This is a genomic window from Methylosinus sp. sav-2, assembly GCF_004366495.1.
Taxonomy (GTDB): domain Bacteria; phylum Pseudomonadota; class Alphaproteobacteria; order Rhizobiales; family Beijerinckiaceae; genus Methylosinus.
Genome location: NZ_SOEJ01000005.1, coordinates 113244 through 170914, shown reverse-complemented (window position 1 = coordinate 170914; position 57671 = coordinate 113244). Strand labels below are relative to the sequence as shown.

The 57671-nt window shown below is 64.8% G+C and carries 50 protein-coding genes (2 of these 50 cut by a window edge); 31 read left to right on the top strand and 19 right to left on the bottom strand.

All coding sequences use genetic code 11. From position 1 onward, the window contains the following. Positions 1–777: the final stretch of an NACHT domain-containing protein gene (locus tag EDE12_RS11815; RefSeq protein ID WP_134188090.1), read on the top strand. Its footprint begins 1770 nt before the window's first position; 777 of the gene's 2547 nt are visible here — the last part of the coding sequence; the start codon falls outside the window, past its left edge; its stop codon occupies positions 775–777. Positions 778–934: 157 nt separating this feature from the next. Here the strand turns inward: EDE12_RS11815 and EDE12_RS11810 are convergent, their stop codons facing one another. After that, on the bottom strand, positions 935–1648 hold the full coding sequence (locus tag EDE12_RS11810; RefSeq protein ID WP_036290979.1) for a hypothetical protein: 714 nt from the start codon (positions 1646–1648) through the stop codon (positions 935–937). A 282-nt stretch (positions 1649–1930) separates the two neighbouring features. Between EDE12_RS11810 and EDE12_RS11805 the strand changes: the two genes are divergently transcribed. Then, on the top strand, positions 1931–2737 hold the full coding sequence (locus EDE12_RS11805; RefSeq protein WP_026598887.1) for a sterol desaturase family protein: 807 nt from the start codon (positions 1931–1933) through the stop codon (positions 2735–2737). Positions 2738–2784: 47 nt separating this feature from the next. Here the strand turns inward: EDE12_RS11805 and EDE12_RS11800 are convergent, their stop codons facing one another. The 3 genes from EDE12_RS11800 to EDE12_RS11790 are packed head-to-tail and all read right to left on the bottom strand — an operon-like array spanning position 2785 to position 4809. After that, on the bottom strand, positions 2785–3792 hold the full coding sequence (locus EDE12_RS11800) for a pilus assembly protein TadG-related protein (RefSeq protein ID WP_024880322.1): 1008 nt from the start codon (positions 3790–3792) through the stop codon (positions 2785–2787). Further along, positions 3785–4300, bottom strand: a complete 516-nt coding sequence (locus tag EDE12_RS11795) for a TadE/TadG family type IV pilus assembly protein (RefSeq protein ID WP_051465422.1) — start codon at positions 4298–4300, stop codon at positions 3785–3787. The genes EDE12_RS11800 and EDE12_RS11795 overlap by 8 nt, the downstream gene beginning before the upstream one ends. Continuing rightward, complete coding sequence (locus EDE12_RS11790) at positions 4297–4809, bottom strand: TadE/TadG family type IV pilus assembly protein (RefSeq protein WP_051592502.1); 513 nt, start codon at positions 4807–4809, stop codon at positions 4297–4299. Before EDE12_RS11790 ends, EDE12_RS11795 begins: the two co-directional genes overlap by 4 nt. A 349-nt stretch (positions 4810–5158) precedes the next feature. Here EDE12_RS11790 and EDE12_RS11785 point away from each other — a divergent pair, with 349 nt between their 5' ends. From EDE12_RS11785 to EDE12_RS11775, 3 genes are all read left to right on the top strand, one after another. Further along, positions 5159–6040 carry an outer membrane protein assembly factor BamD gene (locus EDE12_RS11785; protein WP_024880320.1) on the top strand — a complete coding sequence of 294 codons (882 nt, stop codon included), beginning with the start codon at positions 5159–5161 and terminating at the stop codon, positions 6038–6040. Between the two features lie 47 nt (positions 6041–6087). Continuing rightward, a complete protein-coding gene (gene recN, locus EDE12_RS11780) occupies positions 6088–7764 on the top strand; it encodes a DNA repair protein RecN (RefSeq protein ID WP_026598886.1) in 1677 nt (558 codons plus the stop codon). 112 nt (positions 7765–7876) lie between these two features. Next, positions 7877–8563 (top strand): lytic transglycosylase domain-containing protein, encoded by a 687-nt coding sequence (locus EDE12_RS11775; protein ID WP_026598885.1) that lies wholly within the window; start codon positions 7877–7879, stop codon positions 8561–8563. Between the two features lie 9 nt (positions 8564–8572). Here EDE12_RS11775 and EDE12_RS11770 read toward each other — a convergent pair whose 3' ends face one another. Together EDE12_RS11770 and EDE12_RS11765 are read right to left on the bottom strand one after the other, a co-directional pair. Then, positions 8573–8860: a type II toxin-antitoxin system RelE/ParE family toxin gene (locus EDE12_RS11770; protein WP_026598884.1), complete on the bottom strand. Its 288-nt coding sequence runs from the start codon at positions 8858–8860 to the stop codon at positions 8573–8575. Beyond that, entirely contained in the window at positions 8857–9135 is a 279-nt protein-coding gene (locus EDE12_RS11765; protein WP_036290977.1) for a CopG family ribbon-helix-helix protein, read from the bottom strand. The genes EDE12_RS11770 and EDE12_RS11765 overlap by 4 nt, the downstream gene beginning before the upstream one ends. 266 nt (positions 9136–9401) lie before the next feature. Between EDE12_RS11765 and EDE12_RS11760 the strand changes: the two genes are divergently transcribed. Genes EDE12_RS11760 through EDE12_RS11750 form a run of 3 tightly spaced genes read left to right on the top strand, consistent with a single transcriptional unit; the run spans position 9402 to position 12331 of the window. Beyond that, positions 9402–10277 carry a chorismate mutase gene (locus EDE12_RS11760; protein WP_026598883.1) on the top strand — a complete coding sequence of 292 codons (876 nt, stop codon included), beginning with the start codon at positions 9402–9404 and terminating at the stop codon, positions 10275–10277. Positions 10278–10281: 4 nt separating this feature from the next. Then, positions 10282–11403: a histidinol-phosphate transaminase gene (gene hisC, locus EDE12_RS11755; protein WP_024880314.1), complete on the top strand. Its 1122-nt coding sequence runs from the start codon at positions 10282–10284 to the stop codon at positions 11401–11403. Continuing rightward, a complete protein-coding gene (locus EDE12_RS11750; protein WP_024880313.1) occupies positions 11396–12331 on the top strand; it encodes a prephenate/arogenate dehydrogenase family protein in 936 nt (311 codons plus the stop codon). The genes hisC and EDE12_RS11750 overlap by 8 nt, the downstream gene beginning before the upstream one ends. Before the next feature lie 127 nt (positions 12332–12458). Here EDE12_RS11750 and EDE12_RS11745 read toward each other — a convergent pair whose 3' ends face one another. Then, complete coding sequence (locus EDE12_RS11745; protein ID WP_024880312.1) at positions 12459–12881, bottom strand: VOC family protein; 423 nt, start codon at positions 12879–12881, stop codon at positions 12459–12461. A gap of 193 nt (positions 12882–13074) precedes the next feature. Beyond that, entirely contained in the window at positions 13075–14025 is a 951-nt protein-coding gene (locus tag EDE12_RS11740) for a patatin-like phospholipase family protein (RefSeq protein ID WP_026598882.1), read from the bottom strand. 115 nt (positions 14026–14140) lie between these two features. Between EDE12_RS11740 and EDE12_RS11735 the strand changes: the two genes are divergently transcribed. Then, on the top strand, positions 14141–15256 hold the full coding sequence (locus tag EDE12_RS11735) for an ATP-binding protein (RefSeq protein ID WP_026598881.1): 1116 nt from the start codon (positions 14141–14143) through the stop codon (positions 15254–15256). Between the two features lie 38 nt (positions 15257–15294). Here EDE12_RS11735 and EDE12_RS11730 read toward each other — a convergent pair whose 3' ends face one another. Next, positions 15295–16641 (bottom strand): FAD-dependent monooxygenase, encoded by a 1347-nt coding sequence (locus EDE12_RS11730; RefSeq protein ID WP_026598880.1) that lies wholly within the window; start codon positions 16639–16641, stop codon positions 15295–15297. 170 nt (positions 16642–16811) lie between these two features. Here EDE12_RS11730 and EDE12_RS11725 point away from each other — a divergent pair, with 170 nt between their 5' ends. The 4 genes from EDE12_RS11725 to EDE12_RS11710 all read left to right on the top strand — a co-directional run bounded on the left by EDE12_RS11725 (position 16812) and on the right by EDE12_RS11710 (position 19634). After that, the gene (locus EDE12_RS11725; RefSeq protein ID WP_026598879.1) at positions 16812–17783 is read left to right on the top strand and encodes a quinone oxidoreductase; all 972 of its coding nucleotides are present in this window, start codon (positions 16812–16814) and stop codon (positions 17781–17783) included. A gap of 597 nt (positions 17784–18380) precedes the next feature. Then, positions 18381–18725 (top strand): ribosome silencing factor, encoded by a 345-nt coding sequence (gene rsfS / locus EDE12_RS11720; RefSeq protein WP_024880307.1) that lies wholly within the window; start codon positions 18381–18383, stop codon positions 18723–18725. Between the two features lie 63 nt (positions 18726–18788). Continuing rightward, complete coding sequence (rlmH, locus tag EDE12_RS11715) at positions 18789–19268, top strand: 23S rRNA (pseudouridine(1915)-N(3))-methyltransferase RlmH (RefSeq protein ID WP_026598878.1); 480 nt, start codon at positions 18789–18791, stop codon at positions 19266–19268. 87 nt (positions 19269–19355) lie between these two features. Then, positions 19356–19634 (top strand): (2Fe-2S) ferredoxin domain-containing protein, encoded by a 279-nt coding sequence (locus tag EDE12_RS11710; protein ID WP_026598877.1) that lies wholly within the window; start codon positions 19356–19358, stop codon positions 19632–19634. A 51-nt stretch (positions 19635–19685) separates the two neighbouring features. Here EDE12_RS11710 and EDE12_RS11705 read toward each other — a convergent pair whose 3' ends face one another. Then, positions 19686–21236, bottom strand: coding sequence for a DEAD/DEAH box helicase (locus EDE12_RS11705; protein WP_134188089.1), 1551 nt, complete (start codon positions 21234–21236; stop codon positions 19686–19688). A gap of 252 nt (positions 21237–21488) precedes the next feature. Next, a complete protein-coding gene (locus EDE12_RS11700; protein ID WP_026598876.1) occupies positions 21489–21755 on the bottom strand; it encodes a hypothetical protein in 267 nt (88 codons plus the stop codon). Between the two features lie 580 nt (positions 21756–22335). On the opposite strand from EDE12_RS11700, the gene clpS reads away from it, so the two are divergent. The 3 genes from clpS (at position 22336) to EDE12_RS11685 (ending at position 26435) form a co-directional block, all read left to right on the top strand. Further along, positions 22336–22704 carry an ATP-dependent Clp protease adapter ClpS gene (clpS, locus tag EDE12_RS11695; RefSeq protein WP_024880302.1) on the top strand — a complete coding sequence of 123 codons (369 nt, stop codon included), beginning with the start codon at positions 22336–22338 and terminating at the stop codon, positions 22702–22704. Positions 22705–22717: 13 nt separating this feature from the next. Continuing rightward, entirely contained in the window at positions 22718–25213 is a 2496-nt protein-coding gene (gene clpA / locus EDE12_RS11690) for an ATP-dependent Clp protease ATP-binding subunit ClpA (protein WP_026598874.1), read from the top strand. A gap of 118 nt (positions 25214–25331) precedes the next feature. After that, positions 25332–26435, top strand: a complete 1104-nt coding sequence (locus EDE12_RS11685; protein ID WP_024880300.1) for a glycosyltransferase — start codon at positions 25332–25334, stop codon at positions 26433–26435. Between the two features lie 73 nt (positions 26436–26508). Here the strand turns inward: EDE12_RS11685 and uvrA are convergent, their stop codons facing one another. Continuing rightward, a complete protein-coding gene (gene uvrA, locus EDE12_RS11680; protein WP_026598873.1) occupies positions 26509–29535 on the bottom strand; it encodes an excinuclease ABC subunit UvrA in 3027 nt (1008 codons plus the stop codon). A gap of 344 nt (positions 29536–29879) precedes the next feature. On the opposite strand from uvrA, the gene mtnC reads away from it, so the two are divergent. From mtnC to EDE12_RS11635, 9 genes are all read left to right on the top strand, one after another. Next, positions 29880–30566, top strand: a complete 687-nt coding sequence (mtnC, locus tag EDE12_RS11675; protein ID WP_026598872.1) for an acireductone synthase — start codon at positions 29880–29882, stop codon at positions 30564–30566. 2 nt (positions 30567–30568) lie between these two features. Then, positions 30569–30898: a ferredoxin gene (locus EDE12_RS11670; protein ID WP_026598871.1), complete on the top strand. Its 330-nt coding sequence runs from the start codon at positions 30569–30571 to the stop codon at positions 30896–30898. A gap of 25 nt (positions 30899–30923) precedes the next feature. After that, the gene (locus tag EDE12_RS11665) at positions 30924–31871 is read left to right on the top strand and encodes an aldo/keto reductase (protein ID WP_026598870.1); all 948 of its coding nucleotides are present in this window, start codon (positions 30924–30926) and stop codon (positions 31869–31871) included. Between the two features lie 192 nt (positions 31872–32063). Continuing rightward, entirely contained in the window at positions 32064–33365 is a 1302-nt protein-coding gene (gene dctA / locus EDE12_RS11660) for a C4-dicarboxylate transporter DctA (RefSeq protein ID WP_036290969.1), read from the top strand. A 283-nt stretch (positions 33366–33648) separates the two neighbouring features. Continuing rightward, positions 33649–35061: an ABC transporter substrate-binding protein gene (locus tag EDE12_RS11655; protein WP_166671851.1), complete on the top strand. Its 1413-nt coding sequence runs from the start codon at positions 33649–33651 to the stop codon at positions 35059–35061. Continuing rightward, a complete protein-coding gene (locus EDE12_RS11650) occupies positions 35058–36416 on the top strand; it encodes a di-heme oxidoredictase family protein (RefSeq protein ID WP_026598868.1) in 1359 nt (452 codons plus the stop codon). Before EDE12_RS11655 ends, EDE12_RS11650 begins: the two co-directional genes overlap by 4 nt. Positions 36417–36432: 16 nt before the next feature. Continuing rightward, positions 36433–37248, top strand: coding sequence for a substrate-binding domain-containing protein (locus EDE12_RS11645; RefSeq protein ID WP_051592500.1), 816 nt, complete (start codon positions 36433–36435; stop codon positions 37246–37248). 867 nt (positions 37249–38115) lie between these two features. Further along, positions 38116–40335 carry a TonB-dependent siderophore receptor gene (locus tag EDE12_RS11640; RefSeq protein ID WP_026598866.1) on the top strand — a complete coding sequence of 740 codons (2220 nt, stop codon included), beginning with the start codon at positions 38116–38118 and terminating at the stop codon, positions 40333–40335. 2 nt (positions 40336–40337) lie between these two features. Next, complete coding sequence (locus tag EDE12_RS11635; protein WP_036290966.1) at positions 40338–41555, top strand: PepSY-associated TM helix domain-containing protein; 1218 nt, start codon at positions 40338–40340, stop codon at positions 41553–41555. A gap of 154 nt (positions 41556–41709) precedes the next feature. On the opposite strand, the gene EDE12_RS11630 is transcribed toward EDE12_RS11635, so the two are convergent. The 3 genes from EDE12_RS11630 to EDE12_RS11620 are packed head-to-tail and all read right to left on the bottom strand — an operon-like array spanning position 41710 to position 44427. Beyond that, positions 41710–42687: a DCC1-like thiol-disulfide oxidoreductase family protein gene (locus EDE12_RS11630; RefSeq protein WP_245275775.1), complete on the bottom strand. Its 978-nt coding sequence runs from the start codon at positions 42685–42687 to the stop codon at positions 41710–41712. 15 nt (positions 42688–42702) lie between these two features. Next, positions 42703–43173: a DUF2269 domain-containing protein gene (locus EDE12_RS11625; RefSeq protein ID WP_024880286.1), complete on the bottom strand. Its 471-nt coding sequence runs from the start codon at positions 43171–43173 to the stop codon at positions 42703–42705. 3 nt (positions 43174–43176) lie between these two features. Next, positions 43177–44427 (bottom strand): SDR family oxidoreductase, encoded by a 1251-nt coding sequence (locus EDE12_RS11620; protein WP_024880285.1) that lies wholly within the window; start codon positions 44425–44427, stop codon positions 43177–43179. Between the two features lie 169 nt (positions 44428–44596). Between EDE12_RS11620 and EDE12_RS11615 the strand changes: the two genes are divergently transcribed. Next, positions 44597–46321 carry a sensor histidine kinase gene (locus tag EDE12_RS11615; RefSeq protein WP_024880284.1) on the top strand — a complete coding sequence of 575 codons (1725 nt, stop codon included), beginning with the start codon at positions 44597–44599 and terminating at the stop codon, positions 46319–46321. After that, positions 46318–47661, top strand: coding sequence for a sigma-54 dependent transcriptional regulator (locus EDE12_RS11610; protein WP_024880283.1), 1344 nt, complete (start codon positions 46318–46320; stop codon positions 47659–47661). The genes EDE12_RS11615 and EDE12_RS11610 overlap by 4 nt, the downstream gene beginning before the upstream one ends. A 12-nt stretch (positions 47662–47673) precedes the next feature. Here the strand turns inward: EDE12_RS11610 and EDE12_RS11605 are convergent, their stop codons facing one another. The 3 genes from EDE12_RS11605 to EDE12_RS11595 form a co-directional block, all read right to left on the bottom strand. Next, complete coding sequence (locus tag EDE12_RS11605) at positions 47674–48900, bottom strand: PepSY-associated TM helix domain-containing protein (RefSeq protein ID WP_024880282.1); 1227 nt, start codon at positions 48898–48900, stop codon at positions 47674–47676. Between the two features lie 83 nt (positions 48901–48983). Then, a complete protein-coding gene (locus EDE12_RS11600) occupies positions 48984–51230 on the bottom strand; it encodes a TonB-dependent siderophore receptor (RefSeq protein ID WP_026598865.1) in 2247 nt (748 codons plus the stop codon). Positions 51231–51309: 79 nt separating this feature from the next. Next, positions 51310–51684 carry a hypothetical protein gene (locus tag EDE12_RS11595; RefSeq protein ID WP_024880280.1) on the bottom strand — a complete coding sequence of 125 codons (375 nt, stop codon included), beginning with the start codon at positions 51682–51684 and terminating at the stop codon, positions 51310–51312. 207 nt (positions 51685–51891) lie between these two features. Between EDE12_RS11595 and EDE12_RS11590 the strand changes: the two genes are divergently transcribed. The 4 genes from EDE12_RS11590 to EDE12_RS11575 all read left to right on the top strand — a co-directional run bounded on the left by EDE12_RS11590 (position 51892) and on the right by EDE12_RS11575 (position 57636). Continuing rightward, complete coding sequence (locus EDE12_RS11590) at positions 51892–52572, top strand: response regulator transcription factor (protein WP_024880279.1); 681 nt, start codon at positions 51892–51894, stop codon at positions 52570–52572. Continuing rightward, a complete protein-coding gene (locus EDE12_RS11585; RefSeq protein WP_024880278.1) occupies positions 52569–53966 on the top strand; it encodes a HAMP domain-containing sensor histidine kinase in 1398 nt (465 codons plus the stop codon). Before EDE12_RS11590 ends, EDE12_RS11585 begins: the two co-directional genes overlap by 4 nt. A gap of 586 nt (positions 53967–54552) precedes the next feature. Beyond that, positions 54553–56352: a carbamoyltransferase C-terminal domain-containing protein gene (locus EDE12_RS11580; protein ID WP_026598864.1), complete on the top strand. Its 1800-nt coding sequence runs from the start codon at positions 54553–54555 to the stop codon at positions 56350–56352. A 36-nt stretch (positions 56353–56388) separates the two neighbouring features. Further along, on the top strand, positions 56389–57636 hold the full coding sequence (locus EDE12_RS11575; RefSeq protein WP_084768534.1) for a glycosyltransferase family 4 protein: 1248 nt from the start codon (positions 56389–56391) through the stop codon (positions 57634–57636). A gap of 24 nt (positions 57637–57660) precedes the next feature. Here the strand turns inward: EDE12_RS11575 and EDE12_RS11570 are convergent, their stop codons facing one another. After that, positions 57661–57671 carry the end of an acyltransferase gene (locus EDE12_RS11570; RefSeq protein ID WP_084768533.1) on the bottom strand. It continues 1123 nt past the right edge of the window, so only the last 11 of its 1134 coding nucleotides appear in the window; its start codon lies beyond the right edge, outside the window; it ends in the stop codon at positions 57661–57663.

Genomic DNA, 57671 nt, shown 5'->3' with positions numbered 1-57671 from the left:
AAGCCATCGCTCGGCACCTATGTATGCCTGTTATGGGAGGCCTTTGGGAGGCTTGGCGATGGCCAAAAAACAGATAGCGTCTTGAAGAAATTTGGAGGCGGAGACCTACTTTTGGATTCAATACGTGTTCAGGAAATTAGCTTCAATATAAATAATTTAAGTTCAAATAAAATATCTATAAATATGAGAAACTCTGAGGCATCACGCTTGTCATTTGGTGCACTCGATCTATCAAATAGCGCGTTCGAAAATTCTTTGTTGGATTCTATCTTGTTCTACGACTGCAATCTTACTTCTAGTAGCTTTGATGGTGCTCTTATATATGAATGTGATTTTTCAAATTGCGTTTTTGATGGTGCGTCATTTAAGGCGTTGGCTGAAAAGCCATGTATATATGTAAGCATAAATGGCAGTAGGGTATATCTTGAAGGAGATAGTGCTGCCGGATACCTGAAATATCAAGGAGCTATCGTTGATGAAATAGATGATTACTTTGTCTACGGTCATCATCCAAAATTCGATATTGTAGCAAAGATTCTTGAGAAGCTAGCTGAGCAGCCACTACGTGAAATTCGAGGGCTTACGCAAAGAGGCGTGGCTCGCGATGATCCGCCTTTTGCCCGGGAGTTCGTTGATTTTATGATAAGAAAAGGGATGGTCGAAGTGATCAGAGCCGAGGCCGTCAGGACTACACCGATAGGAAGGGAACTGGTCTCAGAATTTGTACATGAACGCCTTCCAGAACCTTTTAGCGAATTTTTGGAACAACGACGATAAGTGCAGATGAGCGAGTTTGGCCAAAGTCTGGTCGAGAGAACGGATGCCGCTGCCCTGCCTAACCCACGCGACGCCGATTCTTGAGCATCCAAAGCGGGGAGGGCTCCCCTCTGAGAGTGTTCGCGCGGCTGCACAAGGGGCCCGCGTGCCTTCCGCGTCAATCCGGATATGCTTCCGCCCGCGGCCGCGTCCGCGAATCGACGCGTGTGGCGAGCCAGATCACATGGCGCGCGCCGCCGCCTCCGCGATGGGCGCGCGCTTTGACCTCCTCGACGCGGAAGCCGGCCTTGCGCAGCCGCGCGGAAAACGCCCGATCCGGCGCGCAGGACCATACGGCCAGCACGCCGGCCGGACGCAGCGCGGAGCGCGCCTCCCGCAGTCCCTCCTCGCCATAGAGCCCGCCATTGGCGTCGCGCGTGAGGCCTTCGGGGCCGTTGTCGACATCGAGGAGAATGGCGTCGTAGCCGCCGCGGCCGGAGCGGATCGCCCGCCCGACATCCTCCACCTCTATGCGCACGCGCGGGTCGGTCAGGCTGTCGCCGAAAACCTCCGCCATCGGCCCCCGCGCCCAGGCCACGACGGCGGGCACGAGCTCGGCGACGGTGATCTGCGCCTTCGCCCCGAGAGCGCCGAGCGCGGCGCGCAAGGTGAAACCCATGCCGAGCCCGCCGATGAGCGCGCGCGGCTGCGCCCGGCCGGCGATTTTCCCGCAGGCGAGCGAGGCCAGCGCCTCCTCCGAGCCGCTGAGGCGGCTGTTCATCAGCTCATTATTGCCGAGCATGATGGAGAATTCCGCGCCCCGCCGCTTGAGCCGCAGTTCCTCCGCGCCGCCGGGCACGGGGGCCGTATCGAGCTGGGTCCAGGGGATCACGGGAAGAGCTTTTCCTTGGAGGGCGGCGCGTTTCAGTGGAGTGGTGATAGCTCGAGGCGAGATTTGGCGTCCAGCACGGAGGAGGCGGTCATGTCCACGAGCGCGGACATGACGCCGCCGCGTGAGGAGCTGCTCATCCGGATTCAAAGCCTTGGCGTCCCGGTCCCGCCGACTAGAAATCCGCCATGAACTCGGCTATAGGACAAAAAAAATCTCCTCCGTTCGCCGCGGGGATTGCGGCCGGCGCGACGAACGGAACTCCCGATCGGAGTCCGCCTGTCTATGTCGCTCGAACCATTCGGATATATCCCTCTCTCCTTTCTCGCCTGGGCCGCGCAGATGGTCGCGTTCCACGGGATCGGTCTCGCTTTCGAATGGTGTGATTCGACCGGCCGGCTGAAGCGCTTCAAGGTTCGCGACCTCGATCGCATGAGCTATCGCCAGCTGCTGCCGCGCGTCTTGTTCAATCAGACGGCGATACTCCTGCCCTCCATGCTGGCGGTGGAATATTTCGGCCTCGGCTTCGTCGGCGCGCCGCATCTGAGCTGGACCGCGCTCGTCCTGACCATGATCGGCATGCTGATCGGCCATGACATCGTGCAATATGTCGCGCATCGCCATCTGCTGCATCATCCGGCGATGATGAATCGGCTCGGCCATGCGCTGCATCATCAGACCGGCGCCAGCAAGGCGATCAGCGCCTGCTATCAGTCCGGCGCGGATTTCTTCTTCGAGATCGTGATGCCCTATCTGCTGCCGCTGGTTCTCGTCGGCGGCGGCGGCGCCAGCGTCGCTTTTCATCTGTGGATGACCAGCCTCGGCGCGCTCGGTGGGCTCTATGAGCATTCGGGCTATGATTTCGGCCTCGCCTTCCGCGATCCCGCGGCGAAGGGCTGGCGCAAGCGGCTCAACGCCACGCTCGATCATCTCACCACCAGCGCGGCCCACGGCTTCCACCACACGCGTGGCAATGTGAGCTTTTCCGACGGTTTCGGCACGCCGGGCCTCTGCGACACTCTGTTCAAGACGCGCTGGGACCTCGTGCCGGAGCGCGTGCGCCAACGCGAGCGCGTGGCGGCCTCCGTCTGATCGGCGGAGCCGTCGCCGGCTCGCCTTCCGGGTTTTTCGGCGCTCCATCAATTGGTCAGCACGACGCCGGTCGCCTTGGCGGTCGAATCATTGGCGGCGCATGTCACCGACATGACCGCGTCATTATAGTCATAGTCGTCGGTGTTTCCGCCCATGTCGTTCCAGGCGTAATAGAGCGTCTTGCCCGCGGCCGAGGCGCAATTGAGCGCCGCATAGGTCGGCAATGACGAGAGGCAGGAGCCGCTGACCAGCGACGATAGGCTGGTGACGACCTGAAGGCTGCAATTCTTCGTCACGCTCGAATAGGCGGTTTTGCTCGGGGGCGACAAATGCGAATAGAAATAATGCGACGAGCCCTGCGCGCCGCCATAGCCGTTGGAGCCATAGCCGCCGCGTCCGCCGGTGACATTGTAGAGCGCCAGTCCCAATTTCTGCCCGGCGGTGAGCGTCACCTTGATCGTGCCGGAGGTGGAGCCGCCGCTGTTGCTGAACAGCTTGGTGAGGCTGGAGGTCGATGGCGTCGAGCCGTCGCTCGGCACGATGTAATAATAGAGCGTGTTGGCGTCCAAGGCGCTGGAGTTGAATTGCGATAGGGCGATGCTCGCCGTGTAGACGAAATTTTTCGCCGTGGCCGTCACCGATATCGGCGCATTCGCCATAATGGCCGCGAGCATCTGGCTTTTGGCCGTGGCCGAGGCCGTCACCGTGACGATATAGGCGGTGGTCGAGCTGCTGGAGCTGGCCGTCGATGTCGTCGCCGAATAGCTGATCGAGGCGGAGGCGCTGGGCAGAAGCGCAACGGCGCCGGCCATATAGGCTTTGGCGGCGGTGACGGCGGCGGCGCTGGTCGAGGAAGAGACATAGGCGGTCGCGCCGGCCAAGGCCGCCTGATCGACGGCGTTCTGCAATCGCGAGCGAATCGCGAAAGCGCTCGCCAGATTGACGCCTGCTCCGATCAGCAGAGCGAGCGGCAGCAATACGGCGGCGAACAGGAGCACCGCCGCGCCGCGACGATCCGCGCGGAAGCGGGCGAATGTCGATCTTTTCTCAATCATGAGTCACCTTCGATCCGTTGCGTGGCTTGGCGACCGCGATCGCCGAGAAAGAGAATGTCGAGGGCAGCACGTAGGAGACGGGGGCCGCATAGGCGTATGTCGCCTGCACCACGATGGCGCTGTCGCCGGAGGTCGGCGTGTAGGTCGTCGCCAGCGTCGGCGCATTGGTCGTCGCGGAGGCGGAGCCGCAGCTCGTGTCCTGCCAGTCTTTCGCCCGGCCGCTGCTCGAATAGACGACGCTCGTCACCGCGGCTTTGAAGCCCGAGCTCTTCAGCGGCGAAAGCGCCATTTGCGCGCCCGAGCAGAGATTGGACATGATCGTCGTGGAGACATTCGTCTGCTGGGAGACGAGATCGGCCAAGGTCTGCGCCGCCAGCCGCGCTTTCCAGCTCGCTCGAATGAGCCGCGTCGCCTCGAAGGCGCCGAGAGTGAGCATGAGAGCGACTGGCGCGATCAGCGCGAATTCGACGAGCGCGACGCCGCCGTCCTGTCGAAGCGGGCGGCTCATGAATAGGGCTCGTTCTGGAAGGCGACCGTCGACAGAATCAGCAGATAGCCGTTCTTGCCGAAGAGGGAGGAGAGCCAGGGCGCGAACAGCGTGCGCGTGAAGCCGACCTGCACCAGCACGTCCGATCCGCCCGAGCCGATGGAAAAGCTCATATTGGTCAGCGCATTGGCGCTGTCGGTCGTGATGGTTGTCGAAAGGGCGGAGAAGCTCGTCCCGGATTGGACCGTATATTTGATCGAAGCGCAGGGGACGACGCCATAGAGATAGGCGCAGAGCGTCGTCTTGAAGGCCGCCGACGTCGTCGTCGCGCCGATCTTGACGCTGCGCGCCGCCCGCAATGTCGCGCTGTCCAGCACGCTCTGCTCGAGCAAAGTCATGCCGAGATCGATCCACACGACCAGGATCAAAATGAAAATCGGCGCGATGAACGCGAATTCGACCGCCGTCGCGCCGCTTCGACATTCGGAGAAGGCGGCGCGCCTCTCACATGCTCCCAATGTGGCCATCATGGCGCTCCGCTCTTGCGTGGGAAACTATCCCACATCATGAGGGGCGGGTGTTACCTAGGCATTAATGCGATCATGGCCGCGCGGCGAAGCAGCGCTGGGGGGCTTTCGCGCATCCGTCTGGGGAAACGCCACGCCCGCCATAATGTCGCCCGAACTCGCCCGTCATCTGGCCGTCGCGGTGAAGCGATTCCGCGTTCCCGATTGCGGGAGGCTCGGGCGCCGGCCGCCGCCGAACTGTCTCGCGAGCGCGGCCCGCGCGCTTGTTTTTCTCGTGGATCAGGCCGGGTGGCGCGTCCCGGAGATTTGGTCTACAGAAAGTAAACCGCCTACGCCCGATGAGGTCGATCACATGCCGATGATTTTCCGCTCGTCCCGCTATCGCGTCGCGGTTCTCGCCTGCACGCTGCTCGCGGCGGCGCCGGCGCGCGCCGATATCATGGACAGCATAACGAGCGGCTTCGGCCTCTTCTCCGGCGAAAAATACAAGACCGAGATTCTGCCCGATATTCCGGCCGAGGATATCTATAATCAGGGCCTCGCCCGCATGGACGCCCATGATTACGAGAACGCCGCCAAGAAGTTCGGCGAGCTCGAGAAGCAATATCCCTTCTCGCAATGGGCGCGCAAAGGCCTGCTGATGCAGACTTTCGCGCAATATCAGAAGCCCGCCTATGACGACGCGGTCGCCTCGGCGCAGCGCTACATCGGCCTCTACCCGACCTCTCCAGACACGCCCTATATGTATTATCTCGCGGGAATGTCTTATTATAATCAGGTCCCTGCGGTGATGCAGGACCAGGAGAGCGCGGAGAAGGCCCTGGCCATCTTCACCCAGCTCGTCGAGAAGTTCCCCAAGTCGGAATATGTGACCGACGTCAAATACAAGATCCAGGTGGCGCGCGATCAGCTCGCCGCCAAGGACATGACGGTCGGCCGCTTCTATCTGACGCGCAAGAATTACGCGGCCGCGGTCAATCGCTTCCATGACGTGCTCGCCAAATATCAGACGACCCGCCACGCCGAGGAGGCGCTGTATCGGTTGACGGAGGCCTATTTCGCTATGGGCGTCGTCAATGAGGCGCAGACGGCAGCGGCCATTCTGGGGCATAATTTCCCCGATTCGTCCTGGTACAAGGATGCGCATTCGCTGCTCGCGACGGGCGGCGTCGCGCCCGAGGAACATCAGGGCTCGTGGCTCTCCAAGATCGGCAAGACGCTCGGCTCCAGCTGAGCGTTCGCAGGGGCGAGCCGAGGGGGCCGGAAGAGTAGAGCGCGCGCATGCTCGTCCGTTTGTCTATTCGCGATATCGTCCTCATCGACAGGCTCGATCTCGAGTTCTCGTCAGGCCTGACCACGTTGACCGGCGAGACCGGCGCGGGCAAATCCATCCTTCTCGACGCTTTCCTGCTGGCGCTGGGCGCGCGCGGCGACGCCTCGCTGGTGCGCGCCGGCGAGGAGCAGGGGCAGGTGACGGCGGCCTTCGATCTGCCGTGCGACCATCCGGCCCTCGCCGCGGCGCGCGAGTTCGGCCTCGACGCCGAGGATGAGCTGGTTTTGCGCCGTGTGCAGACCGGCGACGGCCGCACCCGCGCCTTCGTCAACGATCAGCCGGCGAGCGCCCAGGCGCTGCGCGTGATCGGCGCTTCGCTGGTCGAGATCCATTGCCAGCACGATGATCGCGCATTGGTGGACCCGAGCGCCCATCGCGCCCTCGTCGACGCCCATGGCGGGCTCGGCGAAGCGGCGGCGCAGGTGCGGGAGCTGCATGGCGCCCTCCAGCGCGCACGCCGCGAGCTGACCGAGGAGGAGGCCCGCGTCGCCAAGGCGCGCGCCGACGCCGATTATCTGCGCCACGCCAATGAGGAGCTGGAGGCGCTGGCGCCGCAGCCGGGCGAGGAGGCTGCGCTCGCCGAGCGGCGCCAGACGATGCAGCGCTCCGAGAAAGTGGCCGGCGATCTGCGTGACGCGCTCGAGGCTTTTTCCGGCGATCATTCGCCCGCCGGCGAGATCGCCTCCGCCGCCCGGCGGCTGGAGCGGCGCGCGACCCAGGCGCCGCAGCTCATCGAGCCGCCGGCCAAGGCGCTCGCCCAGGCGCTGGACGCGCTCTCCCTCGCCGAGCAGGCGCTGGAGCAGGCGCTCCGCGACGCCGATTTCGACCCGCGCGAATTGGAGCGCGTGGAGGAGCGGCTGTTCGCTCTGCGCGGCGCCGCGCGCAAGCATCAGACCAGCGTCGACGCGCTGCCCGCGCTGGCCGAGCGCTTCGCCGCCGATCTCGCCGCGCTGGACGCCGGCGAGGCGCGCATCGTCGCGCTGAGCGAGGCGGTCGCCAAAGCGCAGGCCGCCTACGCCAAGGCGGCGGAAAGCCTTTCGGCGGCGCGCCGCGCGGCGGCCAAGACGCTCGACGCTCTCGTGGAGGGCGAGCTGAAGCCGCTGAAGCTGGAAGGCGCGCGCTTTCGCACCGAGATCGTCAGCGATCCTGCGACCGGCGGGCCGGACGGCTATGATCGTGTGGAGTTCTGGGTGCAGACCAATCCGGGCTCGCGGCCCGGCCCGCTGGTGAAGGTCGCCTCCGGCGGCGAGCTCGCGCGCTTCATGCTGGCGCTGAAAGTCGTGCTCGCCGATCGCGGCTCGGCGCCGACGCTCGTCTTCGACGAGATCGACACCGGCGTCGGCGGCGCGGTGGCGGACGCCATCGGCCAACGTCTGGCGCGGCTCGCCAAACGCGCGCAAGTGCTCACCGTCACCCATGCGCCGCAAGTGGCGGCGCGCGCCAGCCGGCATTTGCGCATCGCCAAAGGCGCCGTGAAAGGCAAGGCGAAAGACCGCGTGGCGACGCGCGTCGCCGAGCTGGAAGAGGCGGAGCGGCGCGAGGAGATCGCCCGCATGCTCTCGGGCGCCGCCATCACCGACGAGGCCCGCGCGGCGGCTCGCCGGCTGCTGGAAGGGGCGGGCTAGAGCGTGTCCGCGGGGCCGGAGGCGCTCACGAGGCCCGTACGGATTCGGGCCGATTTGGCGAAAGCTCGATCTTCGGTTAAGAAGCGCTAACCAAATCGGCTCGGGAGGACGAATGAGACTGGCGATTTGCGCGGCGACCGCCGCCTTGGGCTTTGCGCTCGCGGGCTGCAATTCCTCTTCTCCCGAACGTCAATTCGTCGCCAAGGCGGTCGAAGAGCCGCCGCCGCCGAAAGCGAAGCTCTCGCAGCGCGAGAAGCTGGAAGACAGCATTTCCCGCTGCGCTCGCACTTACGACATTCCCGAATCGCTGATCCATACCGCCGTCCGCCGCGAGAGCAATTACAATCCCGCCGCCAAGAACGGGCCGTATTGGGGCTTGATGCAGATCCGCTACGACACGGCGCGCAGCGTCGGCTACAGCGGTCCGGCCAAGGGCCTGCTGGACGCGGAAACCAATCTCGCCTACGCCGGCGCCTATCTCGCCAACGCCTTCCGCGTCGCCGGCGGCGACGCGCAGCGGGCCATTCAGCTCTACGCCAAGGGCTTTTATTTCGAGGCCAAGCGCAAGGGCCTGCTCGGCCAAATGGCCAGCGGGCGCTCGTCCACGGATGAGCTGAGCGAGCCGGCGGCGCCCGCCGTGGCGAAAGCGGAGGCGCAGCCGGTCGTGCTGGCGGCGATCGATATTCCCGCCGGCAAGCACCTCAGAACGGCGGAGCCGGAAGCCCAGCCGGCGCCGATCATGACCTCGGCGGAGGCGCAGGCCCCGATCGCGCTGGAGGAGCAGACGGCGCAGCAGTAGAGGCGCCCGTCACAAAGCGTCCGGCCAGCGGCGCGCTCCGTGATAGAGGCGCAATATGTGAATAGTCTCGTTCTGCACGCGATAGGGAACGAGGTAGGGCGTTCCTGTGACGACGAATTCCCGTGTGCCGAAAATACGGCCGGGACGTCCGATGTGTGGAGCGCCGGGAAGGGTCGTTTCGAGCGTTTCGACGAGATGCAGGACCATCCGCCGGGCGGCGGCCGGATTATCGCGCGCGATATAGGCTCGGATCGCCGACAAATCGCCGAGCGCTTTTCGCGACCAGACGATTTTCATGGAGCCGGCGTTTCATCCGGCGTGTCCCATGATTCGACCCATTTCCGCACGTCCTGGTGCGCTATCGCTTCGCCCGCGTCGATCGCGCGTATCGCGTCTCGAATTCCCTCGACTTGCCATTCATTGGCGTCGAGAAATTGAGTGATCGCTTCCGCTGCGAGAAAAGAACGGCTGCGGCCGGTGCTCTCGGCGAGCTTCTCCAGCCGCGCCTTGGTCTGGGCGTCGACGCGGACAGTGAAGGTTTCGCTTGCTCGCGCTTCGTTTTGTGTTTTCATGTACACATCCTATCGCCAATCTGAGTTTGGGCAAGCGCGGGCGAGGAGCGCGCTCGTTGGATTTGCTGATGTGTTGTTCTGTTCATGTTCCGACTCCCTGGGCGTCGGGGTGTGGATGGCCGCGACAAGCGCCGCCATGAAGCTGGAAACACCTCTGCCTGCTAACGTGACCTCAGATCCCCGGGAGCCCGGCCCCCCTCGCATTGCCTCTCGCGCCGCGCTGGCCTAAGACAGCCCTCCGCCCTTTTCGAAGCCAGCCCGCGCCGATGCGAGACGAATCTTTGCCCAGGATCGAGACCGAAACGCTCGCGGATCTGCGCGACGAGATCGACCGCATCGATCGCGAAATGCATGGCCTGCTCATGCAGCGCGGCGAGATCATCGATCGGCTGATCGCGGTCAAAGGGCAGAATGGCGCCTCCGCCTTTCGGCCCGACCGCGAGGCGCGGATGATGCGCGGGCTGGTCACGCGTCATACGGGCCTGCTGCCGGTCGATACGGTCGAAGGCATTTGGCGCATCATCGTCTCCACCTTCACCTATATGCAGGCGGAATACTCCCTGCACGCCGATGATTCCGGCGGCGACGCGGCCATGCGCGACAGCGCGCGCTTCCACTTCGGCTTCACCGTGCCTTACGTCACGCATCACGGCGCCGGCGCCGTGGTCGCGGCGGTCGCCGGCTCCAAGGGCGATCTCGGCATGCTGCGCTCGGCCGGCGCGCAGGAGGAGGGCGCCTGGTGGACGCGTCTCATTGGCGCCGATGCGCCGAAGATCATCGCGCGCCTGCCCTTCGTCGAGCGGCCCAATCATCCGGCCGGCCTGCCGGTGCTGATCGTCGCCAAGCCGCTCGCCGAGGCCGCCTCGCAGGATATCGCGCTCTATGCGCTCACGCTGCCGAAGTGGCACGCGGCCGCCCCTGCGGCGATCGACGCGCTCGCCGGCGAGATTCTCGCCACCGCGCCGCATGGCGGCGAGCTGTCGCTGCTCGTCGCCGCGCCCGGCCATGTGAAAGCCGCGCAATTTACGGAAGAGCTGGCGCGCGCCGGCGTCGGCCGCGCCAGCGCCGAGCCGGTCGGCAGCCATGCGGCGCGCTTCGAATTGGATACGGCCCGCAGCGGCGTTTTTGCTCCGAGGAGTTGACGAGATGACCAAACCTGTCGTGCGTCGAAGCGTGCTGGCGATCGACGCTTATGTGCCCGGCAAGAGCGCCGCCCCCGGCGCCGCGCGCGTCTTCAAGCTCTCCGCCAATGAGACGCCGCTGGGGCCGTCTCCCAAGGCCGTGGAGGCGCTGCGCGCGCTGGCGCCCAAGATCGCCGCCTATCCCGACGGCTCGGCGACGCGGCTGCGGCAGGCGATCGGCGCGGCGCATGGGCTCGATCCCGAGCGCATCGTCTGCGGCGCCGGCTCCGACGATATTCTCGCTCTGCTCGCGCACGCTTTCATCGAGCCGGGCGACGAAGGAATCTACACGCAATATGGATTTCTCGAATATCGCATCGTCATTCTCGCGGCGGGCGGCGTTCCCGTCATCGCGCCGGAGACGAATTACAAGGCGAGCGTCGACGCGATTTTGGAGAGGGTGACGGAGCGCACGAAAATCGTCTTCGTCGCCAATCCCAATAATCCGACTGGGACCTATCTGCCGAAATCGGAAATACTGCGGCTCGCCGACGCGCTGCCGCCGCATGTCGTGCTCGTCATCGACGCGGCCTATGCGGAATATGCGCAGTGCGAGGATTACTCCGCGGCGCTGGAGCTCGCCTCGACGCGCGACAATGTGGTGACGACGCGCACCTTCTCGAAAATCTACGGCCTCGCGGGGCTGCGTCTCGGCTGGGGCTATGGCTCGGCGCATATCGTCGATGCGCTGAACCGTCTGCGCGGCCCTTTCAATGTGAGCAGCGCGGCGATCGAGGCGGGCATAGAGGCCGTGCAGGACAAAGCGCATCTCGAGGCGGCGATCGCGCATAATGCGCGCTGGCTGCCGTTTCTGACGCGCGAGATCGAGGCGCTGGGGCTCGAGGTTCTGCCGAGCGTCGCCAATTTCATCGCCATTCGCTTTCCCGATGAGGCGGGGCGCACGGCGGCGGACGCCGATCGCTTCCTCACCGCGCGTGGCCTCGTGCTGCGCGCGATCGGCGCTTATGGAATGCCGCAATTTCTGCGGCTGACCATCGGCTCGGAGGAGGCCAATCGTCTCGTCGTCGCGGCGCTCGGCGAATTCACCGCATCTTGGCGCGCGGCGCCGCGGGCCGCGCATGGCTGACGCGCGCGCGCCGATCTTCGAGAAGGTCGCGCTGATCGGCCTCGGCCTCATCGGCTCGTCGATCGCGCGCGGCGCTCGCGCCTATGGCGCCGCGACTCGCATCGCCGCGAGCGACGCCTCGGAACAAGTGTGCGCGCGCGTGCGCGAGCTCGGCATAGCCGATGAAACGACCGCCGATCTCGCGCAGGCCGTCACGGGCGCCGATCTCGTTATTCTCTGCGTGCCGGTCGGCGCTTGCGGCGAGGTCGCGCGCGCGATCGCGCCGCATCTTGCGCCGGGCGCCATTCTGTCCGACGTCGGCTCGGTGAAGGGCGCCATTGTCGCGCAGGTCGCGCCGCATGTTCCCGCGAGCGCGCATTTCATTCCCGCGCATCCGATCGCCGGCACGGAATATTCCGGGCCGGACGCCGGCTTTGCGACGCTGTTTCAGAATCGTTGGTGCATTCTCACGCCGCAAGAAGGTTTCGACGGCGAGGCGGTGAGGAAGCTCTCGGCTTTTTGGACGCGCCTCGGCGCCAATGTCGAGACGATGAGCGCGACTCATCATGATCTGGTGCTGGCGGTGACGAGCCATCTGCCGCATCTCATCGCTTACAACATCGTCGGCACGGCCGCCGATCTCGAGGAGGTCACGCAGTCGGAGGTGATCAAATTCTCGGCGTCGGGCTTTCGTGATTTCACCCGCATCGCGGCCTCCGATCCGATCATGTGGCGCGATATTTTCTTGAACAACAAGGACGCCGTGCTGGAGATGCTCGGCCGTTTCGACGAGGATTTGACGGCGCTGCGCCGCCTGATCCGCACCGGCGACGGCGATGGGCTGTTCGCGCTGTTCACGCGCACGCGCGCCATCCGCCGCAGCATCATAGAGCAGGGGCAGGATACGGCGGCGCCGGATTTCGGACGCTCGGCGCCGCGCGAGGAGTGAGGCGGTTCCGGCTGAAAATTTCCCTTCTCCCCGCGAGCGGGGAGAAGGAAGACGGCGAACGCCGCGCGAGCCGATCCGCCGACGGGCGTCGAGCTGATCCAGCGCAGGCGCTTCTCTGATCGCAGCGTCACATTTCAAATGTCACATGGCCGTTCGCGTCGATCGGCCACAAGGGATTCCAGGCGATCTCCCATGCATGATCGTCGGGGTCGGCGACATAGCCGCGAAAGCCTCCGTGCGGCGGCGGGCCGGCCGGCCGCAATAGCGCGCCGCCGGCCTCGATGAGACGCTTCATGACCGGCTCGACATCCTCTTTGCTCGGGACATTATGCGCGAGCGAGAAGGCTCCTGGCGTATGGAGTCCGGAGCGGCTCATGTCCGCCTCGAGCGCGTCTTTCAGGAATGCGCCGAGAACAAAGCCGTTCATCTGGTAGAAGATGATTTGCGGGCTCTCGAAGACCGGCTTCCAGCCGAAGCCCTCGACATAGAAACGACGTGAGCGCTCCAGATCGGAGACGCCGAGCGTGATGACGGATATTTGCTGTTGCATGCCACGACCTCATTGGCCGCCGGCGCGAGATTGCGCTGGCGTTAAAGGCCATGGGACACATCGCGGCGAGCGAAGGTCAGGACCCGCTGGCGCGGGGATCGGGCCAACCGCACCGATCTCTCCTTTTCTGACGCGTGATTTTTAATCCGCCGCGCGCGGTGGAGCAAGATGGGGCGCCGTCGGATCGGCCCGATCAGATCAGCCCCATCACCTGCAGCGCGTCGGAAATCTCCTCGCGTCGTTTCTCCACCGCTACCTCGCCTTCGCGTACGGCTTCCTCCGTGCGATCGAATTCGAGCAGACCGATATGGCCGACGCGCGGCGTGATGTGCACGTCGGGCGGATCGCCGGCGAGGCGCGAGCGCGTCAAGCGGTCCTGCATGATGCTGAGCGAGGTCGTCATCACGCCGAAAATGCTCGGCCGGTCGGGGTCGCGGCGGAAGACGCCGCGCGTCAGCGACTCGGTGAGCGAGGCGACGAATGGCTTCTGCTTTTGCTCGAGCAGCGTGATCGGATCGAAGCCCATGGTCGAAGGGATGCGCGCGGCGTCGCGCGATTTCCCGATTATGTCCGTGTTGAGATTGACCGCGATCACCAGCTCCGCGCCGAGCGCGCGGCAGGCGGCGACCGGCAGAGGATCGACCAGCGCGCCATCGGCGAGCCAGCGCCCCTCCACCTCCATGGGCGGGAACAGGCCCGGCAGCGAGAAGGAGGCGCGCAGCGTCTCGGCGAGGTCGCCCTTCTGCAGCCAGATCTCATGGCCGGTGATCAGATCGGTGGCGACGGCGACGAAAGGCGTCGGCAGAGTCTCGACGCGCAGCGGCCCGAGCGCGCGGCGCAACTCCATCAGCAGCCGATCGCCCTTGATGAGGCCGCCATAGCCGAGCTGGAGATCGAGATAGGAAACGATCTTGCGCTTGTCGAGCGAGGCGGCCCAGGCCTCCAGCTCGTCGAGCTTGCCGGCGATGAAGCAGCCGCCGACGAGCGCGCCCGCAGAGGTTCCGGCGACGACATCGAAGACGACGCCCATGCGCGTCAGCGCGCGCACCGCGCCGATATGCGCCCAGCCGCGCGCCATGCCGGAGCTGAGCGCGAGGCCGATCTTGCGCCTGCCGAGTGGATGCTCCTCTTTGTCGGGCGTCACCGTCGCTTCCCTCGTCGTCGCCGCTCAGGCTCTTTTTTTCGCCCCCCGTCGTTCACATATCACATCCGCCGCCTTCGGGGGCGAGGGCGAAGATCACGCCGCGGAGGGAGCGCGGATGAGCGCCGAGACGGTCGAATATGATCGCTATCGCGTGATGGTCGAGGCCTCGCCGGCGGCGATTCTCATCGTGGGCTCCGATGGGCTGGTGCGCTACGCCAATCGCGAGACGGAACACATGTTCGGCTACGCGCGGGAGGAGCTGATCGGCCGCTCTGTCGATCTGCTGACTCCTGCGGTCGTCCAACGCCGCCACGCCGCCTACCGCCGGTTCTTTTACGCCGATCCGAGCCGCCGCCGGATGGGCGTCGGCCGTGAGATCAAGGCCCGGCGTCGCGACGGCGGCGAGTTTCCGGTCGAGATCGGGCTCGCGCCGCTGGCGACCGCGCACGAGCTGATGGTGACGGCCACGATCCTCGACATGAGCAGGCGGCGAGAGGTGGAGCGCGCGCTCACCGCCAGCGTCGCGGAGCTGGAGCGCGCCAATGAGAGGCTCGGCCAATTCGCCTATGTCGCCTCGCTCGATCTGCAGCAGCCCTTGAATGAGATCGCCGCGCAATCGACGCGGCTCGATGCCGCCATGGCGGCGGGATGCTGCGACGAGATCGCGCAGGCGAGCGCTCATATGCGTTGCGCGGCCGTGCGCGGGCGCAAGCTCGTCGGCGATCTGCTCATTTATGCGCGCACCATCTACGGCGATCAGCAATTGGAGGCGCTGGATCTGCGCGAGGAGGTGCAATTCTCCCTCGCGGCGCTGGCGCAATCGATCGAAGCGGGCGCGACCAGGCTCGAGGTCGATATTCCCGCCGCCGCTTTCGTCGGCGACCGCGCGCAATTTGCCTGCCTGATGCAGAATATCGTCGCGAATGCGGTCAAATATCGCAAGCCCGGCCGGCCGGCCGAGGTAACGATCGCGGCGACGCTGGAGCAGGGCGCCATTCGCCTCTCCATCGTCGATAAGGGCGTCGGCTTCGAGCAGGACTTCGCGCAGCGAATTTTCGAGCCCTTCAGCCGGCCGGAGAGCGATGTGGAATATGCCGGCACTGGCATAGAGCTGGCGATCTGCAAATCCATCGCGGATCGTCACGGCTGGGAGATAGAGGTCGAGTCGCAGCCGGGCGACGGGACGGCGTTCCGCCTCGCGATACCGGCGCTATTCGCGCCGTCCATGTGAGTCCTTCCCCCGCGAGCGGGAGAAGGACAGGCGCGCGCTCAGCCCAGGCGTGAGGCCGTCTCGCGCAAATGGGCGAAGGCGCCTTTGGCGGCGTCGACCAGCGCCTCCGGGCCGCGCGGTCGCTTGCCGCGCATGCGGGGCTCCTTGGGCGCCTCGTCGCGCATCAGCCGCGGCTGGGCGAGATGCGGGGCCACGCCCTCGCGCATCACGGCGCGGCGCAACGGGCCGAGCGCCGTCATGGCGATGAAGCCCGCGCCGCGAAGGAGGTCGATCGGCAGATAGGGGACGATCAGCGAGCGATTGAGCAGATCGACGCCATGGGTGCGGAAGCCGATATCGGCCCGCCGATGCACCTCGTAGCGCATCAGCGCGCGCGCGAGCTCCTTGGGATTGCGCAGATCGACGCTGGCGAGGCAATCCTCGAGATCGGCGACGTCGCGCAGGCTGAGATTGAGGCCCTGCGCGCCGATCGGCGGAAACACATGGCAGGTCTCGCCGACCAGCGCGAGACGCGGCGCCGTCAGCCGCGACACTTGCAGCCCGCCCATGCGGAACTCGCCGATGCCGCTCTCGATCGTGATGGAGCCGAGCTTCTCGCGCGAATAATCCTCCATCTCGTATTGCAGCTCGTCGCGCGGCTTGGCGAGGCGGCGCTTGGCGTCGCGCGGGCTCATCAGCCAGACCAGGCTGGAGCGATGCTCCGCGCCCTCGCGCGGCGGCAGCGGCACCAGAGTGAAGGGGCCGGAGCGCGTGTGAAATTCGGTCGAGACATTGTCGTGCGGCAGCTCGTGACGCAGCAGAGCGGTGAGCGCCACTTGCGGATAGGTCCATTCCTTCGTGTCTATGCCGGCGGCGGCGCGCGCCTTGCTGCCGCGCCCATCGGCGGCCACGATGAAATCGGCCTCTATGCGGCGCCCGTCGGCGAGAATCGCCGCGGCGCCATCGTCCTCGAATTCATAATCGGCGATGTCGCTTTCGATGATCTCGAAGCCCTGCGTGGCGCGCGCGTGCTCGAGCAGAATGGCGGTCAGCTCGTCATTGGAGACATTGAGGCCGAAAGCCGGAAGATCGATCTCTTCCGACCGCATGACGAGATCGGGCACGGGGAGGAGCTGATCCGTGTCGTCGACCATTTGGATCGTCTCGATCGGACAGGCGGCGGCGCGGACTTTCTCCAGCACGCCGATCGAATCGAGAAAGCGCACCGAGGCCTCGAACAGCGCGATTGTGCGGCCCGGCAGAGGCGGGGGGAAGCGCCCGGCGAGCGTCACGCGCCAGCCGGCGTTGGCGAAGGCGAGGGCGGCGGCTATGCCCGTGGAGCCGGCCCCGGCGACGAGAATTTGCGTGTCGATCGCGGGGCTTGCGCCCGCCAATGTCTCGGCCATGTGCTGCGTCTCCGTTTCGGGAATCCTTCTACACCATGGGGAGGGGAAGGCGAAGCCGCCCACCGGCGGCTTTCCGCCGCTGCCCGAAAATCTGTTGGCTTTGTCGTCTGCGTCAATCCATGGTCGCAATCGACGCGGATTTTGCGGCGCGAAGTCATTCGGAGAAAATCATGGTGAAGGCGATACGCATTTACGAGACGGGCGGGCCGCAGGTTCTGCGCTATGAGGAAGTCGAGCTTCCTGCGCCGGGTCCGGGCGAGGCGCAGATCGTCCAGAGGGCGATCGGCGTCAATTATATCGACGTCTATCTGCGCAGCGGCGCCTATCCCGCCGATCTTCCCTTTATTCCGGGCTATGAGGGCGCCGGCGAGGTGGTCGCGCTCGGCGAGGGCGTCGACGAGGTCGAAATCGGCGAGCGCGTGGCCTATGTCGGCCCGCTCGGCGGCTATGCGGCGGCGCGCAATATTCCCGCCGCCTCGCTGGTGAGGCTGCCCAAGTCCTTTTCCTTCGAGACCGGCGCCTCGATGATGCTCAAAGGGCTCACCGCGCAATATCTGCTGCGCCGCACGTTCAAGGTGAAAGAGGGCGACCGCATTCTCGTCCATGCGGGCGCGGGCGGCGTCGGCCAATTGCTCTGCCAATGGGGAAGCGCGCTCGGCGCGCATGTGATCGCCACCGTCGGCGACGAGGAGAAGGCGAAGATCGCCAAAGAAGCCGGGGCGGCGCATACGATTCTCTATCGCAGCGCGGATTTTGTCGCCGCCGTGCGCGAGATCACAAACGGCAAGCTCTGCGACGTCGTCTATGACGGCGTCGGCCGCGATACTTTTCCGGCTTCGCTCGATTGCTTGAAGCCTTTCGGACTTTTCGTCAGCTATGGCTCCGCCTCGGGCAAGATCGAGGCTTTCGACATAAATCTCCTGTCGCAAAAGGGCTCGCTCTTCGCGACGCGTCCCTCGCTCTTCGCGCATATCGCGCGGCGCAAGGACCTCGAGAAGATGACGAGCCAAGTGGTGCGCGCGATCAAGAAGGGCGTCCTGCGGCTCGAGCGGCCAGCGCTCTATCGGCTCGAGGACGCTGCTCTCGTCCATGCCGACCTCGAGGCGCGGCGCACCACAGGCGCGCTCGTGCTCATTCCCTGAGCCTTGTGCCGGCAGCCGCTGCAAAATCTTCATCTGTGTGACATTTTTAGCACAGGCGCGCCGCAGCGGCTTCGGTCGCAGAATTTAGGGGGTTGAATTTGCGGGCGCTGCCGAATCGCGTCGGTCGGCCCCGCCCGCTCGGGCGGCGCTCGAACGGGGCCGTGTGGCCGGTTCTCCTGGCCGAGCCTGGACAAATGCGACCTTTTATGCCGGGCGCTGCGACGAGGAATCGGATAGGCTCCAAAATCGTTCCGGCTTTGAGGTTCCTCCCACCTCCCGATGGGCCGGGACCCACTCTCAAAACCCGGCGTTCTCGCCGGGTTTTTTTCTGCTCGCGGCGTGCCGCGCCGCGGCGCCCATTCCGCCTTTTTCTTTGCGCAATAAGGCCTTATCTCACCGCTCCAGATCATGGAGCCGGGCGCGAGCGCGGTCTTCGCCCTGCGCTTTCGCATCTGCGCGGTTGCATTCCGGGCCAAAACGACACATTCTGACAAGCGCGGCGCCAGCGCCGCGAAGCATGAGGGTCATAAGCTGACGACAAGTCTCCCAGGGGCGGCGCGCGCGCCGTCTCAGCCGGCTTCCGGGCCGATCGGCCAGATCACCGGCTCCATCGTCCAAAAAGTCCTCACCAGCCTCGACGACTCCAAGGCCGAGGACGTCATCTCCATCGATTTGCGCGGCAAGACGTCGATCGCCGATGACATGGTCATCGCGACCGGCCGTTCGACCACGCATGTCGGCGCCATCGCCGACAGAGTGCTCAAAGCCTGCAAGGAGGCCGGCCTCGTCGCTCCGCGCGTCGAGGGGCTGCCGCAGTGCGACTGGGTGCTGATCGACGCGGGCGACGTCATCGTCCACATTTTCCGACCTGAGGTGCGTCAGTTCTACAACCTCGAGAAAATGTGGGCCGGCGCGCGGCCGAGCGAGCTGCGCGCGGTCTGACCGCCTGAGGGCGAAACGGGACAGGACGGCATTCGCCGCGAGCGCGAATGTCCGTAAGAGAACATGCGTCTCGGAATTCTCTGTGTCGGTCGGCTAAAGGCTGGCCCGGAGCGCGAGCTCTACGCACGTTACGCCGCCCGCGTCGCGGCGATGCGAAATCTCGGGCTCGCGGGGCTCGATCTCCTGGAAATCGACGAGAGCCGGGCGCGCAATCCGGCCGAGCGCATGGCGCAGGAAGGCGACGGAATGCTCGCCGCCCTGCCGGCGGGCGCGCGCCTCGTCGTCTTCGACGAGCGGGGAAAGCCGGCCAGCAGCGTCGATTTCGCGGCCATGGTCGAAAGCGAGAGAGACAAAGGCGTAAAATCGCTGTGGTTCGCGATCGGCGGCTCTGAGGGGCTGGCGCCCGCCGTGCGGGACAAGGCCGGCGCCGTCTTTTCCTTCGGGCGCATGACGCTGCCGCATCAGATCGTGCGAATCCTCGTCGCCGAGCAGATCTATCGGGCGACGACCATTCTTTCCGGACACCCGTATCATCGCGCCTGAGGCGCGCTTCGTCCTTGTGATTTATTCACCACGACGACATGAAGATTGCATCCGCCGGTCGGCCGGGTTCAGAGCGAGAGGAGCGACATGACCGAGCCGCCGCTGATACGCTTCGTCGTCTGCGTCGGCGACGTCTGCGACCGCGATGGACGCGGGAGCGCGCTGCATGAGCGCTTGAGCGAGGCGCTCGATATCGATTTCGGCAAAGGGATTGCCGCTGGCGAGATCGCCTGCGTGAGGCGCAGCTGCCTGCGCCATTGCTCGCGAGGAATCCCCATGGTCCGCATAGAGCCGTCCGGCGACGTTCACGCCGATCCAGACATCGAGCATATGCTCGATCTCGTGGAGGAGGCGCTCATCGGCTGAGCGGCGCCTCTACGCTTTCGCTTCGGCGCGTTTCCAATTGCTGAAAACGCTTTATTCGTCGCCGACCTTGGCCGGCTTCAGCACCACGGGGCGCAGCAGGAAGGACGGAATATGGTCGCCGAGGCCAATGACCGGCGGCCCATCGTCCTCATGCTGGCGCGTCGTCGGCCTGCGGTCGCGGCGATCGCCATAGGTCGGCGGCCGCTCGGGGCGGGGTCGCGCAGCAGGGTGGGTCTCACGCTCTTGCCTCGGCTCGCGCGCCTGTCTCGGCTCGCGTTCCGCCCGGGGCTCGCGTTCTTGCCGCGGCTCCCGCTCTGGCCGGGGCTCGCGCTCTTGTCTGGGCTCCCGCTCTTGCCGGGCCTCGCGGCGCGGCTCGCGTTCCGCCGTGGAACGGCGTCCTCCGCGCTCGCCGCTGCGTGCGCTGCGTCCACGCCCGCGCGATTCGCGCGCCGGCGCCTCGGACGGCGGCGGCAGCTCGTCGAGGCCGGGGCCTTCCCAATCGATCTTATTGCCGATCAGCGTCTCGATCTGATCGAGATATTTGCGGTCGTCATCGGTGACGAGGGTGAAGGCCGTGCCGGAACGGCCGGCGCGGCCCGTGCGGCCGATGCGATGGACATAATCCTCGCTATGCGTCGGCACGTCGAAATTGAAGACATGGCTGACGTCGGGAATATCGAGGCCGCGCGCCGCGACATCCGAGCAGACGAGAAGATTGACGTCGCCATTCTTGAAGGCGTCGAGCGAGGCCATGCGGGCGAGCTGGTCCATGTCGCCATGCAGGGCGCCGGCGGAGAAGCCGTGCTTGTCCAGGGAGCGATGCAGGATCGCGACATCGCGCTTGCGATTGCAGAAGATGATCGCGTTCTTGAAGCTGTCCGCGCCGCGGATGATTCGGCGCAGCGTCTCGCGCTTCTCGGCATGGCCATGCGTGGCGATGAGCGCCTGGCGGATCGTCGCCGCGGTCGTCGAGGCGCGGGCCACTTCGACACGCACAGGATTGTGCAAGAACGCCTCGGTGAGGCGCGTGATCTCCGGCGGCATCGTCGCGGAGAAGAATAATGTCTGCCGCGTGAACGGCACCAGCTTGCAGACGCGCTCTATGTCCGGGATGAAGCCCATGTCGAGCATGCGGTCGGCCTCGTCGATGACGAGGATCTCGATATTGGTGAGCAGCAGCTTGCCGCGGTCGAAGAAGTCGAGCAGACGGCCGGGCGTCGCGATCAGCACATCGGCGCCGCGCATGATCTTGGCTTCCTGATCTCCAAAGGAGACGCCGCCGATCAGAAGCGAGACATTGAGCTTATGATTTACGCCATATTTGGCGAAGCTCGCCTCGACCTGCGCGGCGAGCTCGCGCGTCGGCTCGAGAATCAGCGTGCGCGGCATTCGCGCGCGTGCGCGGCCTTGCTCGAGCCGGCACAGCATGGGCAGCGTGAACGCCGCCGTCTTGCCTGTGCCCGTCTGGGCGATGCCCAGAATGTCGCGCCCCTGCAGCGCGGGGGGAATGGCCTGTTCCTGAATGGGCGTGGGCTGGGTGTAGCCGGACGCCTCAACGGCCGCGAGGACCTTTTGGGAAAGGCCGAGTTCGTCGAAGTTCATCAATGGTCCTGGTCGCGGCTTTCATGACATCTGGCAAGGGAAGGGCGCGCGAATGCCGCGGGGGCGCGCGTCGTCCTCGAGAGGCGGGGCCGTCGCAAATCGACGGATATGTCCGCTGGCGTTCTGCTCGACGATCCGGGGAGCAAGACGCGCGCCATGCTTGAAGCCGAACGCGCCGAATGTCAATGAATTTGACGCGGGCCATCGCGAGCGGCGCCGCGCCGCTGCGGATGTTTTCGTTGAAGCTTCGCCTTATTTGGCCTCCGCCCCGCAGGGCGAGACGGGCGCGACGGCTTTTTGAGCGGGCGAGATCGAGCCGGTGGCGGCGTGATCGACGCCGACGAAGCCGATGCGATGCATGACCTGAGTCGCCACGCTCGGCTGCGACGCCGCGAGCTGCGCGCGGCCACGCTCCTCCTTATGGACAAAAGCGATGAGCGGCAGCTCGCCGTTTTGTAACTTTGCCGACAGCAGATTGGCCCCGAGCACGCAGGCGAGCGCCAGCACGGCCGACCCCAAGGCAACTTTTTCGACGAGCCTACCAGCCGTGTCCCGCCGAAACCGATCGAGCATCGACATTCGCGCCTCTTTTCAATCGCGCGCCTCGCGTATGAGCGGGGCGACATTAGGCGCCGGGAGTAAAGGACGCGTTTACGCTCATGGTTTTCAATAAGTAGACGGATGCGGCGCGCCGCCGCGGGGCGGAATCGAGACATTGGCGGCGCCTTTTGGAAACCGCGTCGGTCGCCGAATGCGCCGCCGCGGCGCGCTCACTTGTTCGCTCGCCGCGGCACATTATGTCCTAGGCGTATTGTTGAAGGAGGCGGCGCGCCCGAGGCGCCGCATCCGGGGCGCGCTTCGGACTTTTTCGGCGATTTCAGCTTTTCGGGTCTTGCCAATGCTCCCGCGAGAAAGAAAACTCGGCGCTACCCCGCTTCGACCGCGCCGCGAAAGCCGACCAGGGGCTCGCGGCACAGAGAATGCTACGCAGATGTCAGCCGGGCCTTTCGCGGGCGAAACATCGGAAAGGGGAATGAGGAAAGCCGAGGTGACCGTGATCGATGATGATCTTACGCTCGACAGCCGGTTTGCGTCCGCCATGGACGCTGACGGCGCGCCTCCCCACGCGGGCGGGAAAGAGCCTCGCAAAGGCGGCGGCGACGGTGGGCCGGGGTCGGGAACGGCGCTGATCACCCGCACGCGGACGCAGACGCGACGGCCCAACATGTATCGCGTCTTGTTGCTCAACGACGACTACACGACCCAGGAGTTCGTGGTCATCGTTCTGCGTAAATATTTCAACAAGAGCCTGGAAGAAGCCACTCGGATAATGCTGCACGTGCATAATCACGGCGTCGGCGAATGCGGCGTCTACACCTATGAGGTGGCGGAGACGAAAGTCACGCAAGTGATGGATTATGCGCGCAAGCACCAGCATCCGCTTCAGTGCATCATGGAAAAGAAGTGAGGGCGGACGATCGATGCCGACATTCTCGCGCAACCTGAAGCAGTCACTCGACCGCGCGCTCGCCTCGGCGAGGGAGCGGCATCATGAATATGCGACTTTGGAGCATCTGCTCCTCAGCCTCATAGACGACCAAGACGCGGCGGCCGTGCTGCGCGCCTGCTCGGTCGATCTCGATCTGCTCGCCAAAAATTTGCGCGAATACATCGATCACGAGCTGGACAATCTGGTCAATGAATCGGCAGGCGACTGCAAGCCGACCGCCGGCTTCCAGCGCGTCGTGCAGCGCGCCATCATCAGCGTGCAGTCCTCCGGTCGCGAGGATGTGAGCGGCGCCAATGTTCTGGTCGCGCTCTTCGCCGAGCGCGAGAGCCACGCCGTCTATTTCCTGCAGGAGCAGGATATGACGCGCTATGACGCGGTCAATTACATCAGCCACGGCATCGCCAAGCGGCCGGGCCTCTCGGACGGCTCGCGCGCGCCGCGCGGCGTCGAGGACGAGGCGGAGCGGGGCGAGGGACGCGAGGGGCGCGAGGGCGAGCAGCGCAAGAAGGAAGGCGCGCTCGAGGCCTATTGCGTCAACCTCAACCGCAAGGCGCGCGACGGCCGCATCGATCCGCTGATCGGCCGCGAGTCCGAGGTGCTGCGCACCGTGCAGGTGCTCTGCCGCCGGCAGAAGAACAATCCGCTGCTGGTCGGCGATCCGGGCGTCGGCAAGACGGCCATCGCTGAAGGTCTCGCTCGCAAGATCATTCAGAACGAGGTTCCCGAGGTGCTCTCCGGCGCGACGGTGTTCGCGCTCGACATGGGCACGCTGCTCGCCGGCACGCGCTATCGCGGCGATTTCGAGGAGCGGTTGAAGCAGGTCATCAAGGAGATTGAGGCGCATAAGAATGCGATCCTCTTCATCGACGAGATCCATACGGTGATCGGCGCCGGCGCGACCTCCGGCGGCGCGATGGACGCCTCCAATTTGCTGAAGCCCGCGCTGGCCCAGGGCACGCTGCGCTGCATCGGCTCGACCACCTATCGCGAATATCGCCAATATTTCGAGAAGGACCGCGCTCTGGTGCGGCGCTTCCAGAAGATCGACGTCAATGAGCCGTCGATCCCGGATGCGGTGGAGATCGTCAAGGGCCTCAAGCCCTATTTCGAAGAGTTCCACAAGATCCGCTACACCAATGAGGCGTTGAAGGCCGCGGTGGAGCTTTCGGCACGCTACATTCACGACCGCAAGCTGCCGGACAAGGCGCTCGACGTGATCGACGAGACCGGCGCCGCGCAAATGCTGGTGCCGGAGTCCAAGCGCAAGAAGACGATCGGCCTCAAGGAGATCGAGACCACGATCTCGACCATGGCGCGCATCCCCGCCAAGACCGTCTCCAAGGACGACGCCGAGGTGCTCGCCCATCTCGACGAGACCTTGAAGCGCGTCGTCTATGGACAGGACAAGGCTGTCACGGCGCTCACCTCGGCGATCAAGCTGGCCCGCGCCGGCCTGCGCGATCCCGAGAAGCCGATCGGCTGCTATCTGTTCTCCGGCCCGACCGGCGTCGGCAAAACGGAGGCGGCGCGCCAGCTCGCCACCTCGCTGGGCATAGAGCTGATCCGCTTCGACATGTCGGAATATATGGAGCGCCATACGGTGAGCCGGCTCATCGGCGCGCCTCCCGGCTATGTGGGCTTCGATCAGGGCGGCCTGCTGACGGATGGCATCGACCAGCATCCGCATTGCGTGCTGCTGCTGGACGAGATCGAGAAGGCGCACCCCGATCTGTTCAACATCCTTCTGCAGGTGATGGACCACGGCAAGCTGACCGATCACAATGGCAAGCAGATCGACTTCCGCAATGTGATCCTCATCATGACGACCAACGCCGGCGCCGCCGATCTCGCGCGCAAGCCGATCGGCTTCACGCGCGGCAAGACGCATAGCGCCGAGGACAATGAGGCGATCAATCACCTCTTCGCCCCGGAGTTCCGCAATCGTCTCGACTCGATCGTCCATTTCGGCCATCTGCCGGAAGAGGTGATCGCCCGCGTCGTCGACAAATTCATCCTGCAGCTCGAGGCGCAGCTCGCCGACCGCAATGTCACGATCGAGCTCTCCGACGAGGCGCGGTCCTGGCTCGTCGAGCATGGCTATGATCAGGCCATGGGCGCGCGTCCGATGGGCCGTGTCATCCATACGCATATCAAGACGCCGCTTGCCGATGAGGTTCTCTTCGGCCGGCTGAAGAATGGTGGCGCCGTGCGCGTGGTGGTGGTGACGGATGACAGCGGCTCCAAGACGCTGGGCTTCGTCTTCCCCGAGGGGCCGGTGCTGCCGCGTCCCGAGCGTGATATCGTCGAGGCCGGCAAGAAGCGGGCGGCGGAGAGCGGCGCCGAGCCGCGCAAAAGCCGCAAGGCGAAGGACGGCGACGGCGGCAAGGATTCGGGCAAGACCGAGCCGGCTCCGCGCAGCGCCAGCGCGCGTCCGCGCAGTGTTCCAGAGACGCCGCTCAAGAGCTGAGCGCGCGATCCCTCACGGGATGTTAATCACTTCGATCGTATTCTCGAAGCCGGGCTATGCCCGGCTTCGTCATTTGCGCGCTCCCGCGCTTCTGTCCGAGCTCGAGGTGAGAACATAGATGCGCGTGGCGATCGTTCACTATTGGTTCGTCGGCATGCGCGGCGGGGAGAAGGTCGTCGAAGCTCTGATCCGGCTCTATCCGCAGGCCGATCTCTTCGCCCATGTCATCGATCCGTCCGCTGTCTCGCCGACGATCCGCTCGCGCCCGATCACGACGAGCTTCATTCAGTCGCTTCCGCGCGCGGCGAAATATTACCGGCAATATCTGCCGCTCATGCCGCTCGCTTGCGAGCAGCTCGATCTGCGCGGCTATGATCTCGTCATCTCGAGCGAGTCCGGTCCGGCTAAGGGGATCATCCCGCCGCCGGAGGCGCTGCATGTCTGCTATTGCCATTCGCCCATGCGCTATTTGTGGAACATGTACCATGAATATCGCGAGGAATCCGGCCGGCTCACGCGCCTATTGATGCCGCCGCTCGCCCATTATCTACGCAATTGGGATGCGCTGTCGGCGACGCGCGTCGATCATTTCATCGCCAATTCCACGACGGTCGCGCATCGCGTCGAGCGCTATTATCGCCGCTCCGCCGATATCGTGCATCCGCCCGTCGCCGCCGACGCCTTCTCCATCGCGCCTCCGCAAGAGATCGGCGATTATTATCTGATGGTCGGCGAGCTCGTCGGCTATAAGCGGCCGGATCTCGCCATCGACGCCTTCAATGCGAGCGGCAAGAAGCTCGTCGTCATCGGCGGCGGCTCCAATCTGGAGGCGATCGCCAAGCGCGCCGGCCCGACAGTGTCCGTGCTCGGCCCGCAGCCTTTCGACGTTCTGATGCGGCATTATTCGCGCTGCCGCGCGCTGATCTTTCCGGGTGAGGAAGATTTCGGCATCGTGCCGCTCGAGGCGATGGCGAGTGGACGGCCGGTGATCGCTTTCCGCCGCGGCGGGGCGACCGAGACCGTTGTCGAGAATGAGACAGGCGTCTTCTTCGATACACAGACGATCGAAGCGCTGAGCGAGGCGATCGCGCGCTTCGAGCGCATGGAATTCTCGCCCGAGCGCATTCGCGCCCACGCACTCGGCTTCGGCGAGGAGCGCTTCTTGCGCGAGATGCGCGAGAAGATCGATTCTTATTTCGCTGCGCGCGACGCGAAGCGCTGAGGAAGAGCGAGCCTGAAGGCTCGCTGTCCAGGGCGTCGATCGGACGTGAGTCCTCAGCTTCGCAAGGCGGGTCCTATTGCTCTTGCGCGGCGCGCTTGCGTTTCGGCGCGGGCGCCTCTTTCGTCGCTTTGGCTTTCTCCGCGCGCGGCGGACGGCGCTTCAGCACCTCGTCGAGATAGCGGCCGGTGTGGCTGCGCTTCGCCGCGACGATATCGGCGGGCGGACCAGCCGCCACGATCTCGCCGCCGCCATTGCCGCCCTCGGGTCCGAGATCGATGATCCAATCGGCCGTCTTGATGACCTCGAGATTATGCTCGATGACGACGACGCTATTGCCCTGATCGACGAGCTCGTGCAGCACCTCGAGCAGCTTGGCGACATCGTGGAAATGCAGGCCCGTCGTCGGCTCGTCGAGAATATAGAGCGTGCGGCCCGTGGAGCGGCGCGCCAATTCCTTGGCGAGCTTCACACGCTGCGCCTCGCCGCCGGAGAGCGTCGTCGCCTGCTGGCCGACGCGAATGTAATCGAGGCCGACGCGCTTCAGCGTCTCCATCTTGTCGCGGATCGCCGGCACGGCTTTGAATAAGACGGCTGCTTCCTCGACCGTCATGTCGAGCACATCGGCGATGGACTTCTCGCGATATTTCACTTCCAGCGTCTCGCGATCGTAGCGCTTGCCCTTGCAGACGTCGCAAGTGACATAGACGTCGGGCAGGAAGTGCATCTCGATCTTGATGACGCCGTCGCCCTGGCAGGCTTCGCAGCGGCCGCCTTTCACATTGAAGGAGAAGCGCCCCGGCGCATAGCCGCGCGCTTTTGCCTCGGGAAGGCCGGCGAACCATTCGCGGATCGGCGTGAAGGCGCCGGTGTAGGTCGCGGGGTTCGAGCGCGGCGTGCGGCCGATCGGCGATTGGTCGATATCGATGATTTTGTCGATATGCTCGAGTCCGTCGATCTTGTCGAAGGGCGCCGGATGCTCATGCGCGCCATTGAGGCGCCGCGCCACTGCTTTATACAGCGTCTCGATGACGAGCGTGGATTTGCCGCCGCCGGAGACGCCAGTGACGGCGGTGAAGAGTCCCAAGGGAATCTTCGCCTCGACATTTTTGAGATTGTTTCCGCGCGCGCCGCTGATCTTCAGCCAGCGGCCGGGGTCGGGCTTGCGCAGCGCATGGCGCAAGGTCACTTGCTTCGCGCCGGTCAAATATTGGCCGGTGAGCGAATTGGGATCGTCCATAATCTCCTGCGGCGCGCCTTTGGAGACGATATGGCCGCCATGCACGCCGGCGCCGGGGCCGACATCCACCACATAATCGGCGGAGAGAATGGCGTCCTCGTCATGCTCGACGACGATGACGCTATTGCCGAGATCGCGCAGCCGTCGCAGCGTGTCGAGCAGACGATCATTGTCGCGCTGATGCAGGCCGATCGACGGCTCGTCCAGCACATAGAGCACGCCGGTGAGGCCGGAGCCGATCTGCGAGGCGAGGCGAATGCGCTGGCTCTCGCCGCCGGACAAAGTGCCGGAGGCGCGCGAGAGCGTCAGATAATCGAGGCCGACATCGACGAGGAAGGTGAGGCGGTCGCGTATTTCCTTCAATATGCGATGCGCGATCTCATTGCGCTTGGCGTCGAGCTTCTCCGGCAGAGCGCGGAACCAGTCGAGCGCCGCGCGCACGGAGAGGTCCGACACTTCGCCGATATGAAAGCCGTCGATCTTCACGGCGAGCGCTTCCGGCTTCAGGCGATAGCCGAGGCACGCCTTGCAAGGTTCGGCCGACATATAGCGGCCGATCTCCTCGCGCGCCCATTCGCTGTCCGTCTCGAGGAAGCGGCGCTGCAGATTGGCGACGACGCCTTCAAAAGGCTTTTTCACATCATAGGCGCGCGCGCCGTCGTCATAGGAGAAGCGGATCTCCTCCTTGCCGGAGCCATGCAGCAGCACGTCGCGCACCGATTGCTCGAGCTTCTCGAACGGCGTGTCCATGCGGAATTTATAGTGACGGCCGAGCGACTCCAGCGCTTGCCCATAATAGGGCGAGGAGGATTTCGCCCAAGGCGCGATGGCGCCTTTGCGCAGCGAGAGCTTGGGATCGGGAACCACGAGATCGGGATCGATCACCTGCTCTTGGCCGAGGCCGCTGCAGACGGGGCAGGCGCCGAAAGGATTGTTGAAGGAGAAGAGTCGCGGCTCGATCTCGGGAATGGTGAAGCCGGAGACGGGGCAGGCGAATTTCGACGAGAAGACGATGTGATCCGCGGCATAATGCGTGGAGGCGTAGGCGGCGGGCGTCGCCGCCGCAGGGGCGTCGCCGCCTTCGGCGCGCTTGCTTTCGGCGAATTCCACCACGGCGAGGCCATTGGCCAATTCCAGCGCCGTCTCGAAACTATCGGCGAGGCGCGCTGCAATGTCGGAGCGCACCACGATGCGATCGACGACAATGTCGATATCGTGCTTCAATTTCTTGTCGAGCGGCGGCGTGTCGGCGATCTCGTAATAGACGCCGTCGATCTTCAGACGCTGAAAGCCGCGCTTGGTATAGTCCGCGATCTCTTTTTTATATTCGCCCTTGCGGCCGCGCACGACGGGCGCGAGCAGATAGAGCCGCGCGCCTTGCGGCAGCGCCAACACGCGATCGACCATTTGCGAGACGGTCTGGCTCTCGATCGGCAGGCCGGTCGCCGGCGAATAGGGAATGCCGGCGCGCGCCCACAGCAGGCGCATGTAATCGTGAATCTCCGTCACCGTGCCGACGGTGGAGCGCGGGTTTTTCGAGGTCGTCTTCTGCTCGATGGAGATGGCGGGCGAGAGGCCGTCGATCTGATCGACGTCCGGCTTCTGCATCATCTCGAGGAATTGCCGCGCATAGGCGGAGAGCGACTCGACATAGCGGCGCTGGCCCTCGGCATAAATCGTGTCGAAGGCGAGCGAGGATTTGCCCGAGCCCGAGAGGCCGGTGAAGACGACGAATTTGTCGCGCGGAATGACGAGATCGACATTCTTGAGATTATGCTCGCGCGCGCCGCGAATGGAGATCACCTTGCCGTCGAACAGCTCGTCGAGAGAGGCTTGGGCGGCGGATTTTTTCGAGCTTCGCATGGGCACGACCAGAACTGGAGCGGCGGGCGGTCTCACCCTCCCCTGTGAGGGGGAGGGTCGCGCCGAAGGCGCGGGGTGGGGTGTCTCCCCGAGTCTCGCGGCGCACCCCACCCCGGACGGCTCCGCCGTCCGACCCTCCCCCTATAGGGGAGGGTGGAATGCGCCCATTTCCCCGGGCCGGCGCGATCTTACGCCCTCTCGCCCTTCTTGCCATGCTGCGGCGCGGTAATCCACAGCCTCGAGCAGGGCGCGGCACAAATCATGCTGTCTTTCCTCAAGCAACCGGGAAAGGCGCGCGCTTCGATGGCGTTATTCGGACAATTCTGCGCGGGGGAGGCGGCGCGATGAGCGAGCCCATTCGCGTCGTCCTGATCGATCTCGAAGGCGTGGTCCTGCCCATGACCTTCATGAACGACACGCTGCTGCCGCTCGCGGCCACGCGGCTCGGCGGCTATATCGTCGAGCATGCCGAGGACGAAGAGGTGGAGGAGGCGCTGGAGGAGACCGGCCGCCTCATGGGCGGCTATGAGCTCGATCCCACTCAGGCGGAATCTCTGCTGCTGCGCTGGATGAAGCAGGGCCGCAAGGCGACGCCGCTGAAGGTCATTCAGGGCCTCATCTGGCAGGAGGCCTATGCGGCCGGCTCGCTCGCGGCGGAGCTCTATCCGGATGTCGCCGGCTGCCTCTCGGCCTGGGCCGCGGCCGGGCTTCGCCTCTTCGTCTACTCGTCCAATTCGGAATTGGCGCAGAAGCTGCTACTGAGCCATTCCTCCTCCGAGCAGGTGACGGCCCTGTTCGAGGGCTTTTTCGACACGACCCTCGGCCAGAAGATCGAGCCCGGCTCCTATCGCGACCTCTGCGAAAATCTGGGCCTGTCCGCCGGCTCCGTCCTCGTGCTGTCGGAGAATGAGGAGGAGCTGGACGCCGCCCAGACGGCGGGCCTCGCCACGACTCGCATGGCGCGCGATGGAAATGTGGCGAGCCGCCATCCTGTGAGCGCGGATTTGCTCTCCTTGAACATCGGACAGTGACGATGACGAAATTCACGCTCGAAACGCGCGACGGGACGCAGTCTGAGATCGCCGGCAAGGATCGCGCGACGATGATGAAGCTGATCCGCAAATCCGGCGTCGAGGAGCTGGTCGCGGAATGCGGCGGCAGCTGCACCTGCGCCACCTGCCAAATCTATGTCGATCTGCCCGAAGGCGTCGCCATGCCCCCCATGGAGCCGGCCGAGGCCATCATGCTGGCCAAGGCCGCCAACCGCGAGATCAATTCGCGTCTCGCCTGCCAGATGAAATTCGACTCGAGCCTCGACGGCATGCACGTCCGCATCGCCCCGGAAGATTACAGCAACTGCTAATTCGAGCCGGAAGCGGAGCGTTTCGATGGAGCATCGTCGGCTCGGTCGCTCGGGCCTCGCCTGCGCGCCGCTCGTGCTCGGCTGCCACGTCTTCGGCTGGACGGCCGATGTGGCGACCTCGCGCGCCATTCTGGACGCTTTCGTCGATCGCGGCTTCTCGCTGCTCGACACGGCGGACACCTATTCGACCTGGGTTCCCGGCCATAGCGGCGGCGAATCCGAGACGATCATCGGCGATTGGCTACAGGCGACGGGCAAGCGTGATCGCGTGCTGATCGCCACCAAGGTCGGCGGCGCCATGCTCAATGTGGGCAAGGGCCTCTCCCGCGCGCATATCATCCGCTCGGCCGAGGACTCGCTGCGCCGTCTGCGAACCGATCGCATCGATCTCTATCAGGCGCATTTCGACGATACGGCGACGTCCTTCGAGGAGACGCTGGAAGCCTTCGCGACGCTCATTCAGAGCGGCAAGGTGCGCGCCATCGGCGCCTCCAATTACTCGGCGCCGCGCCTCGCGGAGGCGCTGGCGGCCGCGCGAGCGCATGGGCTGCCGCTCTTTTCCTGCTTGCAGCCGCACTACAATCTCGTCACCCGCGCCTATTACGAGGGCGATCTGCGCCGCCTGTGCCTCGAGGAGGACATTGGCGTCATCCCCTTCCGGGCGCTGGAGGCGGGCTTCCTCACCGGCAAATATCGCTCCATGGAGGACACGGTCGGCGCGGCGCGCGGCGCCGTCGTCGCGGGCATTCTCGACGAGCGCAGCCTCGATATTCTACGCGAGCTGGACCGCGCCGCCGCGCAATTTCGCGCCACGCCGGCGCAGGTCGCCATCGCCTGGCTGCTGGCCCAGCCCGGCGTCACCGCGCCGATCGTCAGCGTGACGAGCGTCGCCCAGCTCACAGAGATTTTCGGCGCGCTGACGCTGACGCTCGATGCGCGGACGCTGATGCGGCTCGACATGGTGAGCGCGTGAAGCGGGCGTCTACCCTCCCCTTTACGGGGAGGGTCGGCCGGCGTTAGCCGGACGGGGTGGGGTTCAATGGCAAAGACTCGGCATTTCAACCCCTCTCGACCGCCCCTGCTTGCCATTGCCCGGTCCCTGCTCCAGGTCTAGGAATGCCGAAAGAGCTGGAAAAAGGGGCAGAAATTGACCGTAGCCGTCGAAATGGCCGAGGCGCCGAAGCGCAAAAGCGCGCATAGCCTCTACCTCCAGGTGCTCGCGGCGATCGTGCTCGGCGCGCTGCTCGGCGTCTATTTCCCCGACATCGCCCAGAGCCCCTGGATGGAGGCGATGGGCAAGGGCTTCGTCAATCTCATCAAAATGGTGATCGCGCCGATCATCTTCTGCACCATCGTCTCCGGCATTGCTCATCTCGAGAGCGCCGCCAAGGTCGGCCGCGTCGGCATAAAGGCGCTCGTTTATTTCGAGGTGGTCTCGACCGTCGCTCTGGCGCTCGGGCTCCTCGTCGGCAATGTGCTGCGGCCGGGCGAGGGCTTTTCCGGCAAGGCGGACCCCGCCGCCGTCGCCAAATATCTCGAGCCCGCCGCGCAGCGCACGCCGGTGGAATTCGTGCTCGGCGTTATTCCCGACAGCGTCATCGGCGCCTTCGCCAAGGGCGATATTCTACAGGTGCTGCTGTTCTCCATCCTGTTCGGCTTCGCGCTGATGGCGCTGGGCGAGCGGGGCAGGGCGCTGCGCGGCTTCATCGACGAGGCCGGCCACGCCATGTTCGGCGTTATCGCCATTGTGATGAAGGCTGCGCCGATCGGCGCTTTCGGCGCCATGGGCTACACGGTCGGCAAATATGGCTCGCAATCGTTGATGAGCCTCGCATGGCTGGTCGGCTCCTTCTATCTCACCTCCATATTGTTCGTCGTCGTCGCGCTCGGCCTCGTCGCCCGCATCGTCGGCTTCGATATATTGCGCTTCCTCGCCTATATTCGCGATGAATTGCTGATCGTGCTCGGCACCTCATCCTCGGAGAGCGCGCTGCCGCAGCTGATGGAGAAGCTGGAGCGCCTCGGCTGCTCGAAATCCGTCGTCGGCCTCGTGGTGCCGACGGGCTATTCCTTCAATCTCGACGGCACCAATATTTATATGACGCTGACCAGCCTGTTCATCGCTCAGGCGCTCGGCGTGCATCTGACGGCGGGGCAGCAATTCGTCATTCTCACCGTGGCCATGCTGACGTCGAAAGGCGCATCGGGCGTGACCGGCGCGGGCTTCATCACGCTCGGCGCGACGCTCTCCTCCATCGATCCGCGTCTCGCGCCGGGCATGGCCATCGTCATCGGCGTCGATAAATTCATGAGCGAATGCCGCGCGCTCACCAATATTTGCGGAAATGGCGTCGCGGCCATTGTCGTCGCCTGGTGGGAGGGCGAGCTCGATCACGACAAGCTCGCCGCGGGGCTGTCGCGCCGCATCGACCCGAGCGATGTGGAAACCGCCCTCACGACGGAATAGCCGCGGTGGGCGATGACGCGCATCGGCGCTGCGCCGGATTGGCGCGGAAAGCGGCGACCTGCCCGAACTGTGGCCTTGCTACAGGGCGTATCGTAATATAGTTCGAATACTTGATGATTTGAGCTTCGGCCGATCGGCTCGCGCAATCCTCCTCTCTCCGCTCGCGGGGAGAGAACGACGCGCCGTGAATTCCGCTGCAGATCATATGATCGATCGCGCGGCCGCGGCCCTTCGTTATCGGCGCGCGTCCGACAGCTCTTTGCAAAAACCAGCGAGGCGCAGCATGTCGCGCATTGGTGCTTCTTCCCGCCGCGGCTTTCTCCAGGGATGCGCCGCCGGCGCCTTGTCGGCGCTTCCGGGCGCGGCTTTCGCCGATGAGCGGCGGCCCGTCGTCGTGATGACCAATCACAATGACGACACTCTGTCGCTGATCGAGAGAGGTTTCGAGAAGGCCTATCCGCAATATCGCGTGCAGATCGTCTGGCTGATGCCGCCGGACGCGATGCGTCATCTTCGCGACGCCTCGGCGCCGAGCCCGGATGTCTGGTGGCAGGCGGCCCCGCATAATCATCTCGCCGATATGGCGAAGGACGGCTTCATGCAGCCGCTCGGCCTCTCCAAGGAGGGCCTGCCCGCGGCGATCGGCGCGCTGCCGCTGGAGGGGGAGGGCGATCTTTTTCACGCCTCGCAGCTCACCGCCTTCGGCTTTTTGGTCAACAGCAAGGCGATAAGAGCGCAAAACCTTCCCTGGCCCGAGGATTGGGCCGTGCTGGCCGGCCCGGCCTACGCCGGCAAGGTCGCCATGTCCGACCCTTGGACTGTGCGCTTCGGCAGCCAATTGCTGAGCGTCGCGACGCAATCCTTCGGCTGGGAGAAGGGCTGGGCGCTGCTCTCGGCCATCGCCGGCAACGCCGTGCTGATGCAAAAGGGCCTGCGCGACGAGGTCATCTCCGGCCGCCAGCCGGTGGCGCTGCATGTCGACACCGTGCCCAACGCCGAGCAGCGTTTCCGCCAACCCATGGAGCGCGTCTATCCCGAACATGGCGGGATCGTGAACGCCGGATATATCGGCCTTTTGAAGAAGGCCGCCAATGTCGAGGGCGCGCGCGCCCTCGCCTCCTATGTTCTCTCGGCCGAGGGGCAGTCGCTGCTGCCCAAGACCGATCTGCCGCGCCTGCCGGTGCGGCCCGACGTCTATGCGGCGCTCGGCGCGGCGCAGTTCGATCCTTTCGCCGCTCAGGCCGCGGGGCAATTCGCCTTTCAGCCGGCCGACGACGGCGGCGGCCGCTCCACTGCGATGGCGGCGCTGTTCAACGGCCTAGTGCAAGACAAGGAGCTGCTGTCCGGCCTGTGGCGGCGCGTGCATGCGGCGGAGACGGCTGGACGCGGCGGCTCTCATGTCGCCGAGGCGCGGCGAGCGCTGGAGGAGATTCCGGTCGCGGCCGATTTCTGGAAGGACGAGGCGATCGCCGCCGCCTTCCGCCCGCGCCGCCGGCCGGAGAGCGCCGTCTCCCCCGAAGCGAGCCCCGCCCCGCAGGCGAGCGCCGGCCCGCCGGAGCAAGCGCAGGTCATTCCCGGTCAGCCGAACGGCCTCACGATACCCGAGCCCGCCAAGCCGATCATCGAGAAATGGCGCGCCGCCTTTCGCGAGAATCAAGCGCGGGCGAGCCGGCTGCTGGACGAGGCCAAGGCGTGAGGCGCGGCATTTTTCGTCCTGCGGCGCGCGTTGCATCGGCTGTTCTCATCGGATCTTTTCTCGTCGGGTCTTTGGTCTCGGCGAGCGCCGAAGAGTTCCCGCGCGAGGCCTATAGCTATCCCGTCGCCGGGCTCGATGCGGCGGCGGAGGACGCCTTCTATCGCGGCCGCGTCGAGTTCATGCGCTCCTGGTCCTTTCCGCCGGGCGGCGGCGAGGCGTCCGGGCTCGGGCCGCTGTTCAACCGCATCTCCTGCGCCGCCTGCCATCAGAAGAACGGCCGCGGCCAGCCGCCGAGCGGGCCGGACGAACGCATGCTGTCCATGCTGGTGCGCCTCTCGGTTCCGGGCGACGGCCCGCATGGCGCGCCCAAGCCGCATCCGGCCTATGGCGGACAGCTGAATGAGGAGGGTGCGCCCGGCGTGCCGGGGGAGGGCCGCGCCGCCCTCTCCTGGGACGCGATCACGGCGACGCTCGCCGATGGCTCCATAGTGGCGCTGCGCCGTCCGCGCATAGAATTCGTCGGGCTCGCCTATGGGCCGCTCGACGATGCGCTCTTTTCGTTGCGAGGCGCGCCGGCCGTGTTCGGCGACGGATTGCTCGAGTCCGTGCCGATCGAGACCATGAAGCGCATCGCCGCGGAGCAGCCGGCGCAGGGCGTCCATGGCGTCGTCAACGAGGTCTATGACGTCATTTCCGGCCAAATGGTCCCGGGGCGCTTCGGCTGGAAGGCGAACAGCCCCAATCTGAAGCAGCAGATCGCCGAGGCGTTCATCGGCGATCTCGGCGTCACCACGCCGCTGTTCCCCGAGGATCAATGCACGGAGCAGCAGGCGGCCTGCCGGGCCGCGACAAAGTCGAAGAACCGGCCCGAGCTGGACGCCATCCGGCTCGACGACATCGACTTCTTCAATGCGCATCTCGCTCCGCCGCCGCGTCGCGACACGGATAATCCGCAAGTTACGCGCGGCGAGACGCTCTTTCTCGCGTCCGGATGCGGCGTCTGCCACGTCCCGAGCCTGAAGACGGAGGCGCATCCCAAATTTTCGCAGACGCTGCCGGCTCAGACGATCGCGCCCTATACCGATCTTCTGCTGCACGACATGGGCGAAGCGCTCGCCGATGGTCGGCCCGATTTCCACGCCAGCGGCCGGCAATGGCGCACCGCGCCCTTATGGGGCGTCGGACTCGTGCCGATCGTCAATGAGCACAGCCTGCTTCTGCACGACGGCCGCGCGCGCACGCTGGAGGAGGCGATCCTCTGGCACGGCGGCGAGGGCGAAGCGGCGAAGGCCGCCTATGCCGCGCTGAAGAGGGACGAGCGCGAGGCGCTGATCGCCTTTCTGCGATCACTGTGAGCGAAGGAGCCGCCAGATGAGATTATTCGCGTCCATCGCTCTCATGCTCGCGGCTCTCGTCCCGGCGCGCGCGGAGGAAATTCGCGTGCTGGCGGCGGGAAGCCTCCGCGGCGCCCTGACCGCCGTCGCGACGGAGTTCGAGAAAAGCCGCGGCGATCATGTGACGCTGGTTTTCGGCCCTGCCGGCGCGCTGCGCGACCGGATCATCGGCGGCGAGGCCTTCGACGTCTACGCCACCGCCGCTTTTCCGCAGGCGCGATCCTTGACCGAGAAGGGGCTGGCGCGGCCGAGCGTGGTGCTGGCGCGCAACAAGCTCTGCGCCGTCGTGCAGGCCCATTCGGCGATCACGCGCGAGACGCTTGTCGATTCTCTGCTCGATCCCGCCGTGCGGCCGGGGACTTCCACGCCGAAGTCGGACCCCGCCGGCGATTACGCCTGGTCCTTCTTCCGTCGCATCGACGAGAAGCGGCCGGGCGCTTTCGATACGCTGACCGGCAAGGCGAAGATCCTCTTCGGCGGCGGCGAGCCGAAAAGCGCTGAGCCACGTCCGCAAAATCAGCCGCTGACGCATTGGCTCGACGAGGGCGCAGTCGATCTGCTGCTCGTCTATTGCTCGGGCGCGACGCCCATGGCGGAAAAATCGGCCGGCAAATATCGGGCGTTTCCGCTTCCGGAGCTCTATGACGTCGCGGTCGAATATGGCGTCGCTCTGTCGCCGCGCGCTTCCGCCGCGGCGCTGGATTTCTTTCTGACGCTGTTGTCGCCCTCGGGACAAGCGGCTTTGCGCCGCGCCGGCTTTGTCCCGATCGCGGAGCCCGCCTCCGATCGGTGAGCCGGACCGTCATTGTCTCTCCCCGAGGACAAAGAGCCGACGGCCGGCCCGATCGCTTTTGCATCGAAGCTCGTCGAACCTCTATCGCGCCTTTGGCGCGAGGCTCCGCCCGAGATCGTCGTCGGACTATTGCGCCCTGACGACAACGGCTCGCCGAGCCGAGGATCATAATCCCTGCCGCATCCCTGCCGTCGTCCCGCCTGACGCCGGATGGCGACCGCCGCTATGTCGGAGCTGTTGCAAATCCGTCACAGCAGATAGGAATTCGGCTGGCGCCCAAATGTGAGAGCTTGGTGAGACTTTCACATGCGAGGGAGAGAAGCGCTCGAGGCCGAGCTGCGAACTCCTCGAAGCGGTGGCGGCTGCGACCGCGCCCCCAGGGTCTATTCGATGATGCGGTGGTTTCGACGGCGAGGCTGCTTCTCGCGCGCTGTGTTGGCCTTGGCGGCCGCGTGGCTCTTCGCCGCGCTGGCCCTGGCTCCGGCGTCCGCCGCCGGGAAGAGCGAGCCGGAGCGCGTGAGCGCTCGCGTCGCGGATGGCGCGAATGAGAACCGTTGCGCCGTCGATAGCGAGCGGCGCCGGCACACCCATGATTGCCCCATCGGCTGTCTCGCCTGTTCTGAGAGCGACGGGGGGCCGGGCGCCGGGAGGCTCGCGAGCGCTGTCTCGCATCCGGTGGCGCCGACGGGCTGCTGCGGCGTCGCGGCGCGCTTCGTCGAGCGCGCCGTCATTCGTCCGCCGGCGCGCATCCATCTCGGGTCGCCTCGCGCTCCTCCACAAATCTCCTGATCGACAGACCGCGGCCGTGCGCCGCGATTTCCGATGTTCCGTCCGGCCCCGATAGCGGGCTCGCAGGAGACGACACCTATGATCCGTTCGCATTTGCTGCGCGGCGCTTCCGCCTGCGCGATCGCTCTCGCATTCGCTCTGCCCGCTCGAGGGCAGGAATCTCTCCCGGCCATCGATGTCGCCGGACAGACGCTCGGCGGAAGCGGCTCTGGAAAGGCCGGCGCGGCCGATAAATCGGCGCGGTCGGGAGGGCGCGAGACGGGCTATAATCAGGTCGGGCCGGTCTCCTCGACAAAGACGAACATTCCGATCCTGGAGACGCCCTATTCCGTGCAGATCGTTCCGCGCGAGACGATGGACGACCGGCAGGCCGTCAGCATCCGCGACGCGCTCTTCACCAATGTCAGCGGCGTCGCCGGCTCCTCGAACTACTACGACGGCCTCATCGTCCGTGGCTTCGACAGCGGCAACCAGACCTACCGCAACGGGCTGCGGCAGCCGAACACCACCAATCAGGAAACGACCAACCTCCAGTCGATCGAGGTTCTCAAAGGCCCGGCCGCGATGCTCTATGGACGTGTGGAGCCGGGTGGTCTGATCAACATCGTGACCAAGCGCCCGCAGGAGACGCTCTATTTTTCAGTGCATCAGCAGGTCGGAAGCTTCGGCCTGACGCGCACGGCGATCGACGCCACGGGGCCGCTGCTGGAAGACAAGACGCTCCTCTATCGCATGAATGTGTCCTACCTCGCCAAGGACAGCTTCCAGCCGCATGTCGGCCAGGACAATCTGCTGATCTCGCCGTCGATCACATGGCGGCCGACCGAGCAATTCACCCTCAACGTCGAGGGCGAATATCAACGGGGCTATTTCAGAGATTTGTCGCCGATCCCGGCGCTCGGCTTCCGCCCGGCGGGCATTCCGATCAGCCGCTATCTGCTCGACTCTTATGTCGCCGACAAATACCCCAATTTTCAGGAACGGACGCTGTTCGGCTATGATTGGACATACCGGATCGACAATGACTGGAGCGTGACGAACCGCTTTTCACACACGCGCGCCGATTATCGGCAGCGCGGAGATTGGCTCGATTCCTTCTCTAACGAGGCGACTGGCGACGCGCTTCGCGGAATCTGGCTGGTGCCGACGCCGAATGCAGCCGAGCCCATTTTCTACAGAGAGACCGTTTCGACCAATGTCGACCTCCAGGGAAAGGCGGTGACGGGGCCTCTCACCCACCGGGTGCTCGCCGGCTTCGACTATTATAGTCTCGACTTGAAGGCTCACGGCCATTGCTGCGACTATATTTCTTCGATCAACATCTATTATCCGGTCAATATTCCCGCCAATGTCGACGCGCTGAGCTCCTCCTACCGCACCATCACCAAGGAGAAATGGAAGGGGCTCTATGCTCAGGACCAGATCTCCTTCTGGGACGATCGCATTCAGCTGCTTCTCGGCGGACGTCATGATTGGGCGGAGTCGAGCACCGCGACATTGTGGTCCGACGAATCCTTCGCCGAGGTCGACTCGCGAAGAGTCGTTGTGCCGGTCAGCGCGAACAGCCCGCGGATCGGCGTGCTGATCCGCCCATTCCCCTGGCTTTCCGTCTATGGCAATTACACGCGCTCCTATGGCTCGAGCAATGGCATAGACCAGTATAATCGACCGCTACAGCCGCAGATCGGAACGCAGTTCGAGGGCGGCGTGAAGGCCGAGCTGCTGGACGGGCGGCTCACTGCGACCGCCGCTTATTTCGACATAGACAAGAAAAACCAGACCACGGCGATCTCCGGCACGCCTTTCGTGCGCGTCATCGACGGACGCAGCAATGGCGTCGAGCTCGATTTGACGGGGCGTATCGACGAGCATTGGAGCGTCATCGCCAATTTCACCCATCTCGACGCGCGCATCGTCAAGGACCATGATGTGGTGAACGGGGGCGGAACCGCCGGCAAGCGGCTCCATTCCGTGCCCCACAACACCGCCAATCTCTGGGCGAAATACGAGGCGTGGGGCGCGCTCGCCGGCCTCACCGTCGGCGGCGGCGTCTCCTATGTCGACAAGGCGTTCGGCGACAATGACAACAGCTTCGAGCTGCCCGCGCATGCGCGCGTCGATGTCATGGCGTCCTACAAGCTCGACGCCGGCTGGCTTCCGCATGCTCCGAAATTGACGTTCCAGCTCAATGTCAACAATCTGCTCGACACGACCTATTACGAGGGCGGCGGCGGGCGGATGGGCGCCGTTCCCGGCGCGCCGAGAACCTTCCTCGGGTCGCTGCGCGCGGAGTTCTGACCATGACCGACGACATCGATCGAAAGAGCCGGGCGCCGCAGACGAGCGGCGGAGCGAACGGCCTCGTCCTCGGCCGAGCGTTCTGGCTCGCTGCGCATCGCTACATAGGTTTCGTCGCCGGCGCGGTCTTCGTTCTCCTCGGTCTCTCGGGAAGCCTGCTCGCCTTCCGTGTCGAGATCGACGAATTTTTGAACAAGGACCTGTTCACGCCGACGCGCTATGCGCTGGGCGGCGAGCGCGCATCGGTGGACGGGATCATCGCCGCGAGCCGCGCCGCCGCGCCAGAGGGCTCCGCGCCCGTCTGGATGCATTTCCCCAAAGGCGATGGCGGCTATTTCGACGTCATCTATTCGGCGCGGGAGCCGGGGCGCACGAAAATATATCAGATCGTCGTCGATCCGATTACCGCCGCCGTCAAAGGCGCGCGCCTGATCGTCGACGACGGCAATCACTTCGCAGAACCTCTGACCGTGCTGCTCGTGCACCTGCACTCGGCGCTTCTGCTCGGCGAGAACGGCGCGACCTTTGTCGGATTCGTCGGCCTCTTCCTGCTCTTCTCGCTCGCGACCGGCGTCTATCTCTGGTGGCCGCGCAATGGCAGATGGCGACAGGCGCTTCAGATCAAGCGCGGCGCGAGCGCCGAGCGCCTGACTCTCGATCTCCACAAGACGACGGGAGTGTATGTCCTCGCCGTCCTCGCGGTGATCATATTTTCAGGACTCTACCTGACCTTCAGCCCGCAAATGATCGCGCTCGTCGACTTCTTTTCCCCGGTTCATACGCATCATCTCGAAAACGCGAAATCCGCGTCTGCCGACGGGCGCCCGTCGATCGGCGCGGAAGCAGCGGTTGCGGCGGTTGACCAGCTGTTTCCTGACGGCAAGGTGATGAGCCTCTCGTTGCCGGTGGCGCCGGAGGGCGCCTTCGTGGTCGGCAAGCGCGCCGATGACGAAGTCAATGTGAGCGAGCCGCACCGGCTGGCGGCGGTCGATCGCTACAGCGGCCAAATCCTCGCGATCGAAGATCCGCATCATTTTACCGCTGGCGAGAAATTCCTCGAATGGCAATTCCCACTACATTCCGGCGAGGCCTTCGGCGATCTGGGCCGCGCGGTCATCGCTCTGCTCGGCGTCGCGCCGGCGCTGCTCTACATCACCGGCCTCATGCGCTGGCTGCAGAAGCGGCGTGCCCGGGCCTCCGGCGCAGGAGGCCGCTCATGATCCGATCATCACGAGGCGAGAGGGGCGCATTTCTCTCGAGCCGACGGCTGATGGCGGCGCGACATTTCGCGTGATGCTCGCGAAGGCGTCGGCGAGCGGCGTCACAAATTTCGTCGAGTGACGCGCCGCGGCTACGCAATCGGTGATCCGTTTTTCAATCGGATGATGAGCGATCGGTCGGTTGATCCTCCGTCGGATATGCGCAAGCGTCGCGCGTCGGGTGCGAGGCCTCTGGGAGCGCGCAGGCGGGTTTTTGACCGAACCAGCGATAGCGGTTGCGCGCGACGAGGCGATAGAGCGCATCGGCGACGAAGCGTGGCAGCAGGCGGGCGAGAGGGGCGGCGCGCGCCGGTCCGCGCAATTGCCGGGCGAGCGCGAGCAGCGCCTCGGAGTCCTTCATCAGCCGGCCGTTCTCGATGAAGAGGAAGCTCTCGGGCGCGTCCGGGTCTATATCCGCCTCTCGCGCCAAAGCGCGCCCTTCTTTAGATTGTATCGCGACGAAGCGGATCGACGGCGTGATCTCATGCGCAAGGACATAGCGAACAGTCCAGTCGCAGAGCGCGCAGACGCCGTCATAGACGAAGATCGGCGCATCCTCTGGCGTCTCCGCCAGTGAGCCGCTGTAATGCACGACATGGCCGACGATCGGAAAAGCGACGTCTATGTCGAAGGCGAAGCGCTCGCCCTCGGCGCTCTCGAAACATTCGATCATCGGCGTCGTCGCTCGCGGCAGCGGGATTTTCAGCAGGCGCCATTCGGCCAGCGACCAGCGCAGGCCAGCGGGCGAGGCGGTGAGATCGAAATAGAGATCGAAGGGGCCGAAATGCTCAATCAGGCGCCCGTCCGGCGCCGCCTGCATGACGCTCTCATAGCGCCGCCCGGCGAAATCGCGCCGCCAGAATTCCCGCTTTCCAGAGAGCGGCGTGAAGCGGACGTGCGTCTCGACATTCTCGCCCGGCGCCGGAAGACCCGCGACAAAGGCGAGCATCGCCGCGCCGAGACCGCGGCCCTGCGCGGAGATTTTCGCGCGACCGCCGGTGAAGATCTCGCGCTCGCGCGTGTGGAAGCGACGGACGGGCGCGGGCAGGAGATCGAAGCGCTCGGCGAGCAGGTCTTGGAACAGAGTGGTCATGTCTATCTCCATTTTTTAAAATTGCGGCTTTGCGACCATCAGCCAGAAGATCGCGATCATGGCGATGAAGGCCGGCCAGCCGAGCGCGAACCACCAGAGGAGGTAGGTTCCATAGATCGGCGGCAACGGCGCGTCTTTCTCGAGACATTGCTCGGCGATACGCGCCATGCGGATTTGCAGCCATACGACCGGCAACCAGCAGGCGCCGACGAAGAGATAGAGCGCGATCGCCGCGAGCAGCCAGGGCGTATCGAGCGGCCAGCCTTGATCCAACGCCAGCAGCACGCCGGTGACGGGCTGCACGATGACGGCGGGCGTGGTGAACAGCCAATCGGCGAGCACGACATTTCTGTTGCCGACGACGATGGCGCGCAGATCGCCGCGCAGATTGCCGGCGAGGCCATGAAAGGCGGTGCCGAGCCCCGTGCCGAACAAAATCGTCGAGCTGACGATATGCGCTGTTTTCAGAGTGAGAGGATCGAGCATGGGTCAGGACTCCAACGCGATCATGACGAGGATCGCAGCGGCGATCGGCAAATTCTTGAGGAGCGGCGCGAAAGGATGCAGCCAATAATCGGATGGCAGGCGCGTCGCGATGATGGTGAAGGCGAGCATGGTCGAAAGCTGCGCGGCGCCGACGAGGGCAGGGCGCCAGCGCAGCAGCAGCAGCACGCCGAGCAGGAGATCGACCGCCGCGCCGCCATAGAGCGCAAACTCGGCGAGCGCGCCGTGAACGTCGATCTCGGCGAGCAGCGCATAGCTCTTCTCCTGCGGATAGAGTCCGATGGAGAGAAGGCCCGTCGCGACCCACAACAGGCCGAGGCTCCAGCGCAGCACGGGAGGCAGGAGGAACAGTCGCGCCGCCCGCCTGTCCGCCTCGCACGCCGGCTCCAGCGCCAGAGCATCGCGAATAGCGCGCGGCGGCCGGCCGAGCGCCGCAGTCATCGGCGCGCAATCGGCGACATTGCCGCGCGAGAGGAGCTTTATCACCTCGCGATTGAGCGGTCCGGTCGAGATGCGTCCGCCGATCGACGCCGCGAGCAGAAAGAGCCGATAGGGCACGCGAAAGAAGCGCGTCGGCTTCAGGCCGAGCCATTCGCGCAAGAGCGCGAGCAGCGCATCCGTCGTCATCGGCTCCGGGCCGACGACATCGAGGCGACGCGGCGAAGGGGCTCCCTCCGCGATACGCGCCGCGACTTCGGCGAGATCGCCGACATGCACGGGCTGAAAGCGCCAAGCGCCATCGCCGAAGCTCGGCAGCCAGGGCAGGACGGCGGCGGCGAGCAGCCAGCGCGTGCTCGCGCCGCAGCGGCCGACGACGAGCGAGGGACGCAATATGCGCCAATCGAGCCGCGCGCCTTCGGGATCGAGCGCCGCGAGCCGCTCTTCGGCGACCGCCTTGCTGCGCTGATAGAGCGTCTCGCCGTCGTTCTCGACGCCGAGCGCCGAGATGTGAACGAGCCGCGTGACGCCCGCGGCGAGGCATGCGCGAAAGAGGTTGCACGCGCCCTCCGCATGGACGGCGTCCATGCTATTTGCGCCGTCGTCGCGGACGAGCCCGGCGCAATTGACGACGATCTCGAAACTCGCGACCTTGTCGCGAAGCCGCGCTTCGCCGTCGCGCGCGAGATCGACCTTGCGGCGCGAGGCCGCGACGACATGATGGCCGCGGTCGCGAAGCCGGCCGGCGATATGCCGTCCGATGAATCCGCTGCCGCCGATGATGAGAATGCGGGCCAAGATCGGTCTCCTCGGCGATGGGGCGAAAAAGCTTCGCCTTTGGGAGACCTATGGGCAATGGCGGCGCCACTGGATAACTATCTGTTTTTATGTCATATGAATGGGGCTACTATAAACGTTAGAGACAGATTTCATTGAATCGCCTATAAACTGAGGATACAGTCGGGCGATGACGCCGAGCCTGCTGTTCACCCTCTCCATCTCGACGACCTTCCTGTCGAGCGTCGCGCTTTCAGCGTTTCTCCTGGCTCGAGCCGGCGCGGCGCCGGGCGCGAAGCAGCTCGCGGCCTTCGTCGTGATCGTCGGGCTTTTCGCCCTCGGCTTGATCCTGCCCGAGCGCATCGGCGCGGCGTCGATGGCGCTGGCTCCGCTCGGCTCGGCGCTCGCTGTCGATTTCGCGATCCGGCTGACGGGGCAGGGCGCGCGCACGCTTCCGATCGTCCATGCGCTCGGCGCTGGCGCGACGCTCTCGCTGCTCTTCTTCGGCGCTGGCGATTTTTTCGAAACACACGCGGGCCTGCGCGGTTTTCGCTTCGCGGGCGCGGGGATCTTCGGCGTCGCCGTGGCGATCGGCCTCGCCGCCTATGGCAATGGGCTGATGGCTTTCGCTCTGCGCCGCGCCGAGGGCAAGCGCCGACGCGAGATTGCGATCGTTCTCGTCTCGTCCCTCGTCGGCCTATCGACCGTCGTCTCTTTCGCGCCGCCACTGTTCGGCGTGGCTGTCGCGCCCTGGTCCATTCTCGCTCTGCCGTTCTATCCAGCGCTGCTCGTCTACGGCATTTTGCGCTACGAGCTGATGGCCGCCAATGTCTGGGCGCGCCGCGCCGCAGCCTATGCGCTCGTGCTGCTGCTCGCCGCCGCCGTCGCCGGATTGCTCGCCGCGGCGCCTTTGAGTTTCCTCGCGCCGTCGATGAATTTCGTGTCCATGTGGCTCGTTGTCGCCGCGGCCATGGCGCTGGCTTTCTCTTTCGGCGAGCCCATCCGGCGCGCCGCGGATCGGCTCGTCTACGCCGGCCCTGAGATTTCCGCCGAGATGATCGCACAATGGCGTGGCGACCTCGCGGGCGCGGACACAACGGCCGAGGCGATCGAGATCGCGCGCACGCATTTGCGCGCCGCGATGCGTCCGTCTGTCGATGTGACTCTTTGCAGCGAAGGGCCGGAGCCGGCGCTTCGCTGCTCCGATACGGGCGACAAATGGAAGGCGACGCTTGCCGGCTTTTCGGATTCGCCTCCGGGCGCGCGCCGTCTCGCCATTGTGTACGCCGATATTCTGACGCAGAGCCTCGATGACATCGATCGCCGAAAAAGCCGCGCCGAGAGCGAACGGCTCGCCGAGCTCGGAATGCTCGCCTCGACGATTGCGCATGATCTGCGCAATCCGCTCAACATCGTGAACATGGCCGCCGCCGCCGCGCCGGCCGAAGCGCGCGCCGAGATCATAGAGCAGACGCGGCGCATGAATCGTCTCGTCGCCGAATTGCTCGACTATGCCAAGCCGTGGAAGATCGAGCCGGCCGATATCGACCTCGCCGACGCTTTCGGCGACATTGAGATTCACATCGCGAGCGACACGCATTTGCGCGCAGATCCTTTCCGTTTCGCCCAAGCGATGGACAATCTCATCGCCAATGCGCGCGCCGCCGGCGGCCGCGTCGCTGTCTTCGTCGAGACGACGCCCGAAGCGACGCTCATTCATGTCTGTGATGACGGCCCCGGCGTGCCAGAGGAAATCAAGGACCGTCTGTTTCAGCCCTTTGTTTCGCGTTCCTGCGAAGGCACGGGGCTCGGCCTCGCCATTGTCGCCAAGATCATGGCGGCGCATGGCGGCTCCGTCGCGCTCGGCGCGCGCGCGGGCTTCTCCACCTGCGTCACTTTGAGGTTTCAAAGATGAGCGGCGAGACGATCCTCATCGTCGATGACGAGCCTGCTTTCGCGCGCGTCGCCGGCGCCTTTCTGACGCGCGAAGGTTATCATGTGGTGACGGCGAAGGACGCGGCTTCTGCGCGCGAGACCTTCGCGCAGGCGCGGCCAGATCTCGTGCTTCTCGATCTCGTCATGCCTCCGGAGCGCACGCCCGAGGCGGGCCTGTCGCTGCTGCCGGATTTTACGAGCGCCGTCACCGTCGTGCTGACGGCGCATAGCGAGCATGAGCTGGCGCTGCGCGCCGTCGCGCTCGGCGCCTGGGATTTTCTGGCCAAGCCCGTGGAGCCGGAGCTGCTGCGCTTTTGCGTCGAGCGCGCGCTCGCCAAAGCGGCGCTGGAGCGCGAGATCGCGCGGCTGCGGTCGGAGAAGGCGAGTTCCGACGATGGGCTGATCGGCAATGGCCCTTCCATGGCGCATGTGAAGGATATGATCCGCCGCATCGGCCCGGCCGAGCTTCCCGTGATGATCCTCGGCCCAACCGGCTCCGGCAAGGAGCTCGTCGCTCATGCGCTGCACAGGGCGAGCGCGCGTCGCGGGCCTTTCGTCTCCATCCATTGCGGCGCGATTCCCGCAGAGCTGATCGAGAGCGAATTGTTCGGCCATCTCAAAGGCGCCTTCACCGGCGCCCATGCCGATCGCCCCGGCCTCGTCGCGACAGCGCGCGGCGGCACGCTGTTTTTGGACGAGATCGGCGAGACTCCGCTTCCCTGCCAAGTGAAGCTGCTGCGCTTCCTGCAAGAAGGTACCTATACGCCCGTCGGCGGGCGCGATGCGCGGCGCGCCGATGCGCGCATCATCAGCGCGACGCACCGCGATCTGGAGGCGATGATCGCTTCCGGCGCCTTTCGCGAGGACCTCTATTATCGCCTGCGCGGAGTCGTTATTCGCACGCCGGCGCTGGACGAGCGGCGCGAAGATTTGGGTCTTCTCGCCGCACATTTTCTCGGCCAAGCGGCGAAGAAGCGCAAATTGCGGTTCTCGCAGGAGGCGCTCGCTTGGCTCGTCGCGCAGTCCTGGCCCGGCAATGTCCGCGAGCTGAAAGCGACGATCGAATGCGCCGCCGCGCTCGCCGATCCGCAATCATCGACGATTTCCGCCGAGGATTTGAATTTCGCGCGCGGCGGCGGAGTTCTGCCTTCGGCGGAAGCTGTTGCCGAAACGCTTCCCGAAGCGCAGGAGAAATTGGAGCGCCGCATGATCGGCGCCGCGCTCGCCGCCACCGAGCACAATCATAGCGCTGCGGCCCGCCGTCTCGGCGTCTCCCGCGTCGGGCTGTTGAAGATGATGGCGCGGCTGGGGTTGCGATAGTCCAGCGTCACTTCATAGCGACGCTGTAGACCTATTGGCCGATCGCGTCCCATCCTCTTTGTCCGGCTCCCTCCGTTTGTCGTGGCGTCGGCGAGCGACTCGCTTTTTCCACCAAATGACCACGCCGGTGACGGAGAGAAGAGCGATTGCCACGCCGGCGACGCAGACGAGAATGCGATAGGGTAGGCCGAACACATTGGCCATATGCAGCTCGACAAGCCATTCGGTCGCGGTGTCGCCGCCCTTGCCGCCGGTCGGAGCGTGGAAGCCGTGCAAGGCGCCCGTATAGGCGTCGATGGCGATCGTCGTCCCGCCATATTTCTCGCCGACGTCGCGGCTGCTGTGAACGCCATAGGCATAGAGTCCGGTCTCGCGATCGAGAGAAAAGTCGACGCGGCGGTCGATCGTGAAGCCTTCGCGCGCGGCGCGGTTCTCGATAAGATCGCGTGCGATGCGTTCGGCCTCTTCGAAAGGCATCGGCTCGCGTCCATCCGGCGCGGGCGGAGCTTCGCGCTTCCAGATCGGCGGCTCGAAATCGAAGACGAGCCCCATGGCGCCGCGATAGACGGCATTGAGATCGAAGCACACGCCCGACCAAGCGAGAACGAGCAGCAGCGGATACAGCCATAATCCGCTCGCGCGATGCAAATCGAAATTGAGCCGATAGAAGGAGGCGCCGCTCTTGATGAGCCAGGCGGGCTTCCACCGCGCGAGGAAGCCGCGCCGGCGCAGGAGATTGGCCGGCAGGGTGAGATAGAAGGCGATGAAGCAGTCGATCGTCCAGATGAGCGCGACGACGCCGAGCAGCCACACACCCCAAGGGCCGAGCGCAAGCGACCAATGCAGACGGTCGATGAAGGGCAGGAGATCGCCGAGGCTTTCCGGCAGGCCCTTTTGCTTCACGCGGCCGAGCGCATCACCGCTGACTGGATCGAGATAGAGAGCGTCGACCTCCGGCGCGCCCGGCTTCGCCTCGAAGGAGACGATCGTCGTTCCCGGCGCCGCGAAGAAGATTCGCGTCGCGCGCGCTTGCGGCGTGAGCTCGTCGGCGCGGCGCAGCAGCGCGCTGGCGGAGAGCTCCGCTCCGTCTTGCCGGCCGGGATAGAGGTTCGGCGTCAGCCAGTGATTCAATTCGGGCAGGAAGACGAGAATGCTTCCCGTGACTCCGACCAGGATCAGGAAGCTCGCCATGGCGAGTCCCGCCCAGCGATGCAGGAACACGAAGATTGCGCGCGTCATGGCGGCCGCTCCAGACGTTCGACGAAAAATTCGGCGCGCGCTCAGGACGCGCGCCGATGCGTTTCATGGCGAAGGCTCGCCTCTCACCATTGGAAATTGACCGAGCCCATGAATGTGCGCGGCTGGCCGTAGTAGGCGTATTGAGAGCCGTCGCTGTATTCGAAATAGTGGCGGTCGGTGAGATTCTTGATGTTGAATTGGAACTTCACCTTGTGTCCGTCGATCTCGGTCCGATAGGCGCCCATCGCATCCAAGCGGACATAGCCGGGCAGCTTCCACGTATTGGCGTCAGAGCCGTAGCGCTCGTCCGAGGCATAGAGCCCGCCGCCGAACTCGAAACCTTCGGATTGATGCGGCGCGGTGTCCCATTTGGCCCAGATGTTGCCGACATTCGGGGCGGCCCCATTGAAGCGATGTCCGGCGTTTCCGTTGTTGTTGTCATTGGTGAGCTTGACGGAATCGAATGTGTAGCTGGCGATGACGCTCAGATTTTCAGTCACCTGCCCAGAGATATCGACCTCGATTCCCCGGCTGGCGACCTCACCGATCGCGATGCTGCGGCCGGGGAAGAATGGATCGCGCTGGAGGAGGTTCTTCTTGCGCAGATCGAACAGCGCGAGGCTGGTCGTCACTCTGCCGTCGAGCCATAATTTCTTGACGCCCACTTCCCATTGCAGGCCCTCCTGTGGCGGAAAGGCTGAGCCGTCTCTCGAGACGCCATTGTTCGAGCCGAAGGAGCGGACATAGCTGCCGTAGATGGACAGATCATCCGTGACTTTGAACAGCACAGCGGCGCGGGGCGAAAGCTTCGGCTTGTCCTGATAGTTGCTTCCTGGAAATCCCGTGCAGAAGGGATAGCAGCTCGCCCAGCCGTCGCCATAGTCCTTGGGGTTGCCGCCTTGCGCTTTGTCCCATCGTCCGCCGAGCAGCAGGTGAATGCGATTGTCGAAGAACGACATCTGATCCTGCGCATAGACGCCGAAGTCTCTGTTGGTTGCACGCCAGAGCATGTTCGATCCGGTGATGTAGCGGTCGAAAGCGAGTTTCGAATTATAGACCCCATAGACCGGCGCATAGATATTGAGCGGATAGCCATAGCTGTCCGAGCCATTGGAGTTCCTCTCGGTCGAGAACCAGTCGATTCCGACGAGAGGGCGATGGGTGATGGGTCCGGTCTCGAACTCTCCGGAGAGATCGAGGTTGGTCGACAGCATCTGGATGGAATTGCGTTCGCCATAGAAGGCGCGGGAGATGGTCGTTCCGTCGAACCCGCCATAGGTCTCGAAGCCGTAAGCGCTATCATTGCTTCCAGAATAGTGGAGACGATTGGTGATCTTCCACTTCTCGTCGAACTTATAGGTCCAGTCGTAGCCGATGAGCGTTCGGCGGACGACATAGGGCTGATTTTTCCACAGGCCCGGATCGCCGATCGAGAAGTTTCGTCCCAAATTGAGCGGCCGGTCATTGTAGCCGGGGATGACCTGCGCATTTCCGCTCGTGTCGTAGCGGAGATCGACTGGAATGGCGCCGACGCCGGATGGCCCCGTTTGCCGCTTCTCATAATGCTCGACCTGGACATTGAACTCGAAATTCTGCGTCGGCCGGAAGGTGAGAAAGAGCGCGACCGCGCCATTGTCGCGATGATCGAAATTCACGAAGGAATCGGCATGGTCATAGACGCCCATCAGGCGATAGAGGACGGTCTTCGCCTCGTCCACGGGGCCGGTCACGTCGAAGTTCGTGCGCGACAGCCCCCAGCTGCCGAACTGCTCGTTCGCCTCGGCCTTGAAAACCTCCTGCGGACGCTTGGTGACGACATTCACGAAGCCGCCGGGCTCGATGCGGCCGTAGAGCACAGAATTCGGCCCTTTCACCACCTCGACGCGATCGGTGAAGGCCACCTCCTCGCCGCCGACCACGGCTTCGAGCTTCAACCCGTTGCGATAGGTCTCGCCATAGCCCGTCTTGAAGCCGCGAATAAGATAGGAGTCGAAATAGCGTCCCGTCGCCTGCACGCCGGAGACGTTCTTGACCAGCTCCATGGTGTTCAGACCTTGCTGATCGGCGATCAGCTCATGCGGTATGACCTGGACGGCGGCCGGAGTGTCGATGAAGGGCGTGTTGGTCTTCGTCGCGCTGAAGCTCGCCGAGCGCGCATAGCCCGTCTGCTTTTCGGGATCCGTCGCGGCGGCGTCCGTGCTGCGAGTCGGCTTGGAGCCGCTGCCGATGTCGATGGCGGGCAAAGCCTCCTGCGCCGAGGCGACCGACGAGAGAAGTGAGATACCGAGCGCGCAGGCGGAGACGCCGCGCGAAAGCGTGGTGGGAAACATGATGGTCACAGCTCCTGGCGCGGCGCATCGCGCTCGCGCGAACCGAGGGGATGTGCGGCTCGGGGCCGCCTTCGATCGGTCAGGGGCGAGCAGGCGGCGCGCGCGAGGACCAGGAGCTCGCCCATCCGCTCTGCGCGGACGGCGTGCGCGGGCTCTCGGGCGCGCGATCGAGAAAGACGGCGATGCGCCGCGCGAGGTGGTTCGACGCCGCCTCGCGCGGCGGCGGCGACGGGCTCTGTTGCGCGCCGCAGCAGAGGACGCAGGCGGCTTTATGATCGGCGTGCTGCGCGTCGCCGGCGGCGCCCGGCATGCAGAGCTTCGAGAGCGACGTCGCGGCGGGGGCGCCGACGCCCGCGCGCCGCGCATGGGCCTGCCCCGTTGCGACGATGTTCTGCAGCAGCAGGACGAAGGCGAGCGCGGCGAAGGCGAGCGCGCGCAGCGTCGTCCCGAGCATCGCGCCTTTTTCCCTCGCTCGGAGTTTCCGCTGCACCGTCGTCCCGTCTCCGTTGTCGATTTCCCGAAACGGTAGAGAGGCTTCCTATCACCAGTCTGTCAAAATTGCCCCGCCGCGATCTTCAGCCTGACTGTGACTTTACGGCAACAATCCGGCCGTGCTACGTCCGTTGCGGGGCTGGGATAGACAAGACTGGAGCGGCGTCCAGTGAAGATCCTGTTGGTGGAGGACGAGCCCGACATGTCGCGGCTCCTCTCCTCCCTGCTCAAAGGCGCGGGCTTCGTGATCGACCATGCGACGTCGATCCGCGAGGCGGAAGAGGCGACGCGGCAGATCGCCTATGACCTCAATCTGCTCGACCGGCGCCTGCCGGACGGCGACGGCGCCGAGCTGATCCCGCGCATCCGCGCCATGCGGCCCGGCGCGCGAGTGATGATGCTGACCGCGCTCGATTCGCTCACCAGCAAAGTGTCCGGCCTGGAAGCCGGAGCCGACGATTATCTGACCAAGCCCTTTCAGGGCGAGGAGCTTATCGCCCGCGTGCGCGCCTGCCTGCGTCGTCCCGGCAGCGCTTCGCTGCCGCCGATCCGCATCGGCGCGCTGTCCTTCGATCCGGCGACGCGGGGCGTCGCCATCGAGGGACGGCCGATCACATTGCGACGTCGCGAGCTCACGCTTCTCGAAGCGCTGGTCCGGCGCGCCGACCGCGTCGTGACGCGCGATGTGCTGCTCGACGAGGTCTTCAGCACCGGCGACGATGTGCAGTCGAATGCGATCGACACTCTCGTCTCGCGTCTGCGGCAGCGCCTCACCTCGGCCGACGCCGATGTGACGATCCTGACCGCGCGCGGCATCGGCTACATGCTCACGGAAGCGGCTGGACGATGAAGCGCTGGTCGCTGTCGACCCGTCTGCTGCGAACGCTCGTCGTCACGCAGATATCGGCCTTCGCGATCGGCTGGTTCGTCAGCATCTTCCTCGATCATTACGGCGTCGTCGGGTTCAATTACGACACGCTGAAATTCTACGCCGTCATGCGCGCGCGCGAGCTGGTGATCGCATCATTGACGCGCGACGAGAGCGGCTTCGTTCGCATCGAGGCGTCCGCGGCGCTGCGACGAGAGATCGAGCGCAATCCCGGTCTGCGCTTCGCTGTGTTCGATCCGGAGAGGGAATTGGTCGCTTCCGGCTCGTCGCCGGAGCTCGCCGGCAGCTTCGCCGCGCTGCTGCCCTATAAGCCGAACTGGATCGAATTCACGCTGCCGGGCCGCGATCGCGCCAATGGCGACGCCGTGATGGAAGCCAATGAAACGCCGATCGGCCGACTTCAAGTCGTCGTCTATGGCTTCAAGGGCCATTGGACCGATCTCGTAATCGGGTTCCTGAAGCAATCCTGGGGTCATATCTATTATCTGGTCACGCCGCTCGTGGTGTCGGTCCCTGTCTTATGGTTCGCGATCCGGCGCGAGCTACGGCCGATCCGCGAATTCACAACGGGCTTGACGGGCATAGATCTGAACTCTCTGCACCAGCGCCTGCCCGAAGGCAATTATCCCGACGAGCTGGCGCCGCTCGTGCGAACGACCAATGAGACGCTGGCCCGTCTCGACGACGGCGCCATGACGCTACGCCGCTTCACCGCCAACGCCGCGCATGAGCTTCGCACTCCGGTCGCCATATTGAGCGCGCGGCTCGACGCGCCGGAGGAGCCGACGCTGAAGAATGATCTGAAGCGCGATGCCCGCCGCATCCGCAATATCGTCGAGCAATTGCTCGCGGTCTCCCGCATCGGCGCGCACGCCGAGGATGCTTTCGAGCGGTTCGACCTCGTGGAGACGACGCAGGCCATCGTCTCCGACGCGCTTCTCCTCGCCTATCGGAGCAATCGCCAGATCGATTTCATCGCGTCCCCCACGCCCGTCACGATCCGAGGCGATCACATGGCGATCGAGTCCGTTGTCTCCAATGTCATCGACAATGCGTTGCGGGCCGAGCCTTCGGGCGGAGCGATCGTCGTCATTGTCGATGACGGTCCTTCTGTATCGGTCGTCGATCACGGCGCGGGCGTCGCGCCCGAGGATCGGGACATGGTTTTCGAGCCCTTCTGGCGCAAGAGCGCCGTCGCGGACGGAACCGGCCTCGGCTTGGCGATCGGGAAAGAGCTGATGACGGCCCATGGCGGCCGCATCTGGATCGAGGATACGATCGGCGGAGGCGCGACCTTCAAGATGGCTTTTCCGTCGATTCCGCTCCATGCCAATGCGACCGAAGGGCCGGGATGAGCTTCATCCGTTCCGCGAACGGATCGCCATCGAGATTTTGCGAGCTGCCGGCGGTTGGGGCGACGCCGTTGTGAAGCTCGATCGAGGTCGCGATGGCTATCGAGGCGAACCACTTTCTCGAAGTCTCCATGATCGGTCGATGTCGCTCGTTGCTTATGGCCGACAGAGCGTCGCGCGTGACGCGCTACGATCCTCACTTTGTGGCCGAGCACGCGAATCCGCGGGGTCGTGCACGTCGACTTCAAACTCGCAGGCTGCAACGCCCCAAGACGTTATCAGCTCATCGAGCTTGGTCGCCATTCCTATGCGCTTGCAAGACCGGATCGATTGCTCGATGCTCGGCGCGCTATGTGAGCACATGTCGAACGAGCATTGGCGTCTCGATCGATGCGGGTAAGAGTTTCAACTCACCCACAGTGCGGTAAAATGGAAATGCCTTTGATCTCCTCTGCAACCGCTGTGCGACGCAGCAATGGGCGCGCTTTCAAAGGCTGCTGTGAGACGACTCTCCCAGTGGTGCGACGGACGGGCGCGTGGATGGTTGGCGGCGAGACTGAATTCGGCGGTGGGTCAGAAAGGGGATAGCGTGACGACCATACTTGGGCTCAACGCCTATCATGGCGACGCTTCTGCCTGTCTCGTGCGTGACGGCTCGATTGTCGCGGCGGCGGAGGAGGAGCGTTTCCGCCGCGTCAAGCATTGGGCGGGGTTTCCATCGGAGGCCATCCGCTATTGCCTCGGGGAAGGTGGTCTGAGGCTCGCTAATGTGGCGCATATCGCGGTGAATTCTGATCCGAAGGCGAGCCTCTTTCGTAAGATCGGCTATGCGCTGAAGACGCGCCCAGATCTTTCGCTCATTGCGGATCGCATCCGCAATCAGACAAAGCGGCGGTCGATCGAAGCGGAATTGGAAGGCGCGTTCCCGGGAGCGACCTTCAACGGTGAGATTCATCGCATTGAGCATCATGTGGCTCATGTGGCGTCTGCATTTCTGGTCTCGCCCTTCGAGCGCGCGGTGGTTCTGTCGGTGGATGGGTTCGGCGATTTTTCGAGCGCCGCCTGGGGCATGGGCGATCGAAATGGCGTGTCGATCGACGGACGCGTCTATTTTCCGCATTCGCTGGGGATCTTCTACCAGGCGATCACGCAATATCTCGGCTTTCCGCACTATGGCGACGAATATAAGGTCATGGGGCTCGCGCCCTATGGCCGACCCCTTTTCATGAGCGCAATGCGACGTATTCTTCGGCTCGAGGACAATGGCGCTTTCGCGCTCGATCTCCGCTATTTCCGCCATCATAAGGAAAAAATCGCGTATGAATGGACTGGAGGAGCGCCTCATGTCGGCGCGCTCTATAGTTCGGCGCTCGAGCATCTGCTGGGACCGGCGCGGGCCACGGACGAGCCGCTGGAGGAGCGCCATCGCAATATCGCGCGTTCTGCGCAAGCGATGTATGAAGAAGCCTTCTTCCATTTGCTGACTAAGCTTCATGATCGTTATCGGCATTCCGATATCACGCTCGCCGGGGGCTGCGCGATGAATTCGGTGGCGAATGGCAAGATCAAGCGCAATTCGCCGTTCCGTCGGGTCTATATTCAGTCTGCGGCGGGTGACGCTGGCGGCGCGATCGGCGCTGCGATGCAGGTCTGGAGCGAGCTCGGGGGCATCGTGTCTGGAGCATCGACGGCGACGGCGCTGGAGGGGGACAGGATATCGGGCCGAAGTGTGATGGATCACGCCTATCTCGGTCCAACCTATGACGACGAGTCGATAGAGGCTCTGCTCGCCGCGCGCCGGGCGGAGCTCGCCGGTCAGGATTGCGTCGTCGAGCATATCGGAGACGAAGCCGCGCTGTGCGAGCGTGCTGCGGACGCCATAGCGCAGGGTGAGGTCGTCGGCTGGTTCCAAGGACGGATGGAGTGGGGGCCGCGCGCGCTCGGCAATCGCTCGATCATTTGTGATCCGCGCCGCGCCGATATGAAGGACATTCTAAATCTGAAAATCAAGCGTCGTGAGAGCTTCCGTCCCTTTGCGCCTTCGATCCAGAGAGAGAGCGTTGCGCATTGGTTCGAGGAGGATGGCGACGTGCCGTTCATGATGCAAGTGTTTCAGATAAGGGAAGAGAAGCGTGCGGCGATACCCGCGATCACCCATGTCGACGGATCGGGGCGCTTGCAGACGGTTCACCGCGAGACCAATCCGCGCTATTGGGGATTGATCGAGGCGTTCCGGGTGCGGACGGGCGTGCCCATGGTGCTCAACACATCGTTCAACGAGAACGAGCCCATGGTTTGCAGGCCCGACGAGGCGCTGGACTGCTTCTTGAGAACTAAGATGGATGTGCTGGCGTTGGGGAACAGCTTCATTCGTCGTCGAAATGGTTGAGCGCCGGCTTCGAGCGCCGCAGCACTCGGAGTCGTGATGCTCATTTTCGTGAACCGCTATTTTCACCCAGACCATTCGGCGACGAGCCAGATATTATCCGATCTGGCGTTCGGATTGAGCGCGCGTGGGCATGATGTGCGCGTCATCGCCTCGCGGCTGCGATATGACGCGTCAGACGATCTCTTGCCGGCTCATGAGGTCATCCGCGGGGTCGAGGTTTTTCGTGTGTGGACGTCGCGCTTCGGCCGCGGCGATCTCATCGGTCGGGCGATCGACTATGTGACCTTCTATCTGTCCGCCGCGTGGCGACTCTTGCGATTAGCGCGCGCCGGAGACATTATCATCGCCGAGACCGACCCACCGATGCTGTCCGTCATCGTCGCTCCGATCGCGTATTTGCGCGGCGCGCTTCTGGTCAATTGGCTACAGGATCTATTTCCGGAGGTGGCCCAGGCCGTGGGGCTCGGCAGACGCCAGCTTCCGGGTCTCGTCTACGACCTGCTTCATGCGCTGCGCAACGCATCATTGCGTGCGGCGGCGATGAATGTGGCGGTGGGTAAAAAAATGGCGGAGCGATTGTCGTCGCTGGGCGTGGCGGCGGATCGCATCGCCGTCATTCCGAACTGGGCGGACGCCGAGCGGATCCGTCCGGTCGCGCCAAAAGACAATCCGCTGCGAAAAGAATGGGGGCTCGAAGGCTCCTTTGTCGTCGGCTATTCTGGCAATCTCGGGCGCGCGCATGATTATCGCGCTATGCTTGGCGCGATCGAGCGCCTGAGCTGCGGGCCTTCGGAGGCCCCGACAATTCGATGGCTAATCGTGGGCGGGGGCGCGCTTCACGAGGCATTCAGACGCGAGCTGCGCGCCAAGGGGCTGAAGGGCGTTTTATTCGCGCCCTACCAGCCGCGCGAGCGCCTCTCGGAGAGCCTATCGGCGGCGGATGTCCATCTCGTGTGCCTTCGACCCGATCTCGAGGGCTCGGTCGTGCCCAGCAAATTCTATGGCGTCGCCGCGGCCGGTCGTCCGACGATTTTCATCGGCGATTTGGACGGTGAGATTGCGCAGATCGTCAGGCGAAGCGATCTCGGATCCGTGGCGCCACACGGAGATGGGGAGGAGTTGGCAGCGCAGATCTCGGCGCTCGCGCTGGATCCGGCTCGTTGCAGTGACATTGGCATGAAGGCGCGCCGGCTCTGCGAGGAAGAGCTCGACAAGCGCGTCGCTCTCGATCTCTGGGAGCGACTGCTGGAATGTTTGCCGGCGAGAGGCGTCGGCGCCGCTTGACGGTCGCGCGCGCCTTTCGCGCATTCAGCTCGCGA

Bases quoted from the DNA above. Each gene is read 5' to 3' on its own strand.
- recN (WP_026598886.1), top strand. From the start codon at position 6,088: ATGCTCGTCCGTTTGTCTATTCGCGATATCGTCCTCATCGACAGGCTC.
- EDE12_RS11800 (WP_024880322.1), bottom strand. From the start codon at position 3,792: ATGATTGAGAAAAGATCGACATTCGCCCGCTTCCGCGCGGATCGTCGC.
- EDE12_RS11670 (WP_026598871.1), top strand. From the start codon at position 30,569: ATGACGAAATTCACGCTCGAAACGCGCGACGGGACGCAGTCTGAGATC.
- EDE12_RS11655 (WP_166671851.1), top strand. From the start codon at position 33,649: ATGTCGCGCATTGGTGCTTCTTCCCGCCGCGGCTTTCTCCAGGGATGC.
- EDE12_RS11790 (WP_051592502.1), bottom strand. From the start codon at position 4,809: ATGATGGCCACATTGGGAGCATGTGAGAGGCGCGCCGCCTTCTCCGAA.
- uvrA (WP_026598873.1), bottom strand. From the start codon at position 29,535: ATGCGAAGCTCGAAAAAATCCGCCGCCCAAGCCTCTCTCGACGAGCTG.
- EDE12_RS11710 (WP_026598877.1), top strand. From the start codon at position 19,356: ATGACCGAGCCGCCGCTGATACGCTTCGTCGTCTGCGTCGGCGACGTC.
- hisC (WP_024880314.1), top strand. From the start codon at position 10,282: ATGACCAAACCTGTCGTGCGTCGAAGCGTGCTGGCGATCGACGCTTAT.
- EDE12_RS11630 (WP_245275775.1), bottom strand. From the start codon at position 42,687: ATGACCACTCTGTTCCAAGACCTGCTCGCCGAGCGCTTCGATCTCCTG.
- EDE12_RS11775 (WP_026598885.1), top strand. From the start codon at position 7,877: ATGAGACTGGCGATTTGCGCGGCGACCGCCGCCTTGGGCTTTGCGCTC.
- EDE12_RS11610 (WP_024880283.1), top strand. From the start codon at position 46,318: ATGAGCGGCGAGACGATCCTCATCGTCGATGACGAGCCTGCTTTCGCG.
- EDE12_RS11585 (WP_024880278.1), top strand. From the start codon at position 52,569: ATGAAGCGCTGGTCGCTGTCGACCCGTCTGCTGCGAACGCTCGTCGTC.
- EDE12_RS11615 (WP_024880284.1), top strand. From the start codon at position 44,597: ATGACGCCGAGCCTGCTGTTCACCCTCTCCATCTCGACGACCTTCCTG.
- rlmH (WP_026598878.1), top strand. From the start codon at position 18,789: ATGCGTCTCGGAATTCTCTGTGTCGGTCGGCTAAAGGCTGGCCCGGAG.
- EDE12_RS11760 (WP_026598883.1), top strand. From the start codon at position 9,402: ATGCGAGACGAATCTTTGCCCAGGATCGAGACCGAAACGCTCGCGGAT.
- EDE12_RS11685 (WP_024880300.1), top strand. From the start codon at position 25,332: ATGCGCGTGGCGATCGTTCACTATTGGTTCGTCGGCATGCGCGGCGGG.
- clpA (WP_026598874.1), top strand. From the start codon at position 22,718: ATGCCGACATTCTCGCGCAACCTGAAGCAGTCACTCGACCGCGCGCTC.
- EDE12_RS11750 (WP_024880313.1), top strand. From the start codon at position 11,396: ATGGCTGACGCGCGCGCGCCGATCTTCGAGAAGGTCGCGCTGATCGGC.
- EDE12_RS11705 (WP_134188089.1), bottom strand. From the start codon at position 21,236: ATGAACTTCGACGAACTCGGCCTTTCCCAAAAGGTCCTCGCGGCCGTT.
- EDE12_RS11735 (WP_026598881.1), top strand. From the start codon at position 14,141: ATGAGCGCCGAGACGGTCGAATATGATCGCTATCGCGTGATGGTCGAG.
- EDE12_RS11645 (WP_051592500.1), top strand. From the start codon at position 36,433: ATGAGATTATTCGCGTCCATCGCTCTCATGCTCGCGGCTCTCGTCCCG.
- EDE12_RS11595 (WP_024880280.1), bottom strand. From the start codon at position 51,684: ATGCTCGGGACGACGCTGCGCGCGCTCGCCTTCGCCGCGCTCGCCTTC.
- EDE12_RS11795 (WP_051465422.1), bottom strand. From the start codon at position 4,300: ATGAGCCGCCCGCTTCGACAGGACGGCGGCGTCGCGCTCGTCGAATTC.
- EDE12_RS11575 (WP_084768534.1), top strand. From the start codon at position 56,389: ATGCTCATTTTCGTGAACCGCTATTTTCACCCAGACCATTCGGCGACG.
- EDE12_RS11635 (WP_036290966.1), top strand. From the start codon at position 40,338: ATGACCGACGACATCGATCGAAAGAGCCGGGCGCCGCAGACGAGCGGC.
- EDE12_RS11625 (WP_024880286.1), bottom strand. From the start codon at position 43,173: ATGCTCGATCCTCTCACTCTGAAAACAGCGCATATCGTCAGCTCGACG.
- EDE12_RS11770 (WP_026598884.1), bottom strand. From the start codon at position 8,860: ATGAAAATCGTCTGGTCGCGAAAAGCGCTCGGCGATTTGTCGGCGATC.
- EDE12_RS11765 (WP_036290977.1), bottom strand. From the start codon at position 9,135: ATGAAAACACAAAACGAAGCGCGAGCAAGCGAAACCTTCACTGTCCGC.
- dctA (WP_036290969.1), top strand. From the start codon at position 32,064: ATGGCCGAGGCGCCGAAGCGCAAAAGCGCGCATAGCCTCTACCTCCAG.
- EDE12_RS11785 (WP_024880320.1), top strand. From the start codon at position 5,159: ATGCCGATGATTTTCCGCTCGTCCCGCTATCGCGTCGCGGTTCTCGCC.
- mtnC (WP_026598872.1), top strand. From the start codon at position 29,880: ATGAGCGAGCCCATTCGCGTCGTCCTGATCGATCTCGAAGGCGTGGTC.
- clpS (WP_024880302.1), top strand. From the start codon at position 22,336: ATGGACGCTGACGGCGCGCCTCCCCACGCGGGCGGGAAAGAGCCTCGC.
- EDE12_RS11605 (WP_024880282.1), bottom strand. From the start codon at position 48,900: ATGACGCGCGCAATCTTCGTGTTCCTGCATCGCTGGGCGGGACTCGCC.
- EDE12_RS11665 (WP_026598870.1), top strand. From the start codon at position 30,924: ATGGAGCATCGTCGGCTCGGTCGCTCGGGCCTCGCCTGCGCGCCGCTC.
- EDE12_RS11600 (WP_026598865.1), bottom strand. From the start codon at position 51,230: ATGTTTCCCACCACGCTTTCGCGCGGCGTCTCCGCCTGCGCGCTCGGT.
- EDE12_RS11730 (WP_026598880.1), bottom strand. From the start codon at position 16,641: ATGGCCGAGACATTGGCGGGCGCAAGCCCCGCGATCGACACGCAAATT.
- EDE12_RS11745 (WP_024880312.1), bottom strand. From the start codon at position 12,881: ATGCAACAGCAAATATCCGTCATCACGCTCGGCGTCTCCGATCTGGAG.
- EDE12_RS11640 (WP_026598866.1), top strand. From the start codon at position 38,116: ATGATCCGTTCGCATTTGCTGCGCGGCGCTTCCGCCTGCGCGATCGCT.
- EDE12_RS11725 (WP_026598879.1), top strand. From the start codon at position 16,812: ATGGTGAAGGCGATACGCATTTACGAGACGGGCGGGCCGCAGGTTCTG.
- EDE12_RS11805 (WP_026598887.1), top strand. From the start codon at position 1,931: ATGTCGCTCGAACCATTCGGATATATCCCTCTCTCCTTTCTCGCCTGG.